Below are 57,671 nucleotides of genomic sequence, written 5' to 3'. Positions count from 1 at the left end.
GCTATAAAAGAATTAAATTATTCGCCTAGTGCCGTTGCGCGTAGTTTGAAAGTTAATCACACCAAATCCATTGGCCTGTTAGCCACGTCCAGTGAAGCTCCTTACTTTGCTGAGGTGATTGAAGCAGTTGAAAACAGTTGTTATAGCAAAGGCTATACACTGATTTTATGTAATTCACATAATAATCTTGATAAACAAAAAGCCTATTTAGCGATGTTGGCACAAAAACGCGTTGATGGATTATTAGTGATGTGTTCTGAATATCCCGATCACCTTCTGACTCTTTTAGAAGGCTATCGTAATATTCCCATGGTTGTCATGGATTGGGGTAAAGCTCGTGGCGACTTTACAGACACCATTATCGATAACGCTTTTCATGGTGGTTATATCGCAGGCCGTTACCTTATCGAACGAGGTCATCGTGATATTGGTATTATTCCTGGGCCATTAGAACGCAATACTGGTGGTGGTCGTCTACAAGGCTTTTTAAAAGCGATGGAAGAAGCCAAGATCACAGTAAAAGATGAATGGATTGTACAAGGTGACTTTGAGCCTGAGTCAGGTTATAAAGCGATGTATCAAATGTTAAATCAAAAACAACGCCCTACTGCTGTTTTTTGTGGCGGTGATGTTATGGCAATGGGCGCAATCTGTGCGGCTGATGAGCTAGGTTTACGTGTTCCTTTCGATATTTCAATTGTGGGTTACGATAATATTCGTAATGCACGTTATTTTACCCCAGCATTAACCACAGTCCACCAGCCCAAAGAACGCTTAGGTCAGATGGCCTTATCAATGTTACTTGATCGCATTGTTAACAAACGCGAAGACGCTCAAACAATCGAAGTACACCCTCGATTAGTCGAGCGCCGTTCAGTTGCTGATGGTCCTTTTATCGACTATCGTCGCTAAGACTTATTCAGAACGCCGATTTCTAGCGAAGCCATTCCTCATTTAAGGTTTGGCTATCTCCAAGATAATCTAACAGCCACGTTAAAGCGGGCGATTCACTCTTATCGACCCACGTCAGACAGCATGGGCTGTCTGGCAATGGCTGTGCGAGGGTTAAAGTAACTAGCTTACCCTGGGCTATCAATGGTTCAGCACGATGCCAAGGCACCATCCCTACACATAATCCCGCTAATAAACATTCAAGCCCCATATCCCAGGTTGGTACAACCATTCTACGTTGATTATTTAATGCCCAAGTATCCCGCTTGGGTAAACTGCGTGATGTATCCTCTAAACATAAACTAGGATAAGGTCGCATTTCGTCATCCGTTAATGGATGTTGTGCTTTAGCTAAAGGGTGATCAACGTGGCAAACACAGCGCCAAGGCATAAATCCCATATCCCTAAAACTATAACGTTCACCAATCGGTGAAGCTCTTGTCGCACCAATAGCTAAATCAACACGACCATTCACTAAAGAGTCCCACACTCCATTAAATACTTCTGGGTAGACATACAACTCAATATCAGGAAAATGGCGATAGAAATCGAGAATAAGTTGTTGTGTTCTTTCAGGTTTAACAATGCCATCAACTGCTATACTAAATTGACCGCGCCACCCATTAGAAACTTGTTGACAAAGATGTCGAGTGTCATTCATTTTTTTGATAACAGATCGCGCTTCTTTGATAAAAATTTTACCTGCATCGGTTAATTCCACATCACGGTGACGACGCTCAAACAAAGGAACAGCAAGCCATTCCTCTAATTGTCGAACAGTGTAACTAACAGCGGAGGGCACTCTGTGCAATTCTTGAGCAGCGGAGCTAAAACTTCCCGTTCTGGCGACTGCATCAACAACTTCTAAAGAGTATTCTGACCACATAGCATTTATTCCTTTGAAAATTTTTCACAGCATTAACCAAATATTCCCGTTTCACAAGTAAAATAAGTCTTCGTTACAATACCTAAAATGTTCTACATCACATAGCATAGAAAACAAAATGAATTCTAAAACATCCACACAATCAAAAACACCTATGAGCTTTATGGTGTACCTAGCAGGTTTGAGTATGTTAGGTTACTTAGCTATTGATATGTATTTACCTGCATTTGGTATGATGCAACGTGAACTCTCTATCAGTGAAGGTGCTATTAGTAATAGCTTAAGTATCTTCTTATTTGGTTTTGCTGTTGCTCAATTACTTTGGGGACCACTTTCTGACAAAGTGGGTCGTAAACCTATTCTTCTTATCGGTTTAGGTCTTTTCGCTTTAGGCTGTCTTGGCATGCTGTGGGTTGAAAGTGCAACCGGCTTGCTTGCTATGCGCTTCCTACAAGCTTTCGGTGTCTGTTCTGCTGCTGTTATTTGGCAAGCACTTGTTATTGACCGTTTTGATGAATCTCGCGCTCAGCACGTTTTTGCTCTAATAATGCCACTCGTTGCATTATCACCAGCATTGGCGCCTTTAATCGGTGCATCGTTGTTAAATCATGGTGGCTGGCGCATGATTTTTATGCTGTTAATGGCGGTGACGCTGGTATTAATGCTACCTACATTAATGTTAAAAAACATTAAACAAAAATCAGTCACAGAAGCAAATCAATCTTCTGCTTCATTTATAACTTTACTAAAATCTCCGCTCTACACAGGTAACGTATTAGTTTACGCTTCTTGTAGTGCTGGTTTCTTTGCTTGGTTAGCTGGCTCACCAATCATTCTTGAGAAGATGGGTTATTCACCACAGGATATCGGTTTAAGCTATATTCCACAAACTATTGCATTTATGGTCGGCGGTTATGGTTGTCGTATTTTACTGTCAAAAATAACGGGTAAGACATTATTACCGCTTCTGTTAATAGGTTATGCCGTTAGCATGACTGCGTTATATCTTGTTGCTAAATTTACTGAGCCAACACTAACCACGATCTTAATTCCATTCTGTATTATGGCTGCAATGAATGGTGCATCTTATCCGATTGCCGTCTCTAATGCTTTATCGGCTTATCCTGAAATCAGTGGTAAAGCTGCCGCATTACAAAATGCGCTTCAACTGGGTCTTTGTAGCTTAGCAAGTTTTATCGTGTCTGCATTTATCAGCCAGCAACCTCTGATTAACACCACCGCAATTATGGCGTTAACGGCACTCCCAATGGCAGTTGGTTACTTTATTCAGCGTAATAAATCCGTTACCAAACACACAGTTCAAACAGTAGAATAATTACCTCCTCTATTTTAAGAATTATCTTAAAAGGGCCTTTTTATAAAAAATGGCCCTTTTATTTTCTAGAGAAAAACAATTCACATCTCTATACTTACCTGTACGTTGTAATAGCGTTTTATTTATTTTTCTTTCGGATTTTGAGGCATTAAACAGATTATTAGCTGATTATGTCAGATTAGTCGTCTTATTAATTCTATTCGTTCAATCACTATTGAACACAATATCATTTTAATACTGTCAATCTGTGCACATCCTTTCTTAACTTTATGCCTCAAAACCCGCTTAGTTTACGCCGGAGAGTATATGAGTACATCTTGTGTAGAAGAAGGCCGAAAGACCTCCAATGATCCTTACGAAAGGATCGCTATAGAACTATTAACTCACGCAGATATTCGAGTCAATGGCTCAGAACCTTATGATATTCAGGTTCACAATCAAAATTTTTATAAAAGAGTATTGCAACAAGGCTCATTAGGTCTCGGTGAAAGCTATATGGACGGCTGGTGGGATTGTGAACGACTTGATATATTCTTTCATAAAGTATTACGTGCAGGTCTTGAAAATAAACTTCCGCAAAACCTGCGTGATATCTTAAAAATTGCAACAGCCCGCCTTTTTAATTTACAAACACAAAAACGTGCATGGATGGTTGGTAAAGAACATTACGATCTCGGTAATGATTTATTTACAGCTATGCTTGATCCAAATATGCAATATTCCTGTGGTTACTGGAAAGATGCAGATAACTTAGCGCAAGCTCAAGAACATAAATTAGATCTTATTTGCCGAAAATTAGATTTAAAACCTGGTATGACTTTACTCGATATCGGTTGTGGTTGGGGTGGACTTGCTGCTTACGCAGCAAAACATTTTGGTGTTTCTGTTACTGGTGTCACTATCTCTGTTGAACAACAGAAATTAGCGCAAGCACGATGTGAAGGACTTGATGTTAATATCATTTTAGAAGACTACCGCGATTTACATGAACAATTTGATCGCATCGTTTCTGTCGGCATGTTTGAACACGTTGGCCCCAAAAATTATGCAACTTACTTTGATGTCGTTCGTCGGAATTTAAAAGAAGATGGTCTGTTTTTACTCCATACCATTGGATCTAATCGCGATAAAGTGAATGTAGATAGTTGGATAAGTAAATATATCTTTCCTAATGGTTGCTTGCCGTCAATTCAAAAAATTGCACATGCCATGGAAAGTAAGTTTGTGATGGAAGATTGGCACAATTTTGGTGCGGATTATGATAAAACGTTAATGGCATGGTATCAGCGTTTTTTAGCCTGTTGGCCAGATATTGAATCAAATTACACACCGCGTTTTAAACGTATGTTTAGTTATTATCTGAATGCCTGTGCGGGTGCATTTCGAGCCAGAGATATTCAATTATGGCAAATCATGTTAAGCCCTAAAGGGCAAATTGGTGGTTTACAGATCCCTCGTTGATTTTTCTTAAAGACAAAAAAAGCCAGTTTAATAAATCAACTGGCTTTTTCTTTAATCTGAGTTAATGCAAATAATACTAATAATTAATAATGTGATTATTGCTCTTCATTTTCACTTTGCTGTGCTGCTAATAAAGCTTGTTGCTCTGCTTGTTGTGCCATAACACGCTCTACGGTATCCACAATCGCTTGAGTTTGAGGATCAAGTTCAATATTCACTTTATCGCCAAGACGTTTACGACCCAGTGTCGTTCTATCGCGAGTTTCTGGAATGAGGTGAACACAGAATCGATTATTAACAACATCACCAATAGTCAAACTAATGCCATCAATACCGATAAAGCCTTTATGCAAAATGTATTTCATCAACGATTTATCAAAGATACGAAACCAAATCTGTAAGTTATTTTCTGATGTAATAATTTTGGCAACTTCAGCGGTTGTGACGATATGACCAGACATCACATGTCCACCGATTTCATCACCGTACTTAGCTGCGCGTTCAATATTAACTTCAGAACCTACGTTTAATTCACCAAGGTTAGTAAGACGCAATGTCTCTTTCACTAAATCAAAGCTAATGTGCGTACCTTCAATTTTAGTGACCGTTAAACAGCAACCATTATTCGCAACAGAGGCACCTGTTTCTAAGTTACCGACTAACTCTTTCGGTAATTCAATGATATGGGTACGAAAATCGCCTTTATCTTCTATAGCAATAACTCGCCCTTTTCCCTGAACAATACCTGTAAACATCTTACATCTCCTTGGGTAGATAAACTGGTAAACTCAATTTAGGCTTATGCTAATTAGAATAACATAGCTCTTATTAATACAAAGGAACAATTATCGTGTTTATTCCTTGTTGATTATCGCCATTAAATATAACGTAAAAACACCTAATAAATTATCAAAATCCTGTGTTTAAAAAGCGAAGCTTCTTTCGTTGCTAATTAAACTTTTATCATTAGAATATGCGTTCTTGAGGATCTCTTTACGTCATTTAAACAATACGGCGTTTGTTCTCTTCCTTTCCTTCCTTTTTCTTATAATAAATAAAGGTGTATGCGTGCAGAAGTACATAAAAGAAGCGCGTAGCTTACTTGCTTTAGGTATCCCCGTGATCATCGCGCAATTTTCCCAAACGGCAATGGGTGTGGTTGATACTGTTATGGCGGGTGCGGTAAATGCGACAGAAATGTCCGCAGTAGCAGTAGGCACGTCTATTTGGTTACCAACGATTTTATTAGGTCAAGGAATATTAATGGCATTGACGCCAATCGTTGCACAATTAAATGGCTCTGGACAGCGAAAACATATTGCTAATCGTACTCAGCAAGGTTTTTGGCTCGCGACGTTCTTATCAATTATGGTTATAGCCATACTTTATAACAGTCGATTTATTATTGAAGCACAGCATGATATTGAACCAGAATTGGCGGAAAAAGCCATTGGCTTTATCCACGCCATTATGTGGGGTGCTCCAGGCTGTCTTTATTATCAAGTTTTACGAAGTCAATGTGAGGGATTATCCAAAACAAAACCGGGTATGATCATTGGTTTTATTGGCTTATTAATTAATATTCCTGTTAATTACGCCTTTATTTACGGTAAATTTGGGGCACCGCAATTAGGTGGTATTGGTTGTGGTGTTGCAACTGCCTCTGTTTTCTGGGCTATGTTCTTGATGATGCGTTATTACGTGCGCAGAGCACCAACACAGCGAGATGTAATGCCAGTAAAACGTATCGTGCTTCCAGAGTTTCATACGATAAAACGGATTACCTTTTTAGGTCTACCTGTTGGTTTGGCATTATTCTTTGAGGTAACACTATTCGCCGTTGTTGCATTATTAGTATCACCTTTAGGCGTTACTGCCGTTGCAAGTCATCAAATTGCACTAAACTTTAGTTCCTTGATGTTTATGTTCCCTCTCTCATTGGGAATTGCGGCAACTATCCGTGTCGGTTATAACTTAGGACAGCGCTCTACTGAACAGGCTCGTATTTCGGCGATTACTGCTCTTACGGTTGGTTTAATGCTGGCAAGTTGTACCGCCGTTTTCTCTATTATCTTTAGAGAAAAAATAGCCTTAATGTATAACGATAATATTGAAGTGGTAACATTGGCCTCTCACCTTATGTTATTTGCTGCGCTTTATCAGCTATCAGATTCAGTGCAAGTTATTGGTTCAGGTATATTACGAGGTTATAAAGACACTCGCTCTATCTTCTTTATTACCTTTATTGCCTACTGGGTCATTGGCCTACCCTCGGGTTATATATTGGGTCGTACGGATTACTTTGTTGAAGCAATGGGACCTGCTGGTTTTTGGATTGGCTTTATTCTTGGCTTAACTGCATCTGCAATTATGATGGGTTCTCGCATTTGGTGGATCCAACGCCAATCTGATGAAGTGGTGTTATTACGCTCAGAGCGTTAAACAAAACGGTTAATTTGGCAAGAGAATGACACAAATATCAACAAATAGCTTTAAATACGAGCAGTTGAATATAAATTTGTGTTTTTCCTCTTGCCAGAATGGAATCATCTCGTTAATATTCGTCCCCGTTGTTACCCAGAATAGATATTGCGTCCATAGCTCAGTTGGTTAGAGCACCACCTTGACATGGTGGGGGTCGGTGGTTCGAGTCCACTTGGACGCACCATTTATTTTCAACAACATCTCAATACAGTGCGTCCATAGCTCAGTTGGTTAGAGCACCACCTTGACATGGTGGGGGTCGGTGGTTCGAGTCCACTTGGACGCACCATTTCTCTATATTCCCTATTTTTTACTCATTTTACCTACCCTACAAAATAATTAATTCAACTTGCAAAAATTTATTGCGCAACAAAACGTTTAAAAAACAAGCAGTCAGTGCTGTATTTTGATCACATCACTTAAATTTACCTTTTTTCGATTTTCTTCATAGAAATTAACCTCTATAATACGCAACATAATTTTGTTGAAAGGTTTCAGCGTATTGATTTACGGGCATCTTTAGAAAACAGAACAAATGAATTGTGATAGACTATAATGTAAGATGTCTACCAACCTTTGATACAAAATAGTGACAAGATTTTTATGATGTTGCTGAACTATTAACATGTTGCGCAACTTATCTATTCGCGATGAGTTGGTATATTCCGTTTTGTGCCATTGATACTGTTATAGGAAACAGCGACATTTATCCTTATTCATCCATTACAAGACAACCATTAAATAGACTGCCATGAAAAAGACAAAAATTGTTTGCACCATCGGGCCAAAAACCGAATCTGAAGAAAAACTGAATCAATTACTGGACGCAGGCATGAATGTTATGCGTCTAAACTTCTCTCACGGTGACTATGAAGAGCATGGCAACCGTATCAAAAATCTGCGTAATGTTTGTGCCAAAACAGGCAAAAAAGCGGCTATCTTATTAGATACTAAAGGTCCTGAAATCCGTACCATCAAATTAGAAGGTGGCAACGATGTTTCTTTAGTTGCAGGTCAAACTTTTACTTTTACTACAGACAAAACTGTTGTAGGTAACAAAGATCGCGTAGCTGTAACTTATGAAGGTTTCGCAAAAGACTTAACCGTAGGTAACACCGTCTTAGTTGATGATGGTCTTATCGGTATGAAAGTCACTAAAGTGACTGATACTGAAGTTGTTTGTGAAGTCTTAAACAACGGTGACTTAGGTGAAAATAAAGGTGTTAACTTACCAGGCGTTTCTATCGGTTTACCTGCATTAGCAGAAAAAGATAAACAAGATCTTATCTTTGGTTGCGAACAAGGTGTTGACTTTGTTGCGGCCTCATTTATTCGTAAACGTTCTGATGTTGAAGAGATGCGTGCGCACTTAAATGCACACGGTGGCAAAAACATCATGATCATCTCAAAAATTGAGAACCAAGAAGGCTTAAATAATTTCGATGAGATTTTAGAAGCCTCTGACGGTATTATGGTTGCTCGTGGTGACTTAGGGGTTGAAATCCCGGTTGAAGAAGTTATCTTTGCACAAAAAATGATGATCGAAAAATGTAACGCTGCGCGTAAAGTGGTTATCACTGCAACGCAAATGTTAGACTCAATGATCAAAAACCCACGCCCGACTCGTGCTGAAGCAGGTGACGTTGCGAATGCTATCTTAGATGGTACTGATGCTGTTATGTTGTCAGGTGAAAGTGCGAAAGGTAAATATCCTGTAGAAGCAGTATCTATCATGGCAACAATCTGTGATCGTACAGATCGTATCATGCAATCTCGTCTTGATTACAAACAAACTGGCGCTAAATTACGCGTAACAGAAGCTGTTTGTCGTGGCGCTGTTGAAATGGCTGAAAATTTAGATGCGCCTCTGATTGTTGTTGCTACTTTCGGTGGTAAATCGGCCCGTTCTATCCGTAAATATTTCCCAACAGCACCAATCTTAGCACTAACAAACAACGAAGAAACTGCACGTCAGTTGCTGTTAGTTAAAGGTGTTACCACTCAGTTAGTTAATGAAATCGCGTCTACTGATGACTTCTACCGTATTGGTAAAGAAGCTGCATTAGCAAGTGGTTTAGCTCACGCTGGCGAGCGCGTTGTTATGGTAACCGGTGCTCTAGTTGATAGTGGTACAACAAACACTTCATCTGTTCACGTTCTGTAATTAATCGCTTTACAACTGAAAACACCACTTCACTATTTGAAGTGGTGTTTTTTTAATGCATTATTGATTAATGGCAATTCCCTTTGCCTATTATTTTTTGGTTACACGTTATTCTTATCTGTCTCTTCCCTATTTTTTAATAATAAATAATGTGTTGCACGAGCACGAGGATGAATAAAAAAATGCCCTGCTGGTGCATTGTGACTTTTGATATGAACTAAAGATATATTGTTAGCTGGTTTACCTTGTTTAGAACGACACGCATAAACAATAAATGGTAAAGCAAAGATAATAAGAAAGCCGACTATCAGCAACGTAACGTAAGTTTCATCACTTTTTGAGTTCGGTAAAGAGCTTGGTGGGAAAAAAGAAACCACAAACGCAATAATAGAGAGCAATAAACCCGCCATTGCAACAAGAAGTTTAACGTTTTTACCACCAGGAATACGAAACGCTCGCTTTTTATCGGCTTGTTTACAAGTAAGTTGCATATAACCTAAGAAAAGCATGAAATAACTACACAGATAAATAACGACCGTTAAGGCTAAAGCAATTAAGAACGACATATTACCGCCACCACCGGTATTAGTCAGAATAATGATCGCAATACTTGTTATCAATAATTGAGAAATCACTAAAGCAACAGGTACCCCATTTTTATTCACCTTCGCTAACGACTTCGGTAAAATACCTTTTTCAGCAGCAACATACATACCTCGAGAAGGTCCTACAATCCAAGACGCTATCTCTGCTAATACCCCTAACAATAATAAAGCAGCAATAATCCTAACGGCCCAATCAAGTGTATTACTGAAGTGAGAGACTAAAACACTGAACGTTTGTACGACACCTGCTGATAAGTTAATTTCATTATTAGGTATCACCGCAGCAACAGATAATCCCCCAATAGAACTTAAACAAATCGCCACTATCATTAGTAAGAACATGGCAATTGGATAATCTCGTCCCGGGTTTTTCATCTCGTTAACATGGGTTGCTGAAGCTTCTACGCCCATATAGCTTAAAATGAACGCAACAAAAACAACTAATGTCCCTATTTGGGTAAAATCAGGGAAAAAAGTTTTTGTGCTTATTTCAATCGCTAATGGCGCTCCGCTCATCAAATAACTGACAGCTAAAATAATTAAAATTAAAGCAGGTAATAAAATGCCAGCAAAAAAACCAAGTTTGGCAATAGATGCCGTGTATTTGGTGCCGCCAAATTGGGTAAATGCTAATACCCAAAGAATGATTAAAGCTGCAACGGTTTTAATTACTGGATCGGTATTTAATTCAGGCCAATTAAGAATATAAGAAAGTGCACCTAATACGAAGTAAAGCATCGGAATAAACCCAATAGCAATTTGCAGATAACCAAAAGAAATAGCTGCAAATCCCCAACGCTCACCTAATGTATTTGATACCCAAGCGAATACCCCTCCTTCTTGCCAACCTTCTACTGTCGCCATTTCAGCTGCACATAATGCAACAGGAATAAACCATAATAATCCACCTAAAAGTAAGAAGAAAACAAGACTAAAACCAGATGTTGCAAAAGTTGGATATTCATATACCGCCATTACCATCGAAGCGGTAATAGCAAAAAAACCGACTAATGTAAGTTGTTTGGGTGCTGAGTTTGTTGATGATGTAACCATACAATCCTCCTGAAATTTATTCAGAAAAATAATTACACTGTAATTATTATCTAGAAGGAGGTTGAGAATGGATAACGATCCTCAACCTCAAAATGAACAGAATTAACTATGGTTAAAACCACTACCATCTTCTGCTGATAAAGGATTGCTTACCGGGTGTTTATCAAAGTATTCTAGCGTACGTTTGAAATCATCAATTAATAATGAGGCAAGATCTAGGCTGACACCATGACGAACTAAAATACGTTGGATCACTAAATCTTCACGATTGGCAGGCATGGAATAAGCAGGAACTTGCCAACCGCGACTACGTAATTTATCTGCAATATCGTATAAAGAATAAGTGACTTTAGCGTCTTTTTTTAGTTTCCATGCTAATGCTGGGATACCTTCTTTACAATCACCACTAAATATCATTTCAAAAGGACCTAACTTTTCAATTTCCCTTGCTAAATATTGTGCTGTTGAGTAGCAAGCGTTATGAATTTTTGTATAACCTTCTCGGCCTAAACGTAAGAAGTTATAGTATTGAGCAATAATTTGCCCGCCAGGGCGTGAGAAATTCAGCGCAAAAGTAGGCATGTTACCGCCTAAGTAGTTCACATTAAAGATAAGCTCTTCAGGCAGATCTTTTGCTTCACGCCAAACAACCCAACCTGCACCTAATGGCGCCAAACCAAATTTATGCCCTGAAGCATTAATAGATTTTACTCGTGGTAAACGGAAATCCCATTCAATATCGGGTGCACAAAAAGGAGCCAAAAAGCCACCACTTGCGCCATCAACGTGAATTGGTATATCTAAACCTGTTTCTTTTTGCAGTTTATCTAATGCGTCATGAACCGCTTTAACAGGCTCATAGGTACAGGTAAAAGTAACTCCTAAAGTTGGTACAACCCCAATAGTATTTTCATCCACACGTTTAATGACCTCTTCTGGACTCATCATTAAACGATCTCCCTCTAAAGGGATCTCTCTTAATTCCACATCAAAATAACGAGCGAATTTATGCCAACAAATTTGAACAGGACCACAAATCAAGTTCGGTTTATCTGTTGGTTTTCCTTGTGCAATACGTTTTTTACGCCATTGCCATTTTAATGCTAGACCACCTAACATTGCAGCTTCTGATGAACCAATAGTAGAACAACCTAGCGTATTTAATGCATCAGGCGAAGACCACAAATCAGCTAACATATGAACACAACGATTTTCAATTTCAGCTGTTTGCGGATATTCATCTTTATCTATCATATTTTTATCAATAGAAAGATCCATTAAATCGCGTATTTCATCGTCAACCCAAGTTTGGCAAAATGTCGCTAAATTTTGTCTTGAGTTGCCATCTAACATTAATTCATCACGGACAGCATTAAAAACGTTACGTGGATTATTTTCTTTCTGCGGGATTTTTGTTTTAGGTAAGGATTGAGAAAGGTTGAGAGATGCATATATATCATCTAGTTCATTATAATTTGATGATTTGTTTTTCATATTAATACCCTACTAAAATAAATATAATAAGAAATGAATAGGTGTAACGCTTATTTATTAAAGATAGTCAACAATATAAAAAGTGAGAAATGAAATTCAAATTTAATTTTAGATCTGATAATTCACATGATACTTTGTTTCAATTTAAATCATTTTTTGGTACAATATGTTACCATAATGAAAATTATTGATATTAAAAATCAACACAAAAACACTTCATTATCATAAAAAAAACATTTACATAATAAAAAAACTCACCTTACTGAGCCAAAAAGATTCATTTTGTATTTACCTATTTTTCCTAAGATATTGATGTTTGGTTAAATATAAAAGTGACAATATATTAAAAAAATATTTTATGGAAATGGCTGTAATCAATAATCTGTATTATAACTGTATTTATACATGGATCTCATTTGTATCATACATACTGAATTAATTTATTAGGAATAAACTATGCCAGAAAATAACATTGATAATCGAGTATTCGCTTGTACCACGCTCGCGATTAAAGATAAGAAAAATCGCATTTATCACGGTAGAACAATGGAGTTTTCAGCAGATAAACCTGCTTCAATATTTGCATATTATCCTAAAGCTCACACATTCCAACAAAATGCTCCTGATGGTACACCAGGATTAAAATATGCCGTCAAATACCCTTTTATCGCCATTACAGCACCAATTAATTTAGAAGGAACAAAAGACGTGCTTGAGGGAGTCAATACACAAGGGCTCTCTTTTAGCTTGAATATGCTTCCTGATTCAAAGCTAGATGATATTCCTCCGCAAGATTACGCAACGTCCGTACCTATTGCGGCAATCGGTGAATGGGCTTTAGCACAATATGCAACCGTTGAAGAGTTAAGACAAGCCATTCCGAAAACAGCTTTTTGGTCACAAAAACTATTACTTTTACGCAATTTGCCCAGCCCTTTCCATTACGCTTTTTATGATAAAACGGGAGCGTGCATTGTTGTTGAGATTTCAGAAGGCACATTGCATATTTATGATAATCCAACTTATTGCATGACCAATGGTCCAATATTTCCATGGCATCTTACTAACTTAAATAATTATACTCACCTTTCTAATGTTAATATTTCCACCAACACATTGGGAAATATAAAGGTCAAACAACCAGATAGTGGGATTGCTTTAGCTTCCTTACCAAGCTCTGATACTTCTGTCGATAGATTTATTCGTGCGGTTTACTATACAACATATTATCACCAAGTTGCTGATCCAGACACACAACTTGTTGAATTAGCTCATATCATGAACCGTTTCGATCGCCCTAAAAATTCCACAATCGATCCATTACTAGGCCATGACACGTTGAAAGCGCTTCATACCAGTGAATTTTCAGTGTGGACAACGCTCACCGATTTAGAACGAGGAATACTCTTTTTTAGAGGGTATAACAATCTCAACTTCCGAAAATTTACGCTTGAAGCATTTAAAAATGAAGCAGAGCCCGTTTTCATAAAAGTAAATTTAGAAGGTGATTTATAGCTATAAACATGAGCAAGAATAAAACAGTACAGATAAAATGTTTTTCTATCAGACTTTTATGAATAAAAATCTTTTGTGAAATAACACGCATTTTTTGTACTGAATATTTGCCTTTTAGGTGTTATTTTTTCTATTGTTCAGTTAATGAGTAAGTAGAGTATGGTAAATAAATCCAGCATTTTCTTATATCTGTGCCATACTTATTAATGGCTTCATATAAATGCTACTTGTTCCTTTACACAAATTAATAATAGAGGTTGTAACTATGAAAGCGAAACTTGTACTAGGTGCAGTAATTCTGGCTTCAGGCTTATTAGCAGGTTGTTCTTCTAGTAATAATGCACAGTTAGATCAAATCTCTTCTGATGTAAGTAGCCTGAATTCTCAAGTTCAACAACTAAGTAGCGATGTACAATCTGCTCGTGCTGAAGCGAAATCAGCTTACGACGAAGCAGCTCGTGCAAATCAGCGTTTAGATAACCAAGTTACTACTTATAAAAAGTAAGTTGACTCACCACCAGCCTATAAGCTAAAACGCTTTAGGTCAGCATTAATAGCAAAGCCCTAACATTATGTTAGGGCTTTGGTTTTTATAAGGTTATTGCTTATTGGTAAATTTATCGGTATTAAGGGCTTTTATATGAGCAATTAAATTATAATTCGTTGCTAGGCTTGAGCCAACTTTGATATTTTTATTAGCTTGAATAAATAATTCCTTAAATGTATCTATAATTTTATTAACATATTTTTTTTGAGCTAATGTCAGCACAGTATAATCCATACCACTTATTTTTTTGAGTTCATTTTCTAGGATATTAAACAGCTCTGTCACTGATTTTGAAGATTTTGTGTAGGATATTCTAGAACTAGCCATATCCGGCAAAGCCTCTATTTCAATTAACTCATATTCCCTAGTTCCCTCTTTGGGAATGAATCGTTGAAGGATCTCATCGCACATTGATTGAATATTTTTACTTTTTAGCTTTTCATCTCCAATTAAAAACGCTTTACAGCTATTTTTCACCTGAGATAAATTATTAAATAGTCCACTTAAACCATCTCCCATGCTAGGAGTGATATTACGATTTTCTTTTATTATGTGTTCATTATTAACTGAAACTTTCATTAAACTCCCTTATTATCAATAGAAAACATTTTGATGGTAAGGTATTTTTAGCACTATTGATTTTATAAAGAAGTCTTTTTTTATTTTTTTGAAACCTAAAACAAAACAGCCGCCTAAAGCACCTGTTTTGTTTTTAATAGTATCATCCTCACTGACTAGTAAGCAGTAACCTCTACCGGAATACCCGAGCGTCGAATAAGCTCTGCATCAGCTTTATCTTTATTAACCTTGCCACTCTCATACCAAGCATTAAATTGCTTTGTGAATGTAAGAGGCATGGTTTGCGGATCGTCATCTTCATTACGTGATAGTGGCTGATGAACTTCAATAAACTGTCTACCGTCTGCGGTTTCAGTAAATTTAATCGGTTTATTGATAACCTGGACTCGACTCCCTTTAGGTACCACGTTAAATAAGGTCTCAATATCATTTGGGCGTAAACGGATACAGCCTGAGCTCACTCTTAAACCAATACCAAAATCAGCGTTAGTTCCATGAATAAGGTATTCGCCTCGACTATGCGCCAACCTTAATGCATAAGCCCCCATAGGGTTTTCAGGACCAGCAGGAACAACAGCAGGCAATGTTATCCCTTTTGCCGCATAATTTTTACGAATATTAGCCGTTGGTGTCCAAGTGGGATCTTTAATTAATTGAGAAATCGATGTCACCATCTCAGGTGTTTCTCGCCCTAATTGGCCAATTCCAATCGGGTAAACATCAACGGTTCCACCCTCTTTTGGATAATAATAAAGGCGCAGTTCAGCAAGATTGATAACAATGCCTTTATGTATGGTATCAGGCAAAATCATCTGCAATGGGATTGTTAAGGTTTTACCTGCATCAGGCAAAAGAGGATCAATACCAGGATTCGCTTCCATCATATTGAGCAATCCCACTTGGTATTCGGACGCAATAGCCTCTAATGAGCGTTTATCATCGGGAACTATATATGAAAAATTTTCACCAATAATACGCTGGCCATCAGCAGGTAGTAGATATTCTGTCGCATAAGATAAGTGACTACTCATCCCTAGTAGCGATGCACCCAAGAAAGTTAACCATTTTTTCATCGTTTATCCCGTGTGTTATAAATAAAATAAACTGACTATTATGATGATAACATTATCATTGTTCTGTTATTCATATATCAGTCAGTTTAGATCATTAATCAGGATCCAGGTAATATTTACGCGACAGCGTATTCTGAAAAACGCTTAATCAACGTTGTTACCATCGCATGTAAACCTTGTGTTCGAGAAGGCGTTAAGTGACTATCCAGTGCTAAGGATGAGAAATAATGTTTTACATCTGTTGCTAACGCTTGCTCGATTGTTTTACCTTGAAATAGGATAATAACCAAAGCAACTAACCCTTTAACAATGCCAGCATCGCTATCACCAGCAAGAATAAGTTGCTTATTCTCATTAAGAGAAACTGCAATCCAAACTTGGCTTTGACAACCTTCAATAAAATTAGCTGAAATACGTTGTTCATCTGTTAAAGGAGGAAGGCGCTCACCTAGCTCCATCATATAAAGATAACGTTGTTCCCAATCCTGACAACGAGAGAAATTACGTAATAATTTTGCTTCATCTGGCAAATTAGCAACTGCCATGAATAACCTCTTTGTTTTAATCTTTAATCTAATAGCATTTCGACACGCAATAGCGCATTAATCAGTGCATCTATATCATTTTTATTGGTATATAACCCTAGAGATGCGCGACACATTGCAGGAACCTGATAATAATCCATAATTGGCATAGCACAATGATGCCCAGTACGGATAGCAATACCATAATTATCAAGAAAAGCCCCCACATCATAAGCGTGATGTTTCCCTAAATTAAAGGCTATTACACCTTGGCGAGAATCATTGCCATATAGCGTTAAGGACTTCACTTTTTGTAGCTGCTCTTGTGCATACTCCATTATACTATTTTCATATTCCGCAATATTTTTCATGCCCAAATTTGAAAGATAATCTAATGCTGCACCTAAGCCAATCATCCCCATAATGTTAGGCGTACCTGCTTCAAAACGCCAAGGCGCATCCGCATAGGTAATATCACCATTGATATGGACATGTTTTATCATTGCACCACCACCTTCCCAAGGTGGTAATTCATCGAGTACGGCTTTTTTACCGTATAACAAGCCAATTCCTGTGGGCCCATAAAGTTTATGTCCACTACAAACAAAGAAGTCACAATCAAGTTGTGAAACATTGATGGATTGATGCATTGCACTTTGCGCACCATCAAGCAATATATGTAATTCACCACCTTGCTCAATTGCATATTGACGAGCATCACGAATAATTTGAGCGACTGGATTCACTGTGCCCAATACATTTGATTGATGAGTTAGGCTGAGTAATTTGGTTCGCTCATCAATTAAGTGAGGCAATTGAGCAAAATCGAGCGTGCCGTCTTGCAACAACGGTAACACACGAACATTAAAGCCATACTGTTTTGCTAACATATACCACGGAACAATATTTGCGTGATGTTCCATTTCTGTGATGATGATATTATCACCATCATTCAAAAATCGTTGACTATAAACGTTCGCAATTAGGTTGATCCCTTCCGTTGTGCCTTTAACAAAGACTATCTCTTCTTCACTATTGGCACCTAAAAAATCACAGGCTTTTTTACGGACATTTTCAACTAACGTTGTCGCATTTGCACTTAATGTGTGAATGCCACGGTGAACCGCGGCATATTGTGTTAAGGCAAATTGTTTTTCATGTTCAATGACGCAAGCCGGTTTCTGAGCACTTGCGGCACTATCGAGATAAACCAAAGGTTTTCCTTTCACTTGTTGTGAAAGAATTGGAAAATCATCTCGCGCTTTTTCAATGGAATGCGTCATAATGCCTTATTTTACACCTCTAATAAGCGCTGATTAATCCTGTCTAATACAAGGGATTTAATCACGCTATTTTCTAGTGATTCAGTTAATTCGGCCGCAAACGCATGAATGATCATTTTACGGGCATCACTTAAAGAAATGCCACGCGAGCGCAGATAGAACAACTGTTCATCATCAATTCGACCTACAGTAGCACCATGGCTACATTTCACATCATCAGCATAAATTTCAAGTTGAGGTTTAGTATCGATTTGTGCTTTTTCGCCCAGCAACAGATTGTTATTAGTCATTTGACCATCTGTTTTTAATGCTTGAGGTGTTACCGTGATCATCCCGTTAAATACGGCTTTTCCTGCATCCATTGCAATGCTTTTATGCAGTTGGCGACTTTGGCAATTTTTCTCACCATGAACCAACCATGTACGGGTATCAGCAATTTCATCGGCTTTAGGTAATACAACACTATTCATCGACAGCGCTGTATTTTCACCTTTTAGCGCAGAGCTAGTATGATGACGACTAAGTTTAGCCCCCAATAAGAAAGCATAACTATTAACTCGAGCATCACGACCTATTGTGAGATCGTTGTGTGCAAAGTGCTGACTTTCTGCATTTTCAAAACTTAATTTGATATGGTTAAAAGAGGCATTATCGCCGATCGTTGCCGTTAATCTTGCTCCTGTAAAATGACGGTTTTCACTCTCACTGCTAATATAGTGCTCTACCACTTGCATCTGGGTATTTGCACCAACATCAAGATGAAAACGATAATTTGCACTATTTACCTCAGCACTTTGATCCCCCTGAGTAATATTGAGGATATAAAGCGGTTTATCCGCAATAACACCGTTTTTCAGGGTAATAAGCAAAGGATGTGGCGCTAAACTTTCAACTAAATGCAGGAAGATTTCACTATTTACCGCTTTAGGTAATTCACTTTGGTTATCAAGTAAAGTGACTTGATAAGGACCAAAATCTTTACTGCTTTCTATTGGTGAAAATGTACCATTCACCATAACAATACGGTAGCAATCAAAAGATAATGCGTGTTTAGCTATTAAACTTTGCACCTCAAAAGGTGGCAACTGTTGATAGCGTTGGCTTAGCGTTTCTTCTAAAGGCGTATAATGCCAATCTTCATGGCGATAAGCAGGGAAACCTATTTTCTCAACTTGCAACCAATGATTACGAGCGTTGAGATTATCGTCACCTTTACGTTGATGATATAAAGACGAAAATACTTTTAATGCTTGTTGATTACGCTGTTCAACTTGACGCTGTTTTTCACGCTTTTCATTGAGGGTCAATAAGCCAGCCATAACCTTGTTCCTCCAATTTTTGCGCCAATGAAAAATCACCTGATTTAATGATTTTTCCCTGATAAAGCACATGCACAAAATCAGGTTTAATATAATCAAGAATACGTTGGTAGTGTGTTACAACGATAAATGCACGTTTACCATCACGCAGGCTGTTAACACCTTGAGACACGATTTTTAATGCGTCGATATCAAGGCCTGAGTCGGTTTCATCTAAAATACATAGTTCAGGCTCTAACGCAGCCATTTGCAAAATATCGTTACGTTTTTTCTCACCACCAGAAAATCCCACATTGACTGAGCGTGTTAATAAATCTTGTGGCATATCCAGCAACTTGATTTTATCTTCAATAAAATCTTCAAAATCAAAGCGATCTAATGGTTCTTGCCCACGATATTCTCTTACCGCATTCACTGAAGATTGCAAGAAAAACTGATTGCTAACACCGGGAATTTCAACAGGGTATTGAAACGCCATAAAAATACCTTCACCCGCACGATCTTCAGGTTCTAACTCTAATAAATCTTTATTTTTAAAAGTGATAGAACCTTCATCGACTTCATATTCTTCACGGCCAGCAAGTGTTGCTGATAAGGTGCTTTTACCTGAACCATTGGGTCCCATAATCGCATGAACCTCACCTGCACGCACTTGCAAATCTAGTCCTTTGAGGATTTCATTGCCTTCAACACTGACATGTAAATTTTTAATATCTAACATAATATATGCCTTCGGTATCTTTATACCCAGAATTTGGTTAATGCTTAACCAACGCTATGTTCTAAGCTGATTGCTAATAATTTTTGTGCTTCTACAGCAAATTCCAGCGGTAATTCTGAGAATACATCTTTACAAAATCCGTTTACAATCATTGAGATTGCATCATCTTCACTTAATCCACGCTGACGACAATAAAACAGTTGATCTTCACCAATGCGTGACGTTGTCGCTTCGTGTTCAAGCTGGGCAGAGTTATTCATTACCTCAACATATGGGAAGGTATGTGCACCACACTGCGTACCAATTAACATGGAATCACATTGTGTGAAGTTACGGGCATTTTTAGCACCAGGGAGCACTTTTACAAGTCCACGGTAACTATTTTGACTTTTACCCGCTGAGATACCTTTAGAGATAATGGTTGATTTGGTATTTTTACCAATATGGATCATTTTAGTGCCGGTATCTGCTTGTTGATTACCGTTAGTTAAGGCAACCGAGAAAAATTCAGCAGTAGAATTATCCCCTTTTAAAATTACACTTGGGTATTTCCATGTGATTGCAGAACCTGTTTCTGATTGCGTCCATGACATTTTGGCGTTTTCACCTTCGCAGATAGCACGCTTAGTCACAAAGTTAAGGATCCCCCCTTCACTATCGCCACCAGAGAACCAGTTTTGTACCGTAGAATATTTTACTTCGGCATCTTTATGGATAATGACTTCAACTACAGCGGCGTGAAGTTGATAACTGTCGCGAACGGGAGCTGAACAACCTTCGATATAACTGACATAACTGCCTTCATCAGCGACCAGAATAGTTCGTTCAAATTGACCTGTTTGTGCCGCATTGATACGGAAATAAGTCGATAACTCCATAGGGCAACGTACCCCTTTGGGAATATAGACAAAAGTACCATCAGACGCGACCGCGGCATTCAGTGCGGCAAAATAGTTATCATGACTTGAAACAACAGTCCCTAAATATTGGCGCACTAAATCAGGATATTCTTGAATAGCTTCACTAAATGAGCAGAAAATAATGCCATGTTCAGCAAGTTCTTCACGATATGTCGTTGAAACAGAAACCGAGTCAAAAATCGCATCAACAGCAACCGCTTGCCCTTCTCTTACAGGCACGCCTAGTTGATTGAAGGCATCTTCGACTTCTTTGGTTAAATAATCTTGTGCAACTTGTTTATCATCCGCCACCGCTTCATTTGTATCACTAGCACAACTACCATTAGCACAACATGAACTACAAGATGGTGCTGAATAATAACTATAATCCTGATAATTAAGTGCTGGATAATCCGCTTTTAACCAATGCGGTTCTTCCATTTCTAACCAATGGCGATAAGCATCTAAACGAAATTCCAGCATCCATTCTGGTTCATTTCTTTTTGCCGATATTGCACGCACAACCGCTTCATTTAACCCTTTTTCTAAGGCATCGGTTGAGATATCGGTATAAAAACCTTCTTTATAGTGATGATCACTTAGCCATCCCTGAACTTCATCACCAATTTCAACATTGCTCTGAGACATAATCTAACTTCACTATGTTATACCCCAAAGCTCTCACCACATCCGCAGACGTTTTGAGCTTTAGGATTATTAAATTTAAACATTTGATTAAGTCCTTCACGAACATAATCAACAACAAGCCCATCGATGAATGGCATTGCTTTCAATGAAACAAACAATTTTGCGCCATTATGTTCATAAACAATGTCGTCTTCACTGGGACCTGTAGCGAGTTCAATAACATAACCATACCCAGTACAACCAGAGGGTTTGATATTTAAGGAAAGCCCCTGTTTTTCAGGATTTTTCTCAACTAAATGACAAATATGTTTTGCTGCGTTATCTGTTAGTACAATACCTTGCCAAGCAGTCTCATTAAGAGAAAATGTTTCAACGTTGTTTGTCATTACTAACCTCATTTCGAAAGGAGATTGATATCTTTCCTGACACTAATGGTAATGATAACCCTTATCACTTCAACCATGTCTTTTGAAAGGATATTCTGTAAATGTGTATTTTTTGTTCTATTTTTGCACTTATTTTGTTAACAACACATGTTAACGCAATGTAATATAACACTTTTATATTTTTTTATTCTAAAAAATAAAACTTTTAATTTTTCTTATATTTCGCACAATACGCATATAAGTTGCAAAATAAATACACTTTATATGTTATCACTGAAATTTAGAGAAAAAAGCATAAAAGTGTGTTTTTACAACTAGCTTATTGAGCTTACTCACATTCATTTTTATGCTTTGATGAGGGATAAGATAGCACCACTTATGTGATGACCTCTTATTGGTTTGTGTGCTCTTCGATGTTATTTATTAATAGTGATGGTTTGAATATATTTGTCTGTACATTCAAGAGTTTGACTGTTTTTTTGTTTGTTCGATTGGCTATTGAAATTACTAATTAATTGCAGTTGCCATACTCGATTCGTTTTAAGATCTGCCGCTAAAATACCTTCATAGCTCACATTCTCTTTTGCATATTTTCCTTCAAAAAGGACATGTCGACTTTCAACATTTGAAATCGTTAATGGTTTTATTGATGTTAAAATTTCATTCATGCCATCTATTGCCGCAATATTATCAATGATGCCTTGTGCGCCAGCATCAACATCATAGGTCATTGCATCGATCATTTTAAAATAAACCAGACGAACCTCTGATAGATCACAAATAGGTTGTGATTTATAAACTATCATTTCTGTTGTAACGTCCTGCACATTATCAGGCAACATCTTAAAATAGTTTTCAGTATCTTCTCTGCTCATTGAAAATACTGTGGGATACGTCATATTAAAACCAGAAACAGTTTGTACAGGAATATTACTTATATTATTAGTTTCAGAGGCAGAATTATTATCACATCCGGTGAGTACTAAACCTGCGATTAATAATATTGTGGTGTTGAATTTTGAAATAGTTAACATTGTGAACATCTTTTCTTTTATTATGAAGATAATGATTATCATTAAAAATAAAATTTAAATAAAGAATAATTTTTATTTTCGTTCTCTATTTTTGTTCTTTTTTTCACATTACCTATAAATACAAAAAACGCACAAAGCGAGTATTTCACTTTGTGCGTTTGACTTTTTACTTTCTTAAGAAATAACCGATGTGGTTAATCTTGAAATACATACTTGACGATTTTCATCATCAAATATTTCTATTGACCAAACTTGATGAGAACGACCTAAATGAATAGGTTTACATACTCCTCTCACCTTGCCTTCTCTGGCTGAACGAATATGGTTAGCATTAATTTCTAAACCCACAATTTTCTGTTCGCCTTCAGTACAAAGATACCCAGCAACTGATCCCAGTGTTTCAGCTAAAACAACAGAAGCACCACCATGTAAAAGCCCTAAAGGTTGTTTTGTACGATGATCAACTGGCATGGTACCTTCAAGATAATCATCACCAAGACATGTTAATTCAATACCTAAATAGCTCATCATATTGTTTTGCCCAATATGATTAAGATGCTCGATAGTCGTTTCACGTTTCCATATCATGGCATGATCTCCAAAAGTGCTTGTAATGGGTGTTTTAGCTCAATATTATCAATACGTTTTACCTGGCTACGACATGAATACCCGGTGCTTAAACAACGCATTGTTGGCAATGTTTTTAATGCATTACCCCATGAGAGTTGGTAAATACCCAACGAGTTTTCATAATTGTTCAGTTCATGTCCATAAGTACCCGCCATTCCACAACATCCCGTACTCACAAATTCGAGTTGTTGCCCATAACGTTGAAAAATAGCCTGCCACTGTTTCATGCTTTGTGGTAGAGCTGTCACTTCTGTACAGTGTCCGAAAAGATACCATTTTTCAGCATCATCACGAACTGATATTGGCTCAGAAACTAATTTACTTAACCATTCATGAACAAGTTGAACATTAAAATCACCACGCTTATCACCCAGTATTTCTCGATATTCATCGCGATAGCAAAGTACTAATGCGGGATCAACGCCCACCATTGGAATGCCTAGTTTTGCAATCCGATTAAGCATAGTTGACGTTTTTTGCGCTGTTTTACTAAATTTCTGTAAAAAACCTTTAATATGTTGTGCCTTACCATTAGGGGAAAATGGCAGTAAAACAGGTTTAAATCCAATCTTTTCAATTAGTTTAATAAAATCTGCAACCACTTTTGCATCGTAATAACTGGTAAAGGGATCTTGCACCACCAACACATAATGACTCCGTTGCTTATCCGATAAGCATTCTAAATCTTCTAACGTCATATCTAGAGCATGATGCCCAGCTAATAGCTGTTTTAATGTTGGCGATGACAGCAACGGTAAATCAATCATGCCTATCGTATGTTTACTCAATGACTGTACCAATGGTTGCTTCATAAAAAAGTTAAAGACCCCCGGCGCTTTAGCCATAATGGGTGTTGTTAGCTCAACATTCGCAACAATATGATCTTTTAATGGCCTTAAATAGCGCTGGTGATAAAGTTCAGTAAACTTAGAACGAAACGAGGGTACATCAATTTTAATCGGGCACTGAGTCGAACACGCTTTACAAGCCAAACAACCGTTCATTGCTGCTTTCACTTCATGTGAAAAATCATATTCCCCGCGTTTTGCTTTCCATGTATTACGTGTTTTCTCTATCAAACTTCTTAAACTAGATTTATTGTTCTCAAAACTAGATTCAAGTTGTTTTGGGCTAACACCTTGCTCGGTTAATAATCGTAACCATTCTCGTACAAGTGTGGCTCGCCCTTTAGGTGAATGAATGCGTTGTCCGCTAATTTTCATTGAAGGACACATAGGGCTCTTCGCATCAAAATTAAAACAAAGCCCATTGCCATTACAGTCTAAAGCTCCTTTAAAATCTTGACGGACAGATAAAGGGATAGTGCGATCAAACGTGCCTCGTTTAACAGTATCGACTTGTTTCATTGGTTCATCGACCTCTAACGGAGGGCAGATTTTTCCAGGATTAAGCCTATTTCGAGGATCGAACACCGTTTTTATTTGACGAAGTTCGTGATAGAGCGTTTCACCAAAAAATTCGGGGCTGTATTGCGCTCTAAAGCCTTTCCCGTGTTCACCCCAAAGCAAACCGCCATATTTAGCGGTTAACGTGACAATGTCATCTGAGATAGATTTCATCAATAATTCTTGTTGTGGATCGCACATATCAAGTGCAGGTCTTACGTGCAATACACCTGCATCAACGTGGCCAAACATGCCATAATGAAGCTGGTGCCTATCGAGCAATGCCCTAAACTCTGTAATATAATCAGCCAGATGTTCTGGTGGTACACAGGTATCTTCCACAAAAGGAATAGGTTTGGCTTGTCCTTTGGCATTACCTAATAAACCCACAGCCTTTTTACGCATGGCATAAATACGGTTAATATCCGCTAACTCATGACACACTTGATAACCAATAACCCCCCCTTGCCCTTCTTTCATTAATGAGTCTAATCGTTGGCATAATGATGTGACTTGAGAATGAATCAATACTTCATCGTCACCCGCAAATTCAACAATATTAAGCCCTTGCATATCTTTATTAGGTATATCGGTGATCAATTCTTTGACGGAGTGCCACACAATATCTTCACGAGCAAGATTTAATACTTTAGAATCAACAGTTTCAACAGAAAGTGCGTTGGCTTTAACTAAAAAAGGGGCATTACGCAATGCAGAATCAAAAGAGTCATATTTTACATTGACTAAACTACGCTGTTTAGGGATAGGTGTAATATCTAAAGTTGCTTCTGTAATAAACGCCAGTGTACCTTCTGACCCCGTTAAGATCCGTGTTAAATCAAAACGTTTCATGTCATCACTAAAAACATGGCGCAGATCGTAACCCGTTAAAAACCGATTCAATTTAGGGAACTTTTCAAGAATAAGTTTCCGTTGCGCTTTGCAACGGGATAAAACCGTTCGATAAACTTTACCGATAGCAGAGCTTTCTTGTGCAATGTTCTCGGCTAATGCAGTATCCATGGCTCGTGTTTCAAGGAGTTCTCCTCCTAGCAATACAGCTCTAACGCCAAGAACGTGGTCAGAGGTTTTACCGTAAACCATAGAACCTTGCCCTGACGCATCCGTATTAATCATCCCACCTAATGTGGCACGGTTACTAGTAGAAAGTTCTGGTGCAAAAAAGAAACCATAGGGTTTTAAAAAAAGGTTTAGTTCATCTTTTATTACACCTGCTTCAACTTTAACCCAGCGTTCTTCTGGGTTTATCTCGATAATTCGTTTCATATAACGAGATAAATCGACCACGATACCATCAGTCAATGCCTGCCCATTGGTTCCGGTACCTCCACCTCTCGGTGTCAAAGAAAGCGAGTGAAATTTGGATTCATCAACCAGGCGAGCAACAATAGTGACGTCAGCCGTTGAGCGAGGAAAAACCACCGCCTGTGGCAATAACTGGTAAATACTATTATCTGTTGCCATAGTGAGTCTGTCAGCATAACTGCTGGAGATATCACCGGTGAAGCCATTTTTTCGAAGAGTATCAAGAAATTCTGTTGTGAGTTCACTAACTTGCGGTGCTTGCGATATACGTGGGATCATTTGTTATAGCTCTTTAATCTAATAGTCCACATTGCTTAATTTTTGATGTTGAAAGGGATACTGAAAGGTACTTTTCCTCATTTTGTACTTTCAGACCGATACCTGTTCACCTTATCATACAATTCTGGCAAATTGCGTAGTGATATAAACAACGTGATATTTGCAATGTTTATTCATCTGCTTCTAGCATTTTTATTCGTGTAGGGATTTAAAACCATGGAAAAACCGCAGATCCATACAGATATACCCAAAGTTTTATTCACTGTTCTTTTTATTTCTTTTTTTATTATCGCCAGTTTTTGGATACTTACCCCTTTTATTGTAGGTTTTATTTGGGCTGGAATGATTGTTGTTGCTACATGGCCTTTACTATTGATTATTGAAAAACGGGTAAAATATCGTTGGCTATCTACCATGATAATGATGATCTTGATATTACTAATCTTTGTTATCCCTATTATTTTATTAATTAGTAGTGTTATTGATAATAGTGCGCCATTGATTGAGTTAGCTAAATCACCTTCGAATATTCAACCACCTCAATTATTATGGCTTAATGATATCCCGATGATTGGGAGCAAACTTTATGATACATGGCACTCTATTCTCGTTTCTGGCGGTAATGCGTTAATCACAAAAATCCAACCTTATGTTGGACAAGCCGCAAATTGGTTTTTTGCTCAAGCCTTAAATATTGGTCGATTTGCCCTGCATTTGGGTGTGATGTTGCTATTTTCAGGCTTGCTATTTTTACAAGGTGAAAATGTAGTATCTTGGTTGCGCCACTTTGCTATTCGTTTGGCAGGCCAACGAGGTGATGCTGCTATTTTACTGGCATCAATGTCTATTCGCGCAGTAGCGCTAGGTGTAGTTTTAACTGCCTTAATTCAAGCTATTGTCGGTGGTATTGGTCTTGCTGTATCTGGAGTCCCTTATGCTACAGTATTAACCGTTATTATGTTTATTTGTTGCCTTGCTCAAATAGGCCCTTTATTAGTACTCGTCCCCTCCGTTTTATGGTTATTTTGGACGGGTGATACGACTTGGGGCATTGTTATGGTGATTTGGGGCGGTGCGGTTGCAACCATGGATGGCGTATTACGACCTTATTTAATCAAAATGGGGGCCGATTTACCGATGGTATTAATTCTAACGGGAGTTATTGGTGGCATTTTGACATTAGGAATGATTGGATTATTTATTGGCCCGGTTGTTCTTGCTGTTGCACATAGTTTATTAAACGCATGGATTAATGAAGTACCAAAACCTAATCCTGATCTCACTGAAACAGTAGAATTTATGAATAAAAATTTTATTGAGAAAGAATAAATAATAATGGAGCATGTAAGTGTAGCTACTTACATGCTCTAAAAATAATAGACTAAAGTTTAATAAAGATTATCAATTTAGGAATGAATTATTATATTTTTATATTCAAACTTACAATTTGAAACAAATTACATTTTTTTAAACCCTTTTGTTACCAGCAAGTTATATTCACTTTGAAATAGGCCAATATTATTTTTATTGAGATAATTCTTAGAGCATAATTAACGCATTTCTCTTAATATAAATATCAACGAAACAAATGTTTCAACGAATTAATGATTTCGCCTTTCATATTTATAGATTAATTGGCGGAATTAAAGAATATAAAATATTGCTGTGTGTAGTCTTTGCCTGTCAGCCCATGATAGGCTTTTTTTTTACCTATTATTTAATAATTGTATAAAAAAAGCTCACATTATTTTGTGAGCTTTTTATTTATAATGATATTAATTTTATTGTGCTAATTTTACCCACGTTTTAATTACGGTATCTGGATTTAAAGATAAACTATCAATTCCCTCTTCCATTAACCACTGTGCAAAGTCTTCATGATCAGAAGGCCCTTGACCACAAATACCCACATATTTACCATTACGTTTAGCCGCTTGAATTGCCATTGATAATAATGCTTTCACTGCATCATTACGCTCATCAAACAGTGAAGATACCACCCCCGAATCTCGATCAAGACCTAATGTTAATTGGGTCATGTCGTTAGAGCCGATAGAGAAACCGTCAAAATGTTCTAAGAATTTATCCGCTAGTAAAGCATTTGATGGAATTTCACACATCATAATCACTTTTAAGCCATTCTCACCACGTTTCAAACCGTTAGTCGCTAATTCTTCAATAACTTCTTCAGCTTGGCGTACAGTACGAACAAATGGGATCATCACCTCAACATTATCTAAGCCCATATCATTACGAACACGTTTTACTGCTTCACACTCAAGCGCGAAACAGCGACGGAAATCGTCAGATACATAACGACCAGCGCCACGGAATCCTAACATTGGGTTCTCTTCATCTGGCTCATAACGATCGCCACCGACTAAGTTAGCATATTCGTTAGATTTAAAGTCAGACAAACGAACAATCACACGCTTAGGCCAGAATGCAGCGGCCAATGTCGCAATCCCTTCTGTTAATTTACTGATATAATATTCAACAGGAGATTCATAGCCCGCCATCATCTCATTAATTTCAGCTTTTAACGCTTCACTTTGGTCGTCATATTCTAATAACGCACGAGGGTGGACACCAATCATACGGTTGATAATAAATTCTAAACGTGCAAGACCAACACCGTCATTAGGCAAGCCTGCAAAATCAAATGCACGATCAGGATTACCGACGTTCATCATGATTTTCAGATCAAGTTCAGGCATGTTATCGATTGCGGAGCTCTGAATAGAAAAATCCAGTTTACCATCATAGACAAACCCCGTATCACCTTCAGCACAAGAAACCGTAACGACTTGCCCTTCTGTAATACATTCTGTTGCATCACCACACCCCACAACAGCAGGAATGCCTAATTCGCGTGCAATAATTGCGGCATGACACGTTCTACCACCACGGTTGGTCACAATCGCAGAGGCTTTTTTCATGATAGGTTCCCAATCTGGGTCTGTCATGTCAGTAACCAGTACATCACCAGTTTCTATTCTATCCATCTCATTTAAGTTATGAATAACTTTGACTGTACCTGTACCAATGCGATGACCAATAGCACGACCTTCAATAATGACTGAACCACTTTCATTTAGCTGATAGCGTTCCATCACTTGTTGATTAGAGCGAACTGTTTCAGGGCGAGCTTGTACAATGTATAAACGACCATTATGCCCATCTTTAGCCCACTCAATATCCATAGGGCGTCCATAATGACGTTCAATCAATACGGCTTGTTTTGCTAACTCTTGAACTTCATTATCAGTCAAAGAGAAACGATTGCGCAGTGATTCTGGGGTATCTTCAATACGAACCTGTTTACCATGCTCAACACTGTCTGCGTAAACCATTTGGATCTTTTTAGAACCAAGGTTACGACGAACAATGGCAGGTAGACCTTTTGCTAAAGTTGGTTTATGTACATAAAATTCATCAGGGTTTACCGCCCCCTGTACCACCATTTCACCTAAACCATACGCTGATGTAATAAAGACAACCTGATCAAAACCAGATTCTGTATCAATGGTAAACATCACACCTGAAGAAGCAAGATCTGAACGTACCATACGTTGAACACCCGCAGATAAGGCAACACCACGGTGATCATAACCTTGGTGAACACGATAAGAAATTGCACGATCGTTAAATAACGAAGCAAATACGTGTTTGATTGCGACAAGTATGGCATCAATACCTTGAACGTTTAAAAACGTCTCTTGTTGACCTGCAAAAGAAGCATCAGGCATATCTTCTGCAGTTGCCGATGAACGAACAGCAAAAGAAGCTTCTGATTCGCCTTCACTTAATGTGAGATAAGCATCGCGAATATCTTTTTCAAACTGAGGCGTAAAAGGCGTATCAATTACCCATTGGCGAATTTGATTACCTGCCTGAGCTAGTTGATGAACATCATCAACATCAACTCTATCAAGTAATTCATAAATACGCTGATTGATACCGCTCTGTTCCAGAAAATCATTAAACGCTTGCGCTGTGGTAGCAAACCCATTAGGAACAGAAACACCCAGTTCCGCGAGGTTTGTGATCATTTCACCGAGGGAAGCATTTTTCCCACCAACACGATCAACGTCATTCATACCTAATTGGTTATACCAAAGTACATTGCACGGGGTGAGGCTATTGCTGGACATTGAGAACAATCCTTTTTTAAACAATTATGAGAGAGAGAAAAAAAGAAAAACCCGCTGTCAAAATGACAACGTAAATAAGCGTATCACAATGTGATGCTGAATATAGAAAGGTGAATCGATCAACCAGAAAACTTTATTTTTTTATCCTTTATAATCACTAAAAATGCTATAGATAATATTGTTTGATTTGATAATTCAGCTAAAAAAAGGTGAGTGTTATGATATTAAGCTTGAATTCTATTAATTGTGATAATAATGAACCTATTGATAGAACAGTCTTTTTTATCTCTGATGGTACAGCTATTACGGCAGAAGTATTAGGTCATGCCGTACTTTCTCAATTTCCATTAAAAATGAAAAGTTATACATTACCTTTTGTTTCTACAGTGGAAAGAGCAGAAGAAATAAAACAGAAAATCGCTGAAATTTATAAAAAGAGTGGCGCAAAACCCCTTGTTTTTTATTCTATAATTAGTCCTGAAGTTAAACAGATAATAAATAGTAGTGAAGGTTTTTGTCAGGACATTGTGCAATCCCTCGTATTACCCCTTGAAAAAGAAATAGGTATTCAAGCATCACCAAAATTAAACAAAACCCACGGCTTAACAGAAAAAAACCTCAGTAAATACGATGCTCGTATTGCAGCGATTGAATACACGCTTTCTCATGATGATGGAATATCGTTACGTAACCTCGATCAAGCACAAGTGATTTTAATTGGCGTTTCTCGTTGCGGGAAAACCCCCACCAGCCTCTATTTAGCCATGCAATTTGGTATCCAAGCAGCCAATTATCCATTTACGGCAGATGATATGGATTTCTTAAAACTCCCTGTTGAATTAAAAGAGTATCAACATAAATTATTTGGCTTGACCATTGCGCCAGAACGTCTCGCTGCCATTAGAAGCGAGCGCCGCGAAAATAGCCGTTACGCCTCGATTCGCCAATGTAGAATCGAATTAGCGGAAGTCGAAGCACTTTTTAGAAAAAACAATATTCCTTATCTCAATACCACTAATTATTCTGTAGAAGAAATTTCAACCAAAGTCATTGATTCGATGGGATTAGCAAGAAGAATGTTCTAAACCCTAACCATATTTTTTTATTGATTTTTCTCTAATAACGCTGTTGAAATTAGCTGAATTTCGTTTATTGTGATCTTAATCACTGGGTAGACTTACCCTGTATATTTATTGAGATAAATTATGTTAAAGACAGACGAACTACGGACTAAGGCTTTAGACAGTCTGGTAACACCAGAAACCTTAGCAAAAGAGTTCCCCATTTCTGATGAGATAACTCAAAATATCACATCAGCACGTAAACGAATTGAAGCAATCCTTACCGGCGAAGATAAGCGACTTTTAGTGATCGTAGGACCTTGCTCTATCCATGATCCTAAAGCTGCTAAAGAGTACGCTATTAAGCTTAATCAGCAAAAAGTGCGTTATCATGACCGCTTAGAAATTGTCATGAGAACCTACTTTGAAAAACCACGTACAGTGATTGGTTGGAAAGGTTTAATTTCAGATCCTTACCTTGATAATTCATGCAATGTTAATGAAGGTATCCGCCTTGCAAGAAAATTATTAATTGAGATAAACACGCTGGGTTTACCAACAGCAACCGAATTCCTTGATATGGTTACGGGACAATATATTGCAGATTTAATTAGTTGGGGCGCTATTGGCGCAAGAACAACAGAAAGTCAAGTTCATCGTGAAATGGCATCTGCACTTTCTTGCCCTGTAGGCTTTAAAAATGGCACTGATGGTAATACCCGTATTGCTATTGATGCTATTCGAGCCTCTCGTGTTGGTCACACATTCTTGTCACCTGACAAAAATGGCCAAATGACGATTTACCAAACCAGTGGTAATCCTTATGGCCATATTATTATGCGTGGCGGTAAGAAACCTAATTACCATGCAAGTGATATTGCAGATGCGGTTGATGCACTAAAACAAGTAGATTTACCTGAACATCTTATTATCGACTTTAGTCATGGTAATTGTGAAAAAATTCATCGTCGCCAATTAGAAGTAGCGCGCAATGTCAGTCAACAAATCAAAGATGGCTCACAAGCCATTGTTGGTGTTATGGCTGAAAGCTTTTTACAAGAAGGCTCACAAAAAGTCGTACCAGAAAAACCACTGGTTTATGGACAATCGATCACCGATCCTTGCTTAAGTTGGAATGATACTGAGCAATTGCTTCAATTATTAGCACAAGCGGTTGAGAGTCGATTTCAATAAACGCAATATTGAAATACAGTAAAAAGGAGAGCCTTAGCTCTCCTTTTATTTCCATTATCAGAAAGAAATTATCATATTAACGCAATAATTCACCTTGAGATTGGATAATGCTTTGATACCAATAAAAGCTTTTCTTACGTTTTCTTTCTAATGAGCCTTTTCCTTGGTCGTCTCTATCCACATAAATAAAGCCATAACGTTTAGACATCTCAGCTTTTGACGCACTCACCAAATCAATCGGTCCCCAACTGGTATACCCCATTACATCAATACCATCTTCAATCGCATCACCGATTTGTACCAGATGATCGTTAATATACTGAATACGATAATCATCATTGATTTCGCCTTCCGAAGTGATTTTATCAATCGCGCCAAGTCCATTCTCTACAACAAATAAAGGTTTTTGATAACGATCCCACAATAGATTAAGCACAATACGAATACCTTTAGGATCGATTTGCCATCCCCATTCAGAACTTTCTAAGTAAGGATTTGGCACCATACTGAGAATATTTCCTCGCTTCATCTCATATTCTTCTTTATCTGCGGTAATACAACCGGTCATATAATAACTAAATGATACAAAATCGACCGTTTGTTTGAGATCTTGTCGGTCTTCATCCGTTATCACAACATCAATATGATTATCTCTAAAATAACGCAACATATAAGCAGGATATTGACCACGGCATTGTACATCACCAAAAAATAGCCATTTACGATTTTCGTTCATAGCTTCCCAAACGTCGTCTGGCTTGCATGTTAATGGGTAAACCAATCCACCTAATAACATATTGCCGATCTTTGCATCCGGAATAATACAATGACACGCTTTAACAGCTCTGGCACTGGCAACTAACTGATGATGTATGGCTTGATAAATCTCTGATTGTGTTCTTTCACCCGCTAAACCAACCCCCGTCATTGGTGCATGTAATGACATATTGATTTCATTAAAGGTAAGCCAAAGTTTAACTTTATTTTTATAACGTTGAAAAACGCTGCAAGCATAACGCTCAAAAAATGCAATAGTCTTACGATTTCCCCAACCACCATATTGCGTCACTAAGTGATAAGGCATTTCATAATGAGATAAGGTAATAATCGGCTGAATATTATATTTAGCCATTTCATCAAATACGCGATCATAAAATGCCAGCCCTTCTTCATTAGGTGTAGATTCATCACCTAATGGAAAGATACGGCTCCATGCAATAGAGGTTCTTAAGCAGGTAAAACCCATTTCAGCAAAGAGTGCAATATCTTTTGCATATTGATGATAAAAATCGATAGCAATATCTTTAATACAAAAATCATTTTTTGCTCTTTCAACCACAGGCCCAAAAATACCTTGTGGTTGAACATCTGAAGTACTTAACCCTTTACCTGCAGTTAAATAAGCGCCTTCAACTTGATTAGCAGCAATAGCGCCTCCCCATAAAAATGTATTAGGAAATTTCTTCATTGTTAACTCCTTATTGATGATTAACGCTGATAAGCGCTGAACCCGAATTCACCGGTTTATTTAACTCCAGGCTAGTAATTGCACTGTAATTATCGGTATTGCTCACAATAACGGGGGTTGTTAAATCATAACCAGCCTCAAGAATTTTTTTACGATCAAAAGTAAGTAATAAATCACCTGTTTTAAATGTATCCCCTACTTTAACTTTGGGTGAGAAATACATCCCATTTAACTTAACGGTATCAATTCCAATATGAATAAATAACTCAATACCCTTTTCGCTTAATAAGCCCAAGGCATGGCCTGTTTTAAAAAACGAAGCAACTTCACCATCAAAAGGCGCATAAACCTCGCCAGCACTTGGAATAACAGCGACACCTTCACCTAATAAACCACTCGCAAAGGTTTCATCTGGTGTATTTTTTAATGAAATCACTATGCCTGATAACGGTGAATATACTATTTCCTGTTCTGAGTTTTGCTCAGCACTGCTCAGAGGGTTTGCTGGTGAGTGAATAGTCGGTTCGGACTCTGCGTTATTTTCTTTTTTCAGCCCGAATAAGCGCGTTGCAACGCATGCGAAAACAAATGAAATTGATGAACCAATAATGGCCCCCCATACAGTACTATCAATTCCTGTTGTAGGTATAATTTGTGTGAAAGTAAAAATATTTACTAAACCAAATGAAAAGGTAAGTGTATTGCTATAACCAACTATCGCGCCACCAATGCTGCCACCAATACAGGCAAAAATAAAAGGCTTACGCAACGGTAAAGTGACTCCATATACCGCAGGCTCTGTAATACCAAAAATACCCGCAGTGACTGATGAGCCCGCCATAATACGTAATTTAGTCTCTCGAGTTGCCCATAAAACGCCAAGTGTTGCGCCAACTTGCCCTGCGATTGCTGGTAATAGTAAAGGCACTAGCGCATCTTGACCTAATACACTCAGATTATTAATACTGATGGGGATAATGCCCCAATGTAGACCAAAAATAACGCAAACTTGCCAAATCCCTCCCATAATCGCACCTGCGATAACTGGCGTTACGTTATAAGCGGACTGAAAACCATCAGCAATCAATAAACTTATCCAAGTTGCTAAAGGCCCTATGACTAAAAAAGTCAGCGGTACAATAATTAATAAACACAGTAACGGAGCAATGAAGTTTTTCATGGATGAAGGCAACATGGTATTTAATTTTTTTTCTAATAAACAACTCACCCAAGCAGCAAAAATAATAGGAATAACCGATGCACTGTAATTAATAAATGTAACAGGAATACCTAAAAAATATTCAGTAGTTTCTTGTTGAAATGCTGCAAGCATTAATGGATGAACTAATGCACCGCCAATTGCCATGGTTAAGAATGGATTCCCGCCAAATTTATTTCCTGCGGTATAACCTAAAACAAGAGGAAAAAAGTAAAATAACGAATCGCTTGTAGCAAATAGAATTTGATAACTTCCACTTGAAGCGGACAACCAATTTAAAGTGATTGCTAATGATAATAGTCCTTTTAAAATACCTGACGCTGCCATGATCCCCAAAATTGGAGTAAAAATACTAGATACAATATCTATAAAGTGGCTAAAAATATTGTCCTTACGCTTTTTCTTTTTGTTATTACAAGTATTTTCACTTTGAAAATTTCTATTTTTTACCTCACCAATAAGAGCAACAATCGCCTTATACACCTCACTGACATGATTACCAATAACAACCTGGAATTGCCCACCACTTTCAACAACAGTAATAACCTCCGTATTTTGCTTTAACACTTCGACATTGGCTTTAGTACTATCTTCCAGTTTAAAACGCAAACGAGTTGCACAATGTATCACACTGAGGATATTGTCTTTCCCACCTACATTATTAATGATTTGTTCTGCTAATGTTCGGTATTCCATACTCAATTCCTTTATGACTTAAATAATGAAATGCTTAATCAACAATGAATATGTAAAAAAAAACCTGACTACTCTCATTAACAAATGGGAGTAAATCAGGTTTTGCCTACCGAATATCGGCAGTAACAATCCATCACATTTTAATTTGATATTTTTATATCAACTACACGCTTGATTAATTAATCATGTCGTTTCTTTCTTAATCGCTCAATATGAATAACTAAAAACATACGTTCTTCATCCGTTAACTCACGCTGATATTTATTCAGCAAAAACTGACTGATTTTTTCTGCGCAGCACCAAGAAAGTGGGTAATTTTCTTTGATAACAATATGCATAGAAACATCATCATTAGGCACTGTTTTTCGACTCATCATTCTGTGGGTAAAAAATTTCAAATGTGTGACGAATCGCTGATAGTCTAAAGTATCTTCTTGATATTCAATATTAAAATGATACTTAACGATATTCATGACCTCATGCATGATAGTCATGGTTTCCATCACAATTGGCATATCACCCGTTAATTGTGCATTAACAAAGTGAAGAGCGATAAACCCAGCTTCATCAACAGGTAATGCCACCTGTAATTCTTGTTCAATCCGCTTTAATCCTTCTAGCCCAAGTTGATACTCTTTAGGGTATAAACGCTGAATTTCCCACATCATAGTATTTGAAATAGCCAACCCTTTTTTCTGCCTTTCAATGGCATAATTGCAGTGATCTGTTAACGCAATATAAATATTTTCATTAAGCTCGCCTAATTGATTACGAGCAACAGAAATCATGCTATCGCAGACCTTCATGACAGAAATTGGAATGTGACTCAATAACTCACTTAAACGAGAAATAAGTTCATTACTGCGTAACTCGAATATTTTCTCAATTTTATCTCGTTCAATGTCTTCATTAACTTTCTTTTGAAACGCTAATCCCCTTCCCATAACAACGAGCTCTTGGTTATTTTCACTTAAGGCAATGACCACATTGTTATTTAATATTTTTGCGATCTTCATTTTATTTCCCCAAAAATGAAAAAACCCGATAGTTCCATAGCAATCTATGGTCTTATCAGGTTTTGCCTGCTAATATCATTAGCAGTAACAATCCGGTAAACTCGTTTTCCTACTGTAAACAAACCTTTTACGTTATTCAAATCACAATTTTAAAAAGTGTGACTTTCATATCACTTTTATGTGATATACAAATTTCAGCAGATTGACTCCTTAATTAAATTTCTTTATGTTCAATAAAATAAAAAGTATTACTCATCATAAATATTCTAAAGAGATATTTTAGAGTAACTTATTCATTTTTCAATTTTATTTATCATCAATAAGGTGTAATAAACTTAATATAGTATTATATTTCAATCATGAAATTCATAATTAATAAGAATATATCTAACTTATTATCCTATGAACTCGATCACACTTATTAATACTAATAATAAATAGTGTTTTTTTTTATTATATTTGGTGCTACCGTTATCGATGTTGGATTGTTACTGTTAAATACAGGCGAAACCTACGTAAGATAAATCGAACAAGCATAATACCGTTTATGCCTGTCTCGTTTCTCTAGCGTAGGTTTTTTTTTGCTTATTAAAAAGACCATTCTATGAGGATTATTATGAAAAAATGGCTTATCGCATTAATTTTAGCAATGAGTACATCAACCAGCTTTGCCACTGAAACAGCGATGAGTGTTAAAGGAGATGACGGTATCACTATTTATTTTGCTCGTCATGGTAAAACATTGCTAAATACTTTTGATCGAGTTCAAGGTTGGGTAGATTCGCCATTAACAGAAGACGGTATTCGTGTTGCTCGTTATTTGGGTGAAGGTTTAAAAGGTATACCTTTTGATAGTTTTTATTCTAGCGATGCCGGACGTCAACGTGAAACAATGAGTGTGATATTAAAACAAATAGGTATCGAAAATTATAAATTAAATGAACTCAGTGGATTACGAGAAGCTTTCTTTGGTGGATTTGAAGGTGGATTTAATAAAGATATGGCTGATGCTGGTGCAAAACAGCTCTACCTAAAAGATGCTACAACTTTATTTAATCAAATGAAAGCAGGCACAATTACTGCAGAGGAAAACCAAAATGCTTTAGCCGCTGCTGATCCTAAGAAAATGGCAGAAAATTATCAGCAAGTAAAAGCACGCACTCAAGAGGCACTTTATACTATTGTTAAAAATGCCCAAGAACATGGTGATAAAAATATTCTGGCAATTTCATCGGGTATTGCAATGCAAATTATGATCTCTGATTTAACCGATGATATTGCAAAAAATAAACCACTTTCTAATGCTGCTGTTGTTAAAATTATTTATAAAGATGGCAAATATACCGTGACTGAAATTGGTACATTAAAATATGTCGAGATAGGAAAGCAATCTTTCGCTCAAAAATAAAGTTAATATCTAATTATTCATGTGACATATTCAGGCGAAATAGCTTCGCCTGGGTAACTACGCTTATCCACTGGGGAATATTATGAAAATAAAGATGATAAGTATCATCATAATTTTATTAATTAATCCAATAAAAACATTAGCTAAAATACCAGAAAATAATATTAAAGAAAATCATTTTATAGATACCGTATTTGAAGATCCTTTATTTAGTCAATCTACCATGTCGCTGTCATTAAAAAACTATTGGAAATATTTAAAAGAAGAGGATACCGGTAGTACTCGTGTTCATAATGCATGGGGACAAGGCTTTGGTCTTGATTTTCAATCTGGTTATTTCGCTAATATTATTGGCTTTGACGTTGCTTATTACGGTGCAGTTAAATTAGGTGCAAGTGATTATTTTAATTCTCGTGGTGTACTATATAATCACGGAGAAGGAAATAATAAGAATAATGCGGAAGGCTACTCTAAATTTGGTCAACGTAATATAAAATTACAATATCAACTTGCTGATATTAATTTCAATACGCGTTGGGGATGGCAAACAATAAAAAACGTTGGCGTCATTTCTAATTCAACACGTTTATCGCCAACTACTTATTCAGGTTGGACCGGTTCTGTCAATTATGGTGCATTAACATTACGAGGCGCTTATATTGAAAACGCTATGGATCGTAATTCACCAGATAAAAAACAATTTCAAACCAACAGTGGTGAATATATTAATCACATTGCCAGTAGTGATTTATTGTGGAAAAGTAATAATCTGAATATGCAATATGGGTATGGTGAAAGTGATAATTATCTACGTCGAAGTATCTTATTTTTAAATATGAAGCCCATAAAAGAACTAAATATAGGTACACAAATTTATACAACTCATGCTTTAGATAAATATAAAATAATGTCTACCAATAAGAGAGACTTTGATAATAATGCTTGGCATTTTGCCATCGATGTTAAATGGCAGACAGATAATTGGAGCACTAAATGGGGATTAGGTTATACTAATGCAAATAAATCCAATGAAGTGGGCTTTTATCCACGAGCAATGAGTAAAAACTCACGGGGTACATTTACTTCGATGGCATTTGCCGGAAATGATTATATGCGTGATGGTGAAATTGTACTTTCAACGATGTCAGATTACACCTTAACTCCTGAACTGGTTGTTGGATTTGCTGGTAATATTGCTCAGTTTAACTATCGTGGTAATCATGTTCGTACTGGTGAAATTAATGCCTTCAGTCGCTGGGTTCCGGCTAATTCAAAACTTAAAAACCTCACTGTTTGGGCTATGTTTGGTCCTGGTTGGTCTTATCAAATGAAAGGCAAAACTCCTGTTCTAACTAATGGTAAATATCATCACGCCAATACACTCTCTTCAGAAATTGTCATCGAATATAAATTTAATTTATTTTAACTATTATGTCTCATCATTTTGGTGAGACATCACCCTCTTTTCCTACCGCACCTTTAATACTTAACCACAAGAGTATTATAAAACAACACATTTATCATTTAGGTTATTCATCCGTTGTGTGATTTTTCTTCAGATTTTTTCTTATCTCGCTCAAATGACTCACAATATGACTTAAATTTACCTCTTTGCGTTAAAAAAAGCTTGTTTAAATACTTTTGTTAACGATAATGATTATCATAATGATAACGCTTATTACTCTTGCTTGATTATGAATAAAAAAGCTAATAATTTGGAGAATTCTTTAACTAAACAGAATTCTCATTCTTCAATAATTCAATCTATCAATAGTATTGAATTATTGGGTAAAAATGGCGTGGTTTACATTCAACATAACGGAGAGCTGTATCAACTACGTCAAACAAAAGCAGGAAAATTAATCCTGACTAAATAATCATTTTGACAATAACGTGCAAGCCACCTACCACCACAGCTAGGCAGCCAGCTAAATAACTCCATATACAAGGATTTTTTATGGACATTTATGGTATGTGTATGCTGAAAAAACATTACAAATATTCAGGTATAGCAACAACACTGTGTTTGTTGTACACCCCGATTACCTCTGCACAATCAGACAATACAGAGATGGACTCTCTCACAGTTGTTGGCCATTCTATTGATAAAAAAATTCACGACTTTCATTCCATTCTTGATAGTTCAACACCTCTGGCACAAACTGCATCAACAACCGGTGAAATGCTAAACAAAGTGGCTGGTACAACAATATCCGGAACAGGTGTTACGAATGGTGCCAACATCCTTATGCGTGGCTATGATCAAAAAGGTGTTAAAATTTTGGTCGATGGCATTCAGCAACCTTTAGAAAATACCATAAATAATTTAGGTGGTATTTTTCTTGATCCTTCATTAATAAAGCGCATTGATATAAAACATGGCTCATCACCTGTATTACATGGTAATGGTGCTATGGGTGGTGTTGTTTCATTTCAAACACTAGACCCACGAACTCTATTGCATGCTAATGAAAAATTGAGCGCTAAACTCTTTACCTCTGTTTCATCGGCAGATAAACATTTTACATATGGCGGTATTCTTGCTGGGCGAGTCGATATTGCTGAAGGTTTATTTGCTTATAGCCAGCGTCAACGAGGTCCTATTCATTTAGCTAATGGTGATAAACTCGAAAACCACGAACACATTAAAAACTTTTTTGCCAAAGCCTATCTTTATCCAACAACAGCCCAGACACTTCTTCTGTCTGCTCGTCATTATTATAATGATGGAAAGCAACGTGAAGTATTACACCGTATGGGTGGCTATGGTAAAAATGAAAGTAACCAAGTTGAACGTCGATCTGAACAAAAAAACTATTCTTTAACTTATTATTATGAACCTGAAGCGAATACGTGGATTAATTTAACCAGCCATTTGTATTATTCAGAGTTCAATATTAATCAAACATTTTTAACTGACACATCTCTTTCTGACTATCAACGTAGAAAAAACCAGCAAGGGAAAATAGGTAGAAATGAAGATCGGACACAATCAACTTATGGATTGAAATTCGAAAACAACGCTCAATTTTCCTATTTAGAAAAATTTAATCAAAAGCTCACTTTAGGTACAGAAGCTTATCAGCAAAAAATGGTTTCTAACCAAGCGGCCAAAAACTTTCCTCTTGCAAAAATGATTTATGTTGCTGGTTGGCTAGAAAGTCAACTTTCAACACCACATATTCCTTTAGCATTAACAACTGGATTACGTTATCACTATTACAAAAACAAACCTCAAAGTGAGTTAAATTCGCTTTTAGAAGACTTTAAACAGCATAAACCCGATTTTCATCAAACAAGTGAAAATGAAATTAGTAAAAATATTGCGCTAACCTTTACACCGGCACAATGGCTACAACTCTATACCTCATATTCAACCAATATGAGAGTACCGACACTAAATGAAATGTTTAACGATTCACTTCATTTTGAGATACCCGCTATTTTTGGGCGTACCGCAAAAGGATTTTGGATCCCAAATCCGAATCTTAGACCTGAGAAAAATCGCACTTGGGAATATGGTGGAAAACTAACTTTTTCACACTTACTAACATCTGACGATGAATTTTCTCTAAATGTGGCTTATTTTGATACAAAAGCGATAGACTATATTACGTATGATGTTTGGGATGCTCGTGTATTAACGAAAAAACTTCATCTACAAGCCATTAATATTCCCCAAGCACTTATTGAAGGTGTTGAGCTCGGTCTGCGCTATTCACATCCATTCATTTCTATTGGGTTAGGTTATAACCGTACTCAAACCCTTGAATTAACATCTCATGAAACCATTTCACCGGTTCGCCCTGAAATACTGACGACTTTTATTCAACTTCCTGTTGCTAAAACACCATTCTCATTAGGGTGGTCAGGAAAATTTGCCAGCGCAACTGAGAATAGAGGGACGCATAAAGGAAGAGCGCCTCATGTAAAAGGGAAAACCACGAATCGCATGCAAGAGCTAATAACTCAATATCCAGGTTATGGCATCCATGATTTTTCAATTAGTTATCAATCTCAAAACAATAAAGATATTCAAGCTGCATTGGTGCTCGCAAATGCCTTTAATCGAGAATATTTCTCAGCGATGGGCGTACCACAAGAAAGCAGAAATATCAAAATGTCCGTCAGTTATCGCTGGTAGATGAGGAGCAATAATTTATATAACAAAGGGCTGTTTTAACAGCCCATTAAAATAACGGAGATCCATCTACATGTCTCAGTCATCCTTATTAATTAAATTTAGTTTACTGGCTGTTGCTGTTTCTTCTGCTTGTGTGTCAGCACAAGAGAAAACACAAACTAGCGAGGAGAAAAAAACAGAAGTACTTACTGTTTATGCGACGGGTAATGAGCGTGATAGCTTTACGTTACCCATGATGTCAACCGTTATTAAAAATAACAATGCGTTGTCAGAAACCGCAGGTAGTGCTTCTGAACTACTTCGTCATATGCCCGGAATTTCTATTTCAGGCGCAGGTCGTACTAATGGTGAAACCATCAGTATGCGTGGATACAGTAAAAATGGAATATTGACACTTGTAGATGGTGTACGTCAAGGAACTGACACTGGCCATATTGACAGTATTTTTGTTGATCCTCTTCTTATAAAGCAAGTTGAAGTAGTTAGGGGACCTTCTGCATTGTTGTATGGTAGTGGAGCACTTGGCGGTGTTATTGCTTACGATACTGTTGATGCCAGCGATCTACTTTTAAAAAACGAACAAGGTGGTGTGCGTGTCACTGGTCTTGGTAATACCGCGCAACATAGCCGAGGTTTGGGTATTACTGCTTTTGGTAAACACGATAACCTTGATGGTCTCGTTGCATTATCAGCGCGTGATAAAGGTGATACTCGTTATGGTGGAGGTTACCGTGCACAAAATGATGAAACCATTATTAACCTACTCTCCAAAGGGCGTTGGTTTATTGATGATAGTAATACTTTAAGTGGTCAATTCCGCTATTACCATAATAATGCTCATCAACCTAAAAACCCTCAAGTTGCTGGAAATTCCACACTGACAAATGTGGAAACTGACCGGACAACAACACAAAAAGATGCACAGTTAACCTATCAATACAATCCTTCGAATTTACAATGGGTTAATCTAAAAACACAAGCTTATTACAGTGAAATTGATATCAACGCCAAAACAACACAAAAAGGATTTGAAGGTCGAGAGCAGAAAACATATGGCGTAAAACTTGAGAATCGCTCTCAAGTGGGAATGAATAGCTTTGCATCACATGGACTTACTTATGGTGGTGAAGTGTATAAACAGAAGCAATCACCAAGTCAAAATACAGAAAGTTTTCCACAAGCTGATATCCGTTTTATGTCAGGCTGGGTTCAAGATGAAGTCACTTTACGTGATTTGCCTGTCTCCTTCATTTTAGGAACCCGTTTTGATAAATATAAAAGCCAAAACGATCGTTATGATGATATTACCGCTGATAAATGGTCATCCAAAGGAGCTATCAGCATCACACCTACTGATTGGTCAATGATTTATACCTCTTATTCACAAGCGTTTAGAGCCCCCACTTTAGGCGAAATGTATAACGATGCGAAACATTTTGATGCGCCATTCCCAGGAGCACCAACAAATTATTGGCGCCCTAACCCTAATTTAAAGCCTGAAACCAATTCAACCACCGAATATGGATTTGGTTTTCAATTCGACGACTTATTATCTAATAATGATAATCTGAAAATTAAAGCAGCCCATTTCAATACTCGCGCAAAAGATTATATTGATGCAGATGTCGCTATTTTTCAGGGATATACACAATCAACAAATATTCCAAGAGCAACTATTTGGGGGTGGGATATTTCGATGAACTACCAATCTAAATTCTTTAGTTGGGATTTAGCGTATAACCATACCAAAGGGAAAGATAATGCCACTAATGCCTCAATTACCTCGATTGAGCCGGATACATTGACCAGTCGTTTTGATGTTCCAGTTCCCAACACCGATTTTTCTGTAGGTTGGGTCGGCCAATTTACCAAAAAAACAGACTTTACCAAACATGACCGTTTTAATCGCCCAACCCATCGCCAACAAGCAGGTTATGGCGTCAATGATTTTTACCTTCGCTATGAAGGTAACGCCTCCTTAAAGGGGCTAACAACCTCATTTGTACTAGGTAACGCATTTGATAAAACTTATTATTCTTCTGCGGGGATTCCTCAGGAAGGTCGTAATGCAAAAGTACTTGTGAGTTATCAGTGGTAATTAACAATAAAATTAACGATAGATACAATAGGAGTTTCTGTGAATAAACCTCTTTATGAGCGCTACCTGCAAGCAAAAGCGGATAAAAAAGCACCTTATGCCCGTGATCTAGCTACCTACTTAAATGTAAGCGAAGCCGAATTAACACATGCTCGTGTAGGACATGATGCAAAACGCTTACGTAACGATGTACAAGAATTATTAAAAACCTTAAGTAAAGTGGGGGAAGTCAAAGCCATTACTCGTAACGATATCGCCGTTCACGAGCATCTTGGTGAGTACACTAATGCACGTTTTAACGATCACGCAGGTTTAATTTTAAACCCTCGTGCAATGGATTTACGCTTTTTCTTCGCTTATTGGTCAAGTATTTTTGCACTCGCTGAAGAAACTTCAAAAGGAACTCGCTATAGCATTCAGTTTTTTGATATGCATGGCGATGCATTACATAAAGTCTATGCAACCGACAATACCAATATGGATGAATGGAATACACTAATCCAATCATTCTTATCAGAAGAAAATCCAGCTCTCGATATTACCCCTATCGAACCTTATTCAAACACCCCTGTTAGTCATGAATTGGCAGAGCAACTTGAACAACAATGGCGTTCAATGACCGATGTTCACCAATTTTTCAAATTACTAAAAGAAAATAATTTGAGTCGTCAACAAGCTTTTAAAGCTGTTGCTGATGACCTTGCTTATCAAGTCGATAACAGTGCTCTGAAAACCTTATTAACCCTCGCGAAAGAAACACAAAATGAAATCATGATTTTTGTTGGAAGTCGTGGTTGTGTGCAAATTTTTACAGGCCAAATTGAGCGTTTAGTTCCTCACCAATTTGAGAATAGCAACCAAGTCTGGATTAATGTTTTCAACCCTACTTTTACACTTCATTTAATTGAAAGTGAAATTGCTGAAAGCTGGATCACTCGTAAACCAACTCAGGATGGTTTTGTCACCAGTCTTGAAATCTTTGATAGCAAAGGCCAACAGATTGCCCAGCTTTATGGACAACGTACTGAAGGCACTGCAGAGCAACAACAATGGCGCGAGCAAGTTAATACACTTGCCAAAATAGCCTAATCGGAGAATGAGTTAATGAAAAAATGGCTTCTTTTGATCCTGTGTAGCGTCATGTCGTTTGTCAGTTCCGCCAATGAACGTATTGTCACTATTGGCGGTGATATCACAGAGATCGTTTTCGCGTTAGGTGCGGGTGAACAGATTATTGCAAGAGACAGCACTAGTTTAGTCCCTGAACAAGTGAAAGCTCTCCCTGATGTGGGTTATATGCGAATGCTAAACCCTGAAGGTATCTTATCGGTCAAACCAACATTAATTATAACCAGCGAATTAGCTCGCCCTTCTTTGGCACTACGCCGAATACAAGAAGCGGGTATTGCTGTTAAAACAATTACGGGCACACATTCATTAGAAGCCATTAATGAAAAAATAGACACCATTGCCACTATTTTAAATAAACAAAAAGAAGGTAATCAGCTAAAAGAAAAACTCACCCTATCTATTAGCCAAATACCCACAACACCTATAGATAAAAAAGTCATTTATATCATGAGCCATGGGGGTGTTGTTCCTATGGCTGCTGGTCAAGATACCGCTGCAGATACTATTATTTCACTAGTTGGGGGCAAGAATGCAATGCAAGGATTTACAAGCTATCGTCCACTTTCTCAAGAAGGTGTTATTGCAAGCCAACCTGATATTTTGCTGGTGACTAAAGAAGGTATTAAAGGCATTGGTGGTATTGAGAAACTTTGGAATTTACCCGGCATAAAATACACACCAGCCGGTAAAAATAAGCATTATGTTGTTGTTGATGATATGGGGTTATTAGGTTTTACCCTTTCAACACCTGAAGTCATGCATCAAATTCGTCAAGCCTTGGAGCAATAATGTCTCGTTTTCATTCACCGTGGATGAGTATTTTAGTTTTACTCTTTTTGCTCACTACAGTCACATTAATTTCTGTGAATAGCGGTGCATTAGCACTCTCGTTTCATACATTATGGAATAGCTCTTTTGATGATATGGTGTGGCAAGTTTGGTTAGATATTCGCTTACCTCGCGTATTATTAGCCATTCTTGTTGGAGGAGCATTAGCAATATCTGGTGCGATCATGCAAGGGTTATTTAGAAACTCATTAGCCGATCCTGGGTTACTTGGCATAAGTAGCGGTGCAGCACTCATGGTTGCTATCGTGATTATATTACCCTTCTCTTTTTCCCCTATATTCTCATTTTATAGCCATATTGTTGCGGCCTTTGTTGGTGGCTTGATTGTCGCAATGATCATCTTCTCATTGCATCAATTGAGTGATGGCAATTTAGCACGACTATTACTTGCGGGTATTGCTATCAATGCACTTTGTATGTCCTTTATTGGCGTCTTAAGTTATATCAGTACAGACCAACAATTACGCCAATTTTCACTATGGATGATGGGTTCATTAAGCCAAATTGACTGGAAAACCTTATCGATTGCAACGCTTGTGATCATTCCTGTTAGTATTTTGGCCTGTTGGCAGAGTCATAAATTGAACCTGTTACAACTGGGTGACGAAGAAGCACACTATTTAGGATTAAACGTAAGACGAACAAAATTTATTTTATTACTGCTTAGCGCCATCTTAATTGGTTGTGCTGTCGCACTCAGTGGTGTCATTGGGTTTATTGGGCTTGTTGTGCCACATCTTATTCGCATGCGCATCGGCAGTAATCACGTGTGGTTATTACCTGCCACTATTTTAGGGGGGGCCACACTGTTATTAGCCGCTGATACATTATCTCGAACACTGGTTTCTCCAGCAGAAATCCCTGTGGGGCTCATTACAGGATTAATTGGAGGCCCTTATTTCCTTTGGCTTATCTTACGACAACCAGCAGGAAGGATGTCATGATTAAAAAACAAAATACCTCGTTGCTTTATGGAAATAATTTATCGTATCAAATCGGTGAAAAAAACATTATTGATGATGTATCACTTTCACTTAATGCTGGAGAGTTAGTCACTATAATTGGGCCTAATGGTGCAGGAAAATCATCTTTATTACGTTTATTAACTGGCTATACGACCCCGACACAAGGTGTGTGCTATTTTAAACAAAAAACCTATTCGCAATGGGATCGTCAACAATTAGCACAAAACCGTGCTGTTATGCGTCAAAATAGCCAACTCTCATTTTCTTTTTCTGTAGAAGAAGTGGTTGCTATGGGAAGAACTCCTCATGGACAACAACATAAAAAAATGGCAATCGAAACAGCTCTACTACAAACAGATTGTTTAAAGTTTAAAGGGAGAGACTATCGTCAATTATCAGGCGGTGAACAACAACGAGTACAACTTGCCAGAGTATTAGCTCAATTATGGCACCCTACACCACAAGAAGCCGTGTTATTCCTTGATGAGCCGACTTCAGCACTTGATCTTTACCACCAGCAACACAGCTTGCGATTATTAAAACAATTAGCAAAAACACAACGCCTTATGGTTTGTTGCGTTCTACACGATCTCAATTTGGCCTCACTTTATGCCGATAGAATTTTATTATTACATCAAGGAAAATTAGTTTGTGAAGGCACACCATACGAAGTGCTCACAACAGAGAATATCCGAAAATGGTATGGCGCTGATGTAAGTGTTGATACCCATCCAGAGCATTCATCCCCACAAGTTTTTCTTCGCCCTTAAACTATCCTAATTTTACTCAGTTACCTTCTAGTATGCATTTTCTAGATTGTGACTGAGTTAATTTATTTTTATATGCCTATTTATTACAAATAAAATACACTAGTAGCACAACGCCAATTGATTAATAAATCTTATTTTTAAAATTTATTATTTAATCAAATAAATTGAATTTAAAATACATCTTAATCATTGATTAGATTATAAATCACACAAAAAAACATAACAATCTGAAAAATAAATGGTATAACAGGCTTATCATTAAAAAAATAAGCCAATAAATTCAACAAAGTAAAATACATTTAAAACTGTATTTTTAATCAAAATGATTCATTAAACTCTACCTTACTTAAGATATATAGCTTTCTCCTATTGATATGATAATGATTATCAATAACGAAGAGCACTTTTTGCCTACCTGTTATTTTCCCCATGCTTAAAATAGATTATAAATAACATACGTTACTATCCTATTTACTTGGGCATTGTGTCCCCACCATTTTTGTGGGAGGTTTTATGGCTGAAAATGTCGTTAATGATATTCTAAAATGGTTAGAAACCCAGTTACAACGTAACGAAGGTATAAAAATCGATACTATTGCAAATAAAAGTGGCTATTCAAAATGGCACTTACAACGCATATTTAAAGATTTTAAGGGCTGTACATTAGGTGAATATGTCCGCAAACGTCGCTTGTTAGAAGCGGCTAAATCATTACAAGAAAAAGATATGTCTATTTTAGATATCGCTTTAATGTATGGCTTTAGCTCTCAAGCAACATTTACTCGTATTTTTAAAAAACATTTTAATACTACACCTGCTAAGTTTAGAGAAAATGGCACAATGCCAGACGCTCATTGCTTCATGTCATGTGAAAATCACTAATTGACTTAGCACATGTTACTCGCCATAAAAAAACCAGCTTAATAAGCTGGTTTTTTCTTTTATTTTCAGAAAAATTAAGCTATCTCTTTTACTAGCCATTCTTGAAGCTCATCGAGCTCCCCTTTATTATTAGGATAACGCAGAATAAGCTGTTGGATCAGTCCTTTTAAAGACTCAGGTGTATAACGTAGCCCAATTAGCATATCTGATAATGCTTCTAATGGAGCAGGATCTAAACTATCCGTATAGATTTGGCTTCTAACCACATTACCACGCTCAATATCAAAATGTAGTTCAACACCACCCCATTTAAAACGATTATCTAAAAGATGAGAAAATGCCGGGGCTTGCCCAAAATTCCATTCCCAACTACTTTGCTTAGCGAATGTATCTGCAAAACCCGGCAAATCTGGTAATTTTTGCGGTGAAATAACCTCTGCTTCTACTCGCTCACCATAGTATTCAAAAAAGCTTTCGGTGATTGTTTCACAAAGTTTTTCATGAGTAATATCAGGTTTGAGTTCAACCAAATTAGCCACTCGGGAGCGTACAGAAGTGATCCCTTTAGCTTGAAGTTTTTTGGGATCTGGATTGAGGTAATTGGCTAATCTAGATAAGTTAGCATTTATTAATAATGTGCCATGATGAAAACCACGATCTTTCGTCTCTTTATAAGCCGAACCTGAGATTTTTCTTTCGCCCTCTTCTTGCGGCACGACTAAATCATTACGTCCTGATGCTGTCGCTTGTATACCCGCTTTTGATAACCCTTCAAGTATAATTTGAGTTGAGATCGTTTTATTGTATTCCGGTTTTCCTGCCATAAAGGTAAAACAGGTATTACCGAGATCATGGAAAACCGCACCACCACCACTTGAACGGCGAGCTAATTTCACACCATCTTCATCCATTTTACGTGTATTACACTCTTTCCATGGATTTTGTGCTCGACCAATTACCACTGTATTATCATTGCGCCAAAGGAAAAGTACGCGTTGGTCAGCGGGCATTTGCCTAAAAATAGACTCTTCAACAGCAAGGTTAAACCAAGGATCATAAGATTCGGAAATTAACAGTCGCAATTTACCTGACATAAGGAATACCTACATGAAGAAAATAAGGTATAAGATACCATATTTCTCAATATATTAGGCTGTTAAATGGCACGAAATTACAATCGTCGAGCCTGCCAAAATGTTTTTTTCCAATAGACATTATCAAGAGAAGAGCGAGTTACTCCTTTACTGGTTGATGCATGAATAAATGTATTATCAGTATCATAAATACCGACATGAAGCCCATTTTCACCACCACCGGTTTTGAAGAAGACTAAATCCCCTGGCATTAAATCGCTTTTACTGATTTGTGTTCCATATTTGGTTTGATCGATAGTCATTCGAGGTAGTTTAATATCAAAACGATCACTGTACGTTTTATACACAAAACCAGAGCAATCAATGCCGGATGGTGTCATTCCACCATAACTATAGGGTGTGCCATACCATTGCTCCAGTTGCGATTTTAATTGCACTATCACCATGATTGGATCAGAGAGTTGTGTTTTTAACGGAGGGGCTGGTGGAATGCGCTTTGATGGACTAGATGAACATCCAGCCAGCAGAATAATACAGAGTAAGAAAGGATAGAAAACGGACTTTCTCATTACATCCACCATTATTGTTACGATAGATTTTAAAATCTATCTGCTTTTTTAAGCAAAAACAAGTTATTGAAGATGAATGAGTGATGATTGGTAGAATAAATCGCACAATTAACAACAAGGATCAGAAAATACATTCTACAATCATTCAGTTAGTGTGATTGTGCTCCTTTCGTTTTTTGGCTTATTAACCATACTCCAACCATGATAAATGCTACACCCGCTGTTTTTGTCCATGATGGTGTTTCTTGAAACCAAGGTAGTATCACAGCAAGGATATAAACAAAAACATAGCTCAAACTAATGAGAGGATAAGCTTTATTTAAAGGGATAATGCGTAAAGTGAACAACCAACAAACCATTGACAGTACATATCCCACAAGCCCAGAAAATACGATGCTTAATGGTGTAATATTGGCCCACAACCATGAGAAATCAAACCACTGTTTTTCTAACTGTAAATCTGGCAGTCCAGACATACCAAACTTTAACAACAATTGAGCAACGGTGACCAATAGCGCACTTCCTATCGCCCATAAATAGCCTTTCATGCTTGCATACTCATCAATACAATACCTATCATAATTGACGTAATACCAATCCAATGTTTTACATTAACAGGCTCTTTATAAACAAATTGGCCAATAAGTGTCACCACAATAAAATTAATACTCAACATAGGATAAGCAATACTTAAAGGAAGGATTTGTAATAACCGGAGCCAAAATAACATTCCCAAACCAAGCATCGCAATGGCGACAAAAAGCCAGAAAATCGTTTTCCTGGCTTTTGTTAATGAGTCACTTTGCCAGCTGACCACCGCTTGTTTTTGACAAACTTGCCCTATGCAGGTTAAAAAACTCACGATCAGCAATAAAACAAAGGACATTAATTACGCTTCTCATACGTTAAAATAGCAACTCGATGATTTGTCACCAGCTCTTCAGGTCTTGGTAATTGTGCTAACTTTTTCGGATCTTTAAACGTAATAACAACGGATACATTACCTTCTTTTCTTGCTTGCTCTAACCACAGAGCAAAATTATCAGGCTTAATTAGCTTATGCTGTGCATCAGGATAATCTTCAATACCATAAGTTAATTCGCCAGTCCTTTCATAAAGGTAAATATCACTACGCTGTAATTCCCATGCCAATCCAGCACCAATACCCACACTGTTACTCACAATATATTTGCTGGTATTTAATGTATCGATATTTTGACGAATAAATTCTTGAGGTAGTTTTCCATCAACACTACTGTTAGGAATTGCTTGTCCAATGCATAAACTCACCCCTAATGAGCAAGATGCAGCCCACAACCAATGTTTACCATTCAGTGTAGAGCAAAGATAACCGATAATGCCCCATAAAGAGAATGCAACGATAGCTAAAACCCATTTAGACCATTCATAAGGCATATAAATAGGTTTTGAAGAAACAAGCTGAATGACTAAGATAGCGACAACCGCAGCAACACCAATAAAAATATTAATATAGCCATTAATACGCAATGCTTTCATTCTAAATTTACGTGCACAATCTACACCATATTTTGCCATTAACATCGCAAGCGGTGCCATAAAAGGCAACATGTATGTCGGTAATTTGCCTTTCGCAATACTAAAGAATAAGAAAGGAATAACAAACCAGCAAAATAAGAAAAATAATTCTGGACGTTTGCGTCTTTTCTTCCAAGCCCCTATCAATGCACCTGGTAATAATCCAAGCCAAGGGATCACACCCAATAATATAACGGGGATATAGTACCAAAATGGAGCGCTATGCTGAGCATCTTCACCAGAAAAACGTTGAATATGTTCAACCCAAAAGAAGTAATGCCAGTAATCAGGTTCTGCCTTTGCTACAGCCAAAGCCCACGGCAAACTAATCAATGCGGCACTCAACACCGCAAGTAAGCCATAGAGTAACATTTGCGTAAATTGTTTTTGATACAACGTAACAGGTATCATGACAATGACCGGGATAGCTAATGCTAAAAATCCTTTAGTCATAAATGCCATACCACATGCCAAACCTAATGTTACCCAAGCTAATATTCGTGTTTTTACAGTCGTCGCTTTCAGTGCCCAAAAACAACAGACCATACTCGCAGTAATCCAAAGTGCTAACATAGGATCTAACACACTGTAAGTACCTACGCTAAACACAAGGAACATGGACAAATAGATTAAGCTCGAAACAAAAGCAACTTGACGGTTACGCCACATCATTCTTGCCAATAAATAGACAAGTAATGTGCTTAAGAGAATAGAAATTACTGAGCCAAAACGTACAGCAAAGTTAGTGTGGCCAAAAATCAATTGGCTAACATTATTAATCCAATAACCTGCAACGGGCTTCTCAAAATAGCGAATATCGAGCATATGAGGAACAATCCAGTTCCCGCTCACCACCATTTCACGGCTAATTTCCGCATAACGGGTTTCATCTGGTTGCCATAATAACCGGCTGTTCAATGGAAATAAGTAGGTAAGAACAAAAAAAAGAGCCAACAGGATGGCCCCGATTTTACTCGCCCGGTTATTCAACATAGTTTTGTTAGACCTCTTGTTGGCACCCTAACCAGCCTTCTCGACCTGGAAAGTCAGATCGAACAACTTTACCCATCGGAAGCGTTTCTTTATCTTGTGGTAACAAATCGCTTAACGGACAGAATTCGATGCCTTCATTTGCAATCATTGCCAGCAACTGCTCAAACTGAGCCGCTTTTGACATTCCTTCAACTTCGGTATGAATAGTATAAACAGGTATTCCACTGTCTTTTTTGATTTCATCAATAATAAATTGATTAAAATCTTCATCCTTTACCTTTGTACCAACGACTTCATCATAAGTTGGTAATGTTACTGGAATTTGTACCGTACCGATAGAACCATTTTCTAAAATAGGTCTAAAAGGATGTGTACCTCGACAATCGCTATTATAATCGAATTGAAAAGTTTCTTTAACTGTTAATACGCGCTCGTCTGCACGCCATCCAGCAACTGCGGAACATTTTACAGGTTTTTCAAGTGCTTTTTCCAGCGCTTCAACACCTAAACGAACTTGTTGCATTAATTCTTCTGTTGACCAACGCCCGACTTTTGCTTGCCAACCTTGGTGATCCCATGAATGTAACCCCACTTCATGCCCAGCATTTTGGGTTTCTTTCATTAAATAACCTAGATTTTTAGCGATTTTTTTGCCAGGCCATGCTGTCCCTGCCAATAAAATATCTAATCCATACAATGATGCAGCATTAGATCTCAGCATTTTCCATAAAAACTTTGGTTTTAAAAGGCGCCATAAATGGCGCCCCATATTATCTGGACCCACACTAAAGAAGAAGCTGGCATGAATGTTATGTCTGGCAAATACATCCAGTAGTTGTGGAATACCTTGTTTTGTTCCTTGAAAAGTATCCACATCTACTCTTAAACCAACTTTCTTCATTATTTGATCCTATTTATTACCTAATTCTTCAACTGCGCCACGTAAAAAGAAGTCTAATGTTTCTTCTACAGTTTGGCGAGTTTCGATACTTGGCTTCCAATCCAATAAACGTTCTGCGTTTTTAATGCTTGGCTTACGGTGTTCAACATCTTGGTAGCCTTTACCGTAATAACTACTACTTTCAATTTTCTTAAAGCCAGCAAATGGAGGAAAATGACCACGTAACTCGTGTTTTTCAAAACAATCTAACAGCATTTCTGCTAACTCACGAATACTTGCTTCGTTCGTTGGATTACCAATATTGATAATTTGACCATCACATTTGCTATCACGGTTTTCAATAATACGGAATAACGCTTCAATACCGTCATTGATATCAGTGAAGCAACGTTTTTGCTCACCACCATCAACCAATTTAATTGGCGAACCTTCAACTAAGTTCAGAATTAATTGTGTAATGGCACGAGAGCTACCAATACGCGCTGAATTTAAGTTATCTAAACGAGGTCCCATCCAGTTAAATGGACGGAATAATGTAAATTTCAGACCTTCTTTAGCACCATAAGCCCAAATAACTCGATCTAATAATTGTTTAGAAACAGAATAAATCCAGCGTTGTTTATTGATAGGGCCAACAATCAGACGTGAATTATCTTCATCAAATTCTTTATCATCACACATACCATAAACTTCTGATGTGGATGGGAAAATAATACGTTTATTATATTTAACACAATAACGTACAATTTTTAAGTTTTCTTCAAAGTCTAATTCGAATACACGTAATGGATTACGGGTATATTCAATCGGTGTTGCAATCGCAACCAATGGCAGAATAACGTCACATTTTTTAATGTGATATTCAATCCACTCAGTATGAATACTCACGTCGCCTTCAATAAAGTGGAAACGTGGGTTACCAATAAAGCGTTCAATCGCAGAAGAACCAATATCCATACCATAGATATCATAGTTACCATCTTTCAATAGACGCTCGGTTAAATGATTTCCAATAAAACCATTCACACCTAAAATCAGCACACGTTTACGACGTTTAACAAGTGCTGTTGCTTTTGGTCCAACGCGAACATCAGTCACAATGCCCATTTCAGTCGCTAAACGGCTTCCTTGAACATAAAGACCATTTTCACTTTGACCTGTTACCACTTCGATAGCACCTTGAGCACATGCAATCACTAAAGGTTCTGTTGATATTACAGTACCAGGACGTTTACCTTGATTATCAGCAACAGTGCGTGAACGCCAGATAACCATTTTACGTTCACCTAAGAAAGTAAATGCGCCTGGATATGGTTCAGTTACAGCTCGCACTAAGTTGTGGACTGTTTTTGCATCCACATTCCAATCAATTAATCCATCATCAGCACTACGACGGCCAAAATATGTTGCTTGGCTTTCATCTTGCGCTGTTGTTGAATAATCACCTGATGCAATGTGTGGTAATGCACTAGACAGTAATTTCTCAGCGGCTTCCCTCACTTTTTCATGCAAAATTAGTGAAGTATCATTTTCTGTAATAGTTACTTTTTCTTGAGAAACAATATCACCCGCATCAGCTTTCGCCGTCATTTTATGCAAAGTAACACCTGTTTCTGTTTCACCATTAATAATTGCCCAATTAATTGGAGCACGGCCACGGTATTTGGGTAATAGCGAGCCATGTAAATTAAATGCGCCTTTAGGTGCCAAATTCAAGATCTCATCACTTAACATGTGACGATAATAGAAAGAAAAAATGACATCAGGTTTCATTTCACGAATACGTTCAATCCACAATGGGTGATTGACATTTTCAGGCGCAAATACTGTCAATCCCATTTCTGCGCTCACACGAGCAACAGATGAGAAGAAATGATTTTCGTTTGGATCGTCAGTGTGGGTAAATACCGCTTGAATATCATAACCTGCTTTTTCAAGTGCTTTTAAACCAACACAGCCAATATCGTGATAGGCAAATACTATTGCTTTCATTAGTCTTTTTCCTGATCTTCGTTGGGTTTATTAACACCAACCACTTTTTGGATAAAATACCGAGGACGCGCTCTTACATCATTATAAATCCGGCCTATATATTCACCTAATAAGCCCATTGCAACGAACTGCGCACCGATAAACATAAATAAGATTGCGAAAAGTGTGAATACACCTTCAGCTGCCCACATCGCACCGAAAATAATACGTAAAACAATTAAAAGTAACGCTAAAACAAAGCCAGAAACAGCGATTACACTGCCGACAATGCTTAATAAGCGTAATGGTGCCGTAGTAAGACAAGTTAAGAGGTCGTACATCAGATTAATTAGCTTTAGAAAGCTATATTTGGAATCGCCATATTCACGCTCTGCGTGTGCGACATCAATCTCAATAGTACGACGAGCGAACGTGTTCGCAAGAATAGGTATAAAGGTACTTCTTTCGTGACACTGTAACATCGCTTCAACAATATGGCGACGATATGCACGTAGCATACATCCATAATCCCCCATAGAACGACCTGTTGCCTTGGTTATCATGGAGTTAATCATTTTTGACGCTGTTTTACGAAACCATGAATCTTGACGGTTACGACGACGAGTCCCTACAACATCATAGCCCTCTTCAGCTGTTGTAACGAGTCTTGGGATTTCTTCAGGTGGATTTTGCAAATCAGCGTCAAGTGTAATGACTAAGTCGCCATCAGCTTGATTAAAACCCGCCATAATTGCAGAGTGTTGACCATAGTTACGATTTAAAATAATCGCAATAACATGATTTTCTTCAATAGCGGCAGCTTCTTCTAACATTTTTGCTGAATTATCACTGCTACCATCATCAACAAGGATCAGTTCATATTCTTGTTCTAATTGTTTACAGCTTTTTATAGTACGCTCTAAAAGCT

Annotated in this window: 47 protein-coding genes and 2 tRNA genes (2 of these 49 cut by a window edge); 22 read left to right on the top strand and 27 right to left on the bottom strand. The window is 37.4% G+C overall.

Annotated elements, in window-relative coordinates; translation table 11 throughout:
- Window positions 1–912: the 3' portion of an HTH-type transcriptional repressor PurR gene (gene purR / locus GWJ05_RS13030; RefSeq protein WP_036937255.1), read on the top strand. Its footprint begins 114 nt before the window's first position; only the last 912 of its 1,026 coding nucleotides appear in the window; its start codon lies beyond the left edge, outside the window; its stop codon occupies window positions 910–912.
- Between the two features lie 22 nt (window positions 913–934).
- Here the strand turns inward: purR and punR are convergent, their stop codons facing one another.
- Entirely contained in the window at window positions 935–1,837 is a 903-nt protein-coding gene (punR, locus tag GWJ05_RS13025) for a DNA-binding transcriptional activator PunR (RefSeq protein ID WP_036937258.1), read from the bottom strand.
- Between the two features lie 118 nt (window positions 1,838–1,955).
- Between punR and punC the strand changes: the two genes are divergently transcribed.
- Together punC and cfa are read left to right on the top strand one after the other, a co-directional pair.
- On the top strand, window positions 1,956–3,173 hold the full coding sequence (gene punC / locus GWJ05_RS13020) for a purine nucleoside transporter PunC (protein WP_036937260.1): 1,218 nt from the start codon (window positions 1,956–1,958) through the stop codon (window positions 3,171–3,173).
- A gap of 306 nt (window positions 3,174–3,479) precedes the next feature.
- The gene (cfa, locus tag GWJ05_RS13015) at window positions 3,480–4,634 is read left to right on the top strand and encodes a cyclopropane fatty acyl phospholipid synthase (protein WP_036937262.1); all 1,155 of its coding nucleotides are present in this window, start codon (window positions 3,480–3,482) and stop codon (window positions 4,632–4,634) included.
- Window positions 4,635–4,729: 95 nt separating this feature from the next.
- Here the strand turns inward: cfa and GWJ05_RS13010 are convergent, their stop codons facing one another.
- Window positions 4,730–5,389: a riboflavin synthase subunit alpha gene (locus GWJ05_RS13010; protein WP_087802516.1), complete on the bottom strand. Its 660-nt coding sequence runs from the start codon at window positions 5,387–5,389 to the stop codon at window positions 4,730–4,732.
- Window positions 5,390–5,702: 313 nt separating this feature from the next.
- Between GWJ05_RS13010 and GWJ05_RS13005 the strand changes: the two genes are divergently transcribed.
- The 4 genes from GWJ05_RS13005 to pykF all read left to right on the top strand — a co-directional run bounded on the left by GWJ05_RS13005 (window position 5,703) and on the right by pykF (window position 9,282).
- Window positions 5,703–7,076: an MATE family efflux transporter gene (locus GWJ05_RS13005; protein ID WP_036937266.1), complete on the top strand. Its 1,374-nt coding sequence runs from the start codon at window positions 5,703–5,705 to the stop codon at window positions 7,074–7,076.
- Window positions 7,077–7,225: 149 nt separating this feature from the next.
- Window positions 7,226–7,302: transfer RNA gene (locus tag GWJ05_RS13000), tRNA-Val, on the top strand.
- 28 nt (window positions 7,303–7,330) lie between these two features.
- Window positions 7,331–7,407, top strand: a tRNA-Val gene (locus GWJ05_RS12995).
- Between the two features lie 462 nt (window positions 7,408–7,869).
- Complete coding sequence (gene pykF / locus GWJ05_RS12990) at window positions 7,870–9,282, top strand: pyruvate kinase PykF (protein ID WP_036937271.1); 1,413 nt, start codon at window positions 7,870–7,872, stop codon at window positions 9,280–9,282.
- Window positions 9,283–9,383: 101 nt separating this feature from the next.
- Here the strand turns inward: pykF and gadC are convergent, their stop codons facing one another.
- Together gadC and GWJ05_RS12980 are read right to left on the bottom strand one after the other, a co-directional pair.
- A complete protein-coding gene (gene gadC / locus GWJ05_RS12985; protein WP_036937273.1) occupies window positions 9,384–10,940 on the bottom strand; it encodes a glutamate:gamma-aminobutyrate antiporter in 1,557 nt (518 codons plus the stop codon).
- Between the two features lie 102 nt (window positions 10,941–11,042).
- Entirely contained in the window at window positions 11,043–12,434 is a 1,392-nt protein-coding gene (locus GWJ05_RS12980; RefSeq protein WP_036937275.1) for a glutamate decarboxylase, read from the bottom strand.
- A gap of 456 nt (window positions 12,435–12,890) precedes the next feature.
- Between GWJ05_RS12980 and GWJ05_RS12975 the strand changes: the two genes are divergently transcribed.
- The gene (locus GWJ05_RS12975; RefSeq protein ID WP_036937277.1) at window positions 12,891–13,949 is read left to right on the top strand and encodes a linear amide C-N hydrolase; all 1,059 of its coding nucleotides are present in this window, start codon (window positions 12,891–12,893) and stop codon (window positions 13,947–13,949) included.
- A 265-nt stretch (window positions 13,950–14,214) separates the two neighbouring features.
- The gene (locus tag GWJ05_RS12970; RefSeq protein ID WP_036937280.1) at window positions 14,215–14,454 is read left to right on the top strand and encodes a major outer membrane lipoprotein; all 240 of its coding nucleotides are present in this window, start codon (window positions 14,215–14,217) and stop codon (window positions 14,452–14,454) included.
- Window positions 14,455–14,547: 93 nt separating this feature from the next.
- Here the strand turns inward: GWJ05_RS12970 and GWJ05_RS12965 are convergent, their stop codons facing one another.
- The 11 genes from GWJ05_RS12965 to ydiJ all read right to left on the bottom strand — a co-directional run bounded on the left by GWJ05_RS12965 (window position 14,548) and on the right by ydiJ (window position 26,603).
- A complete protein-coding gene (locus GWJ05_RS12965; protein ID WP_087802519.1) occupies window positions 14,548–15,075 on the bottom strand; it encodes a hypothetical protein in 528 nt (175 codons plus the stop codon).
- A gap of 155 nt (window positions 15,076–15,230) precedes the next feature.
- Window positions 15,231–16,148: a L,D-transpeptidase family protein gene (locus tag GWJ05_RS12960; RefSeq protein WP_036937284.1), complete on the bottom strand. Its 918-nt coding sequence runs from the start codon at window positions 16,146–16,148 to the stop codon at window positions 15,231–15,233.
- A gap of 116 nt (window positions 16,149–16,264) precedes the next feature.
- Entirely contained in the window at window positions 16,265–16,693 is a 429-nt protein-coding gene (gene sufE, locus GWJ05_RS12955; RefSeq protein ID WP_036937287.1) for a cysteine desulfuration protein SufE, read from the bottom strand.
- Window positions 16,694–16,716: 23 nt separating this feature from the next.
- Window positions 16,717–17,955 carry a cysteine desulfurase SufS gene (sufS, locus tag GWJ05_RS12950; RefSeq protein WP_202612572.1) on the bottom strand — a complete coding sequence of 413 codons (1,239 nt, stop codon included), beginning with the start codon at window positions 17,953–17,955 and terminating at the stop codon, window positions 16,717–16,719.
- An 11-nt stretch (window positions 17,956–17,966) separates the two neighbouring features.
- The gene (gene sufD / locus GWJ05_RS12945) at window positions 17,967–19,274 is read right to left on the bottom strand and encodes a Fe-S cluster assembly protein SufD (protein WP_036937292.1); all 1,308 of its coding nucleotides are present in this window, start codon (window positions 19,272–19,274) and stop codon (window positions 17,967–17,969) included.
- Window positions 19,249–19,995, bottom strand: a complete 747-nt coding sequence (gene sufC, locus GWJ05_RS12940; RefSeq protein ID WP_036937294.1) for a Fe-S cluster assembly ATPase SufC — start codon at window positions 19,993–19,995, stop codon at window positions 19,249–19,251. The genes sufD and sufC overlap by 26 nt, the downstream gene beginning before the upstream one ends.
- Before the next feature lie 44 nt (window positions 19,996–20,039).
- Window positions 20,040–21,542, bottom strand: coding sequence for a Fe-S cluster assembly protein SufB (gene sufB / locus GWJ05_RS12935; protein WP_036937296.1), 1,503 nt, complete (start codon window positions 21,540–21,542; stop codon window positions 20,040–20,042).
- 17 nt (window positions 21,543–21,559) lie between these two features.
- The gene (gene sufA / locus GWJ05_RS12930; protein WP_036937298.1) at window positions 21,560–21,928 is read right to left on the bottom strand and encodes a Fe-S cluster assembly scaffold SufA; all 369 of its coding nucleotides are present in this window, start codon (window positions 21,926–21,928) and stop codon (window positions 21,560–21,562) included.
- Between the two features lie 416 nt (window positions 21,929–22,344).
- Entirely contained in the window at window positions 22,345–22,962 is a 618-nt protein-coding gene (locus tag GWJ05_RS12925) for a hypothetical protein (protein WP_036937301.1), read from the bottom strand.
- 174 nt (window positions 22,963–23,136) lie between these two features.
- A complete protein-coding gene (gene menI, locus GWJ05_RS12920) occupies window positions 23,137–23,550 on the bottom strand; it encodes a 1,4-dihydroxy-2-naphthoyl-CoA hydrolase (protein WP_036937311.1) in 414 nt (137 codons plus the stop codon).
- The gene (gene ydiJ, locus GWJ05_RS12915; protein ID WP_161681438.1) at window positions 23,547–26,603 is read right to left on the bottom strand and encodes a D-2-hydroxyglutarate dehydrogenase YdiJ; all 3,057 of its coding nucleotides are present in this window, start codon (window positions 26,601–26,603) and stop codon (window positions 23,547–23,549) included. Before ydiJ ends, menI begins: the two co-directional genes overlap by 4 nt.
- A gap of 216 nt (window positions 26,604–26,819) precedes the next feature.
- Here ydiJ and ydiK point away from each other — a divergent pair, with 216 nt between their 5' ends.
- Window positions 26,820–27,932 carry an AI-2E family transporter YdiK gene (gene ydiK, locus GWJ05_RS12910; protein WP_036937316.1) on the top strand — a complete coding sequence of 371 codons (1,113 nt, stop codon included), beginning with the start codon at window positions 26,820–26,822 and terminating at the stop codon, window positions 27,930–27,932.
- Between the two features lie 452 nt (window positions 27,933–28,384).
- Here ydiK and ppsA read toward each other — a convergent pair whose 3' ends face one another.
- Window positions 28,385–30,757, bottom strand: coding sequence for a phosphoenolpyruvate synthase (gene ppsA, locus GWJ05_RS12905; RefSeq protein ID WP_036937320.1), 2,373 nt, complete (start codon window positions 30,755–30,757; stop codon window positions 28,385–28,387).
- A gap of 218 nt (window positions 30,758–30,975) precedes the next feature.
- Here ppsA and ppsR point away from each other — a divergent pair, with 218 nt between their 5' ends.
- Window positions 30,976–31,842, top strand: a complete 867-nt coding sequence (ppsR, locus tag GWJ05_RS12900) for a posphoenolpyruvate synthetase regulatory kinase/phosphorylase PpsR (RefSeq protein ID WP_052038510.1) — start codon at window positions 30,976–30,978, stop codon at window positions 31,840–31,842.
- 120 nt (window positions 31,843–31,962) lie between these two features.
- Window positions 31,963–33,012 (top strand): 3-deoxy-7-phosphoheptulonate synthase, encoded by a 1,050-nt coding sequence (locus tag GWJ05_RS12895; RefSeq protein WP_036937325.1) that lies wholly within the window; start codon window positions 31,963–31,965, stop codon window positions 33,010–33,012.
- A gap of 76 nt (window positions 33,013–33,088) precedes the next feature.
- Here GWJ05_RS12895 and ascB read toward each other — a convergent pair whose 3' ends face one another.
- From ascB to licT, 3 genes are all read right to left on the bottom strand, one after another.
- Complete coding sequence (gene ascB / locus GWJ05_RS12890; RefSeq protein WP_087802531.1) at window positions 33,089–34,480, bottom strand: 6-phospho-beta-glucosidase; 1,392 nt, start codon at window positions 34,478–34,480, stop codon at window positions 33,089–33,091.
- Between the two features lie 10 nt (window positions 34,481–34,490).
- Entirely contained in the window at window positions 34,491–36,395 is a 1,905-nt protein-coding gene (gene bglF / locus GWJ05_RS12885; RefSeq protein ID WP_036937331.1) for a PTS beta-glucoside transporter subunit IIABC, read from the bottom strand.
- 179 nt (window positions 36,396–36,574) lie between these two features.
- Complete coding sequence (gene licT, locus GWJ05_RS12880; RefSeq protein WP_036937334.1) at window positions 36,575–37,411, bottom strand: BglG family transcription antiterminator LicT; 837 nt, start codon at window positions 37,409–37,411, stop codon at window positions 36,575–36,577.
- 616 nt (window positions 37,412–38,027) lie between these two features.
- Here licT and GWJ05_RS12875 point away from each other — a divergent pair.
- From GWJ05_RS12875 to GWJ05_RS12830, 10 genes are all read left to right on the top strand, one after another.
- Window positions 38,028–38,819 carry a histidine phosphatase family protein gene (locus GWJ05_RS12875; protein WP_087802533.1) on the top strand — a complete coding sequence of 264 codons (792 nt, stop codon included), beginning with the start codon at window positions 38,028–38,030 and terminating at the stop codon, window positions 38,817–38,819.
- A gap of 82 nt (window positions 38,820–38,901) precedes the next feature.
- Window positions 38,902–40,245: an OprD family outer membrane porin gene (locus GWJ05_RS12870; protein ID WP_036937339.1), complete on the top strand. Its 1,344-nt coding sequence runs from the start codon at window positions 38,902–38,904 to the stop codon at window positions 40,243–40,245.
- A gap of 268 nt (window positions 40,246–40,513) precedes the next feature.
- Window positions 40,514–40,696 carry a hemin uptake protein HemP gene (gene hemP / locus GWJ05_RS12865; RefSeq protein ID WP_036937341.1) on the top strand — a complete coding sequence of 61 codons (183 nt, stop codon included), beginning with the start codon at window positions 40,514–40,516 and terminating at the stop codon, window positions 40,694–40,696.
- Between the two features lie 80 nt (window positions 40,697–40,776).
- On the top strand, window positions 40,777–42,963 hold the full coding sequence (locus tag GWJ05_RS12860) for a TonB-dependent receptor domain-containing protein (protein ID WP_161681437.1): 2,187 nt from the start codon (window positions 40,777–40,779) through the stop codon (window positions 42,961–42,963).
- A gap of 70 nt (window positions 42,964–43,033) precedes the next feature.
- On the top strand, window positions 43,034–45,061 hold the full coding sequence (locus GWJ05_RS12855) for a TonB-dependent hemoglobin/transferrin/lactoferrin family receptor (RefSeq protein ID WP_161681436.1): 2,028 nt from the start codon (window positions 43,034–43,036) through the stop codon (window positions 45,059–45,061).
- Window positions 45,062–45,100: 39 nt separating this feature from the next.
- Window positions 45,101–46,150 carry a hemin-degrading factor gene (locus tag GWJ05_RS12850; RefSeq protein ID WP_036937348.1) on the top strand — a complete coding sequence of 350 codons (1,050 nt, stop codon included), beginning with the start codon at window positions 45,101–45,103 and terminating at the stop codon, window positions 46,148–46,150.
- Window positions 46,151–46,165: 15 nt separating this feature from the next.
- Window positions 46,166–46,981 (top strand): heme/hemin ABC transporter substrate-binding protein, encoded by an 816-nt coding sequence (locus tag GWJ05_RS12845; protein WP_036937351.1) that lies wholly within the window; start codon window positions 46,166–46,168, stop codon window positions 46,979–46,981.
- Window positions 46,981–47,985, top strand: a complete 1,005-nt coding sequence (locus tag GWJ05_RS12840) for a FecCD family ABC transporter permease (protein ID WP_036937354.1) — start codon at window positions 46,981–46,983, stop codon at window positions 47,983–47,985. Before GWJ05_RS12845 ends, GWJ05_RS12840 begins: the two co-directional genes overlap by 1 nt.
- Complete coding sequence (locus tag GWJ05_RS12835) at window positions 47,982–48,776, top strand: heme ABC transporter ATP-binding protein (protein ID WP_036937356.1); 795 nt, start codon at window positions 47,982–47,984, stop codon at window positions 48,774–48,776. The genes GWJ05_RS12840 and GWJ05_RS12835 overlap by 4 nt, the downstream gene beginning before the upstream one ends.
- Window positions 48,777–49,289: 513 nt before the next feature.
- The gene (locus GWJ05_RS12830; RefSeq protein ID WP_036937359.1) at window positions 49,290–49,658 is read left to right on the top strand and encodes a helix-turn-helix domain-containing protein; all 369 of its coding nucleotides are present in this window, start codon (window positions 49,290–49,292) and stop codon (window positions 49,656–49,658) included.
- A gap of 74 nt (window positions 49,659–49,732) precedes the next feature.
- Here GWJ05_RS12830 and GWJ05_RS12825 read toward each other — a convergent pair whose 3' ends face one another.
- The 8 genes from GWJ05_RS12825 to arnC form a co-directional block, all read right to left on the bottom strand.
- Complete coding sequence (locus GWJ05_RS12825) at window positions 49,733–50,752, bottom strand: lipoate--protein ligase A (RefSeq protein ID WP_036937362.1); 1,020 nt, start codon at window positions 50,750–50,752, stop codon at window positions 49,733–49,735.
- A gap of 77 nt (window positions 50,753–50,829) precedes the next feature.
- Window positions 50,830–51,321 carry a C40 family peptidase gene (locus tag GWJ05_RS12820; protein ID WP_036937364.1) on the bottom strand — a complete coding sequence of 164 codons (492 nt, stop codon included), beginning with the start codon at window positions 51,319–51,321 and terminating at the stop codon, window positions 50,830–50,832.
- A gap of 149 nt (window positions 51,322–51,470) precedes the next feature.
- A complete protein-coding gene (arnF, locus tag GWJ05_RS12815; RefSeq protein WP_036937366.1) occupies window positions 51,471–51,869 on the bottom strand; it encodes a 4-amino-4-deoxy-L-arabinose-phosphoundecaprenol flippase subunit ArnF in 399 nt (132 codons plus the stop codon).
- A complete protein-coding gene (gene arnE, locus GWJ05_RS12810) occupies window positions 51,866–52,207 on the bottom strand; it encodes a 4-amino-4-deoxy-L-arabinose-phosphoundecaprenol flippase subunit ArnE (RefSeq protein WP_036937372.1) in 342 nt (113 codons plus the stop codon). Before arnE ends, arnF begins: the two co-directional genes overlap by 4 nt.
- Window positions 52,207–53,871 carry a lipid IV(A) 4-amino-4-deoxy-L-arabinosyltransferase gene (arnT, locus tag GWJ05_RS12805; RefSeq protein WP_087802536.1) on the bottom strand — a complete coding sequence of 555 codons (1,665 nt, stop codon included), beginning with the start codon at window positions 53,869–53,871 and terminating at the stop codon, window positions 52,207–52,209. Before arnT ends, arnE begins: the two co-directional genes overlap by 1 nt.
- A gap of 7 nt (window positions 53,872–53,878) precedes the next feature.
- Complete coding sequence (arnD, locus tag GWJ05_RS12800; RefSeq protein WP_036937377.1) at window positions 53,879–54,772, bottom strand: 4-deoxy-4-formamido-L-arabinose-phosphoundecaprenol deformylase; 894 nt, start codon at window positions 54,770–54,772, stop codon at window positions 53,879–53,881.
- 9 nt (window positions 54,773–54,781) lie between these two features.
- Window positions 54,782–56,764 carry a bifunctional UDP-4-amino-4-deoxy-L-arabinose formyltransferase/UDP-glucuronic acid oxidase ArnA gene (gene arnA / locus GWJ05_RS12795; RefSeq protein ID WP_036937379.1) on the bottom strand — a complete coding sequence of 661 codons (1,983 nt, stop codon included), beginning with the start codon at window positions 56,762–56,764 and terminating at the stop codon, window positions 54,782–54,784.
- Window positions 56,764–57,671: the 3' portion of an undecaprenyl-phosphate 4-deoxy-4-formamido-L-arabinose transferase gene (gene arnC, locus GWJ05_RS12790; protein ID WP_087802542.1), read on the bottom strand. It continues 73 nt past the right edge of the window; only the last 908 of its 981 coding nucleotides appear in the window; the start codon falls outside the window, past its right edge; its stop codon occupies window positions 56,764–56,766. The genes arnA and arnC overlap by 1 nt, the downstream gene beginning before the upstream one ends.

Source organism: Proteus sp. G2626 (assembly GCF_009915985.1).
GTDB classification, from domain to species: Bacteria; Pseudomonadota; Gammaproteobacteria; order Enterobacterales; family Enterobacteriaceae; genus Proteus; species Proteus vulgaris.
Note: the sequence above shows the minus strand (reverse complement) of the source record. Positions and strands in the feature narration are given on the sequence as shown.

What these genes read in the sequence shown, in the direction of transcription:
- punR (WP_036937258.1), bottom strand. Translation starts at nt 1,837, where the DNA reads ATGTGGTCAGAATACTCTTTAGAAGTTGTTGATGCAGTCGCCAGAACG.
- punC (WP_036937260.1), top strand. Translation starts at nt 1,956, where the DNA reads ATGAATTCTAAAACATCCACACAATCAAAAACACCTATGAGCTTTATG.
- cfa (WP_036937262.1), top strand. Translation starts at nt 3,480, where the DNA reads ATGAGTACATCTTGTGTAGAAGAAGGCCGAAAGACCTCCAATGATCCT.
- GWJ05_RS13010 (WP_087802516.1), bottom strand. Translation starts at nt 5,389, where the DNA reads ATGTTTACAGGTATTGTTCAGGGAAAAGGGCGAGTTATTGCTATAGAA.
- pykF (WP_036937271.1), top strand. Translation starts at nt 7,870, where the DNA reads ATGAAAAAGACAAAAATTGTTTGCACCATCGGGCCAAAAACCGAATCT.
- gadC (WP_036937273.1), bottom strand. Translation starts at nt 10,940, where the DNA reads ATGGTTACATCATCAACAAACTCAGCACCCAAACAACTTACATTAGTC.
- GWJ05_RS12980 (WP_036937275.1), bottom strand. Translation starts at nt 12,434, where the DNA reads ATGAAAAACAAATCATCAAATTATAATGAACTAGATGATATATATGCA.
- GWJ05_RS12975 (WP_036937277.1), top strand. Translation starts at nt 12,891, where the DNA reads ATGCCAGAAAATAACATTGATAATCGAGTATTCGCTTGTACCACGCTC.
- GWJ05_RS12970 (WP_036937280.1), top strand. Translation starts at nt 14,215, where the DNA reads ATGAAAGCGAAACTTGTACTAGGTGCAGTAATTCTGGCTTCAGGCTTA.
- GWJ05_RS12965 (WP_087802519.1), bottom strand. Translation starts at nt 15,075, where the DNA reads ATGAAAGTTTCAGTTAATAATGAACACATAATAAAAGAAAATCGTAAT.
- GWJ05_RS12960 (WP_036937284.1), bottom strand. Translation starts at nt 16,148, where the DNA reads ATGAAAAAATGGTTAACTTTCTTGGGTGCATCGCTACTAGGGATGAGT.
- sufE (WP_036937287.1), bottom strand. Translation starts at nt 16,693, where the DNA reads ATGGCAGTTGCTAATTTGCCAGATGAAGCAAAATTATTACGTAATTTC.
- sufS (WP_202612572.1), bottom strand. Translation starts at nt 17,955, where the DNA reads ATGACGCATTCCATTGAAAAAGCGCGAGATGATTTTCCAATTCTTTCA.
- sufD (WP_036937292.1), bottom strand. Translation starts at nt 19,274, where the DNA reads ATGGCTGGCTTATTGACCCTCAATGAAAAGCGTGAAAAACAGCGTCAA.
- sufC (WP_036937294.1), bottom strand. Translation starts at nt 19,995, where the DNA reads ATGTTAGATATTAAAAATTTACATGTCAGTGTTGAAGGCAATGAAATC.
- sufB (WP_036937296.1), bottom strand. Translation starts at nt 21,542, where the DNA reads ATGTCTCAGAGCAATGTTGAAATTGGTGATGAAGTTCAGGGATGGCTA.
- sufA (WP_036937298.1), bottom strand. Translation starts at nt 21,928, where the DNA reads ATGACAAACAACGTTGAAACATTTTCTCTTAATGAGACTGCTTGGCAA.
- GWJ05_RS12925 (WP_036937301.1), bottom strand. Translation starts at nt 22,962, where the DNA reads ATGTTAACTATTTCAAAATTCAACACCACAATATTATTAATCGCAGGT.
- menI (WP_036937311.1), bottom strand. Translation starts at nt 23,550, where the DNA reads ATGATATGGAAACGTGAAACGACTATCGAGCATCTTAATCATATTGGG.
- ydiJ (WP_161681438.1), bottom strand. Translation starts at nt 26,603, where the DNA reads ATGATCCCACGTATATCGCAAGCACCGCAAGTTAGTGAACTCACAACA.
- ydiK (WP_036937316.1), top strand. Translation starts at nt 26,820, where the DNA reads ATGGAAAAACCGCAGATCCATACAGATATACCCAAAGTTTTATTCACT.
- ppsA (WP_036937320.1), bottom strand. Translation starts at nt 30,757, where the DNA reads ATGTCCAGCAATAGCCTCACCCCGTGCAATGTACTTTGGTATAACCAA.
- ppsR (WP_052038510.1), top strand. Translation starts at nt 30,976, where the DNA reads ATGATATTAAGCTTGAATTCTATTAATTGTGATAATAATGAACCTATT.
- GWJ05_RS12895 (WP_036937325.1), top strand. Translation starts at nt 31,963, where the DNA reads ATGTTAAAGACAGACGAACTACGGACTAAGGCTTTAGACAGTCTGGTA.
- ascB (WP_087802531.1), bottom strand. Translation starts at nt 34,480, where the DNA reads ATGAAGAAATTTCCTAATACATTTTTATGGGGAGGCGCTATTGCTGCT.
- bglF (WP_036937331.1), bottom strand. Translation starts at nt 36,395, where the DNA reads ATGGAATACCGAACATTAGCAGAACAAATCATTAATAATGTAGGTGGG.
- licT (WP_036937334.1), bottom strand. Translation starts at nt 37,411, where the DNA reads ATGAAGATCGCAAAAATATTAAATAACAATGTGGTCATTGCCTTAAGT.
- GWJ05_RS12875 (WP_087802533.1), top strand. Translation starts at nt 38,028, where the DNA reads ATGAAAAAATGGCTTATCGCATTAATTTTAGCAATGAGTACATCAACC.
- GWJ05_RS12870 (WP_036937339.1), top strand. Translation starts at nt 38,902, where the DNA reads ATGAAAATAAAGATGATAAGTATCATCATAATTTTATTAATTAATCCA.
- hemP (WP_036937341.1), top strand. Translation starts at nt 40,514, where the DNA reads ATGAATAAAAAAGCTAATAATTTGGAGAATTCTTTAACTAAACAGAAT.
- GWJ05_RS12860 (WP_161681437.1), top strand. Translation starts at nt 40,777, where the DNA reads ATGGACATTTATGGTATGTGTATGCTGAAAAAACATTACAAATATTCA.
- GWJ05_RS12855 (WP_161681436.1), top strand. Translation starts at nt 43,034, where the DNA reads ATGTCTCAGTCATCCTTATTAATTAAATTTAGTTTACTGGCTGTTGCT.
- GWJ05_RS12845 (WP_036937351.1), top strand. Translation starts at nt 46,166, where the DNA reads ATGAAAAAATGGCTTCTTTTGATCCTGTGTAGCGTCATGTCGTTTGTC.
- GWJ05_RS12840 (WP_036937354.1), top strand. Translation starts at nt 46,981, where the DNA reads ATGTCTCGTTTTCATTCACCGTGGATGAGTATTTTAGTTTTACTCTTT.
- GWJ05_RS12835 (WP_036937356.1), top strand. Translation starts at nt 47,982, where the DNA reads ATGATTAAAAAACAAAATACCTCGTTGCTTTATGGAAATAATTTATCG.
- GWJ05_RS12830 (WP_036937359.1), top strand. Translation starts at nt 49,290, where the DNA reads ATGGCTGAAAATGTCGTTAATGATATTCTAAAATGGTTAGAAACCCAG.
- GWJ05_RS12825 (WP_036937362.1), bottom strand. Translation starts at nt 50,752, where the DNA reads ATGTCAGGTAAATTGCGACTGTTAATTTCCGAATCTTATGATCCTTGG.
- GWJ05_RS12820 (WP_036937364.1), bottom strand. Translation starts at nt 51,321, where the DNA reads ATGAGAAAGTCCGTTTTCTATCCTTTCTTACTCTGTATTATTCTGCTG.
- arnF (WP_036937366.1), bottom strand. Translation starts at nt 51,869, where the DNA reads ATGAAAGGCTATTTATGGGCGATAGGAAGTGCGCTATTGGTCACCGTT.
- arnE (WP_036937372.1), bottom strand. Translation starts at nt 52,207, where the DNA reads ATGTCCTTTGTTTTATTGCTGATCGTGAGTTTTTTAACCTGCATAGGG.
- arnT (WP_087802536.1), bottom strand. Translation starts at nt 53,871, where the DNA reads ATGTTGAATAACCGGGCGAGTAAAATCGGGGCCATCCTGTTGGCTCTT.
- arnD (WP_036937377.1), bottom strand. Translation starts at nt 54,772, where the DNA reads ATGAAGAAAGTTGGTTTAAGAGTAGATGTGGATACTTTTCAAGGAACA.
- arnA (WP_036937379.1), bottom strand. Translation starts at nt 56,764, where the DNA reads ATGAAAGCAATAGTATTTGCCTATCACGATATTGGCTGTGTTGGTTTA.